Source organism: Pseudochryseolinea flava, from assembly GCF_003286915.1.
GTDB lineage: Bacteria > Bacteroidota > Bacteroidia > Cytophagales > Cyclobacteriaceae > Ohtaekwangia > Ohtaekwangia flava.
Map to the genome: position 1 here is coordinate 1,038,090 of NZ_QMFY01000001.1, position 57,671 is coordinate 1,095,760.

General features: G+C 43.4%; 44 protein-coding genes (2 of these 44 cut by a window edge). 14 read left to right on the forward strand and 30 right to left on the reverse strand.

Annotated features, from left to right (window positions below; translation table 11 throughout):
* The 3 genes from secA to DQQ10_RS04690 form a co-directional block, all read right to left on the reverse strand.
* A protein-coding gene (gene secA / locus DQQ10_RS04680) for a preprotein translocase subunit SecA (protein WP_112745601.1) crosses the window boundary here: on the reverse strand, positions 1 to 2,020 show its 5' portion. Its footprint begins 1,337 nt before the window's first position; only the first 2,020 of its 3,357 coding nucleotides appear in the window; its start codon is at positions 2,018 to 2,020; its stop codon lies beyond the left edge, outside the window.
* Between the two features lie 139 nt (positions 2,021 to 2,159).
* Positions 2,160 to 2,951, reverse strand: coding sequence for a diaminopimelate epimerase (gene dapF / locus DQQ10_RS04685; RefSeq protein ID WP_112745602.1), 792 nt, complete (start codon positions 2,949 to 2,951; stop codon positions 2,160 to 2,162).
* A 21-nt stretch (positions 2,952 to 2,972) separates the two neighbouring features.
* On the reverse strand, positions 2,973 to 3,176 hold the full coding sequence (locus DQQ10_RS04690) for a hypothetical protein (protein WP_112745603.1): 204 nt from the start codon (positions 3,174 to 3,176) through the stop codon (positions 2,973 to 2,975).
* Between the two features lie 242 nt (positions 3,177 to 3,418).
* Here DQQ10_RS04690 and DQQ10_RS04695 point away from each other — a divergent pair, with 242 nt between their 5' ends.
* Positions 3,419 to 4,639, forward strand: coding sequence for a DUF5018 domain-containing protein (locus tag DQQ10_RS04695; protein WP_221409659.1), 1,221 nt, complete (start codon positions 3,419 to 3,421; stop codon positions 4,637 to 4,639).
* 123 nt (positions 4,640 to 4,762) lie between these two features.
* On the opposite strand, the gene carB is transcribed toward DQQ10_RS04695, so the two are convergent.
* Complete coding sequence (carB, locus tag DQQ10_RS04700; RefSeq protein ID WP_112745605.1) at positions 4,763 to 7,579, reverse strand: carbamoyl-phosphate synthase large subunit; 2,817 nt, start codon at positions 7,577 to 7,579, stop codon at positions 4,763 to 4,765.
* A 351-nt stretch (positions 7,580 to 7,930) separates the two neighbouring features.
* On the opposite strand from carB, the gene DQQ10_RS04705 reads away from it, so the two are divergent.
* From DQQ10_RS04705 to DQQ10_RS04720, 4 genes are all read left to right on the forward strand, one after another.
* Entirely contained in the window at positions 7,931 to 9,625 is a 1,695-nt protein-coding gene (locus DQQ10_RS04705) for a GMC oxidoreductase (protein ID WP_112745606.1), read from the forward strand.
* A gap of 5 nt (positions 9,626 to 9,630) precedes the next feature.
* Complete coding sequence (locus tag DQQ10_RS04710) at positions 9,631 to 10,980, forward strand: 3-keto-disaccharide hydrolase (RefSeq protein ID WP_112745607.1); 1,350 nt, start codon at positions 9,631 to 9,633, stop codon at positions 10,978 to 10,980.
* Between the two features lie 22 nt (positions 10,981 to 11,002).
* On the forward strand, positions 11,003 to 12,346 hold the full coding sequence (locus DQQ10_RS04715; protein WP_112745608.1) for a Gfo/Idh/MocA family protein: 1,344 nt from the start codon (positions 11,003 to 11,005) through the stop codon (positions 12,344 to 12,346).
* Between the two features lie 216 nt (positions 12,347 to 12,562).
* A complete protein-coding gene (locus DQQ10_RS04720; protein WP_112745609.1) occupies positions 12,563 to 13,756 on the forward strand; it encodes a homogentisate 1,2-dioxygenase in 1,194 nt (397 codons plus the stop codon).
* Positions 13,757 to 13,854: 98 nt separating this feature from the next.
* On the opposite strand, the gene DQQ10_RS04725 is transcribed toward DQQ10_RS04720, so the two are convergent.
* The 9 genes from DQQ10_RS04725 to DQQ10_RS04760 form a co-directional block, all read right to left on the reverse strand.
* A complete protein-coding gene (locus tag DQQ10_RS04725; protein ID WP_112745610.1) occupies positions 13,855 to 16,689 on the reverse strand; it encodes a M16 family metallopeptidase in 2,835 nt (944 codons plus the stop codon).
* Between the two features lie 49 nt (positions 16,690 to 16,738).
* On the reverse strand, positions 16,739 to 17,539 hold the full coding sequence (locus DQQ10_RS04730) for an inositol monophosphatase family protein (protein ID WP_112745611.1): 801 nt from the start codon (positions 17,537 to 17,539) through the stop codon (positions 16,739 to 16,741).
* Positions 17,540 to 17,625: 86 nt separating this feature from the next.
* A complete protein-coding gene (rsmI, locus tag DQQ10_RS04735; RefSeq protein WP_112745612.1) occupies positions 17,626 to 18,315 on the reverse strand; it encodes a 16S rRNA (cytidine(1402)-2'-O)-methyltransferase in 690 nt (229 codons plus the stop codon).
* Between the two features lie 12 nt (positions 18,316 to 18,327).
* Positions 18,328 to 18,564 (reverse strand): 4a-hydroxytetrahydrobiopterin dehydratase, encoded by a 237-nt coding sequence (locus DQQ10_RS04740; RefSeq protein ID WP_112745613.1) that lies wholly within the window; start codon positions 18,562 to 18,564, stop codon positions 18,328 to 18,330.
* 63 nt (positions 18,565 to 18,627) lie between these two features.
* Positions 18,628 to 18,891, reverse strand: coding sequence for a DUF493 family protein (locus tag DQQ10_RS04745; RefSeq protein ID WP_112745614.1), 264 nt, complete (start codon positions 18,889 to 18,891; stop codon positions 18,628 to 18,630).
* Positions 18,892 to 18,948: 57 nt separating this feature from the next.
* The gene (locus tag DQQ10_RS04750; RefSeq protein WP_112745615.1) at positions 18,949 to 21,057 is read right to left on the reverse strand and encodes a peptidylprolyl isomerase; all 2,109 of its coding nucleotides are present in this window, start codon (positions 21,055 to 21,057) and stop codon (positions 18,949 to 18,951) included.
* Between the two features lie 102 nt (positions 21,058 to 21,159).
* On the reverse strand, positions 21,160 to 22,443 hold the full coding sequence (locus tag DQQ10_RS04755; protein ID WP_112745616.1) for a hemolysin family protein: 1,284 nt from the start codon (positions 22,441 to 22,443) through the stop codon (positions 21,160 to 21,162).
* 4 nt (positions 22,444 to 22,447) lie between these two features.
* Positions 22,448 to 22,603, reverse strand: coding sequence for a hypothetical protein (locus tag DQQ10_RS27855; RefSeq protein WP_165823792.1), 156 nt, complete (start codon positions 22,601 to 22,603; stop codon positions 22,448 to 22,450).
* Between the two features lie 22 nt (positions 22,604 to 22,625).
* Complete coding sequence (locus DQQ10_RS04760; protein ID WP_112745617.1) at positions 22,626 to 23,792, reverse strand: formimidoylglutamase; 1,167 nt, start codon at positions 23,790 to 23,792, stop codon at positions 22,626 to 22,628.
* A gap of 195 nt (positions 23,793 to 23,987) precedes the next feature.
* Between DQQ10_RS04760 and DQQ10_RS04765 the strand changes: the two genes are divergently transcribed.
* Positions 23,988 to 25,703 carry an MASE1 domain-containing protein gene (locus tag DQQ10_RS04765; protein ID WP_112745618.1) on the forward strand — a complete coding sequence of 572 codons (1,716 nt, stop codon included), beginning with the start codon at positions 23,988 to 23,990 and terminating at the stop codon, positions 25,701 to 25,703.
* Between the two features lie 17 nt (positions 25,704 to 25,720).
* Here the strand turns inward: DQQ10_RS04765 and DQQ10_RS04770 are convergent, their stop codons facing one another.
* From DQQ10_RS04770 to DQQ10_RS04790, 5 genes are read right to left on the reverse strand one after another with little or no spacing between them, the layout of a single operon-like run.
* The gene (locus DQQ10_RS04770) at positions 25,721 to 26,980 is read right to left on the reverse strand and encodes a M16 family metallopeptidase (RefSeq protein ID WP_112745619.1); all 1,260 of its coding nucleotides are present in this window, start codon (positions 26,978 to 26,980) and stop codon (positions 25,721 to 25,723) included.
* Between the two features lie 9 nt (positions 26,981 to 26,989).
* Complete coding sequence (gene porV, locus DQQ10_RS04775; protein ID WP_112745620.1) at positions 26,990 to 28,198, reverse strand: type IX secretion system outer membrane channel protein PorV; 1,209 nt, start codon at positions 28,196 to 28,198, stop codon at positions 26,990 to 26,992.
* Between the two features lie 30 nt (positions 28,199 to 28,228).
* A complete protein-coding gene (porU, locus tag DQQ10_RS04780; RefSeq protein WP_112745621.1) occupies positions 28,229 to 31,618 on the reverse strand; it encodes a type IX secretion system sortase PorU in 3,390 nt (1,129 codons plus the stop codon).
* 13 nt (positions 31,619 to 31,631) lie between these two features.
* A complete protein-coding gene (pssA, locus tag DQQ10_RS04785; RefSeq protein WP_112745622.1) occupies positions 31,632 to 32,303 on the reverse strand; it encodes a CDP-diacylglycerol--serine O-phosphatidyltransferase in 672 nt (223 codons plus the stop codon).
* A gap of 33 nt (positions 32,304 to 32,336) precedes the next feature.
* The gene (locus DQQ10_RS04790; protein ID WP_112745623.1) at positions 32,337 to 32,984 is read right to left on the reverse strand and encodes an MBL fold metallo-hydrolase; all 648 of its coding nucleotides are present in this window, start codon (positions 32,982 to 32,984) and stop codon (positions 32,337 to 32,339) included.
* 98 nt (positions 32,985 to 33,082) lie between these two features.
* Here DQQ10_RS04790 and DQQ10_RS04795 point away from each other — a divergent pair, with 98 nt between their 5' ends.
* From DQQ10_RS04795 to DQQ10_RS04805, 3 genes are all read left to right on the forward strand, one after another.
* Positions 33,083 to 34,147 (forward strand): NAD(P)/FAD-dependent oxidoreductase, encoded by a 1,065-nt coding sequence (locus DQQ10_RS04795; RefSeq protein WP_165823793.1) that lies wholly within the window; start codon positions 33,083 to 33,085, stop codon positions 34,145 to 34,147.
* A 3-nt stretch (positions 34,148 to 34,150) separates the two neighbouring features.
* Complete coding sequence (locus tag DQQ10_RS04800; RefSeq protein WP_112745625.1) at positions 34,151 to 37,486, forward strand: PD40 domain-containing protein; 3,336 nt, start codon at positions 34,151 to 34,153, stop codon at positions 37,484 to 37,486.
* Positions 37,487 to 37,558: 72 nt separating this feature from the next.
* Entirely contained in the window at positions 37,559 to 38,437 is an 879-nt protein-coding gene (locus tag DQQ10_RS04805; RefSeq protein WP_112745626.1) for a YicC/YloC family endoribonuclease, read from the forward strand.
* A 4-nt stretch (positions 38,438 to 38,441) separates the two neighbouring features.
* On the opposite strand, the gene lptC is transcribed toward DQQ10_RS04805, so the two are convergent.
* The 3 genes from lptC to DQQ10_RS04820 are packed head-to-tail and all read right to left on the reverse strand — an operon-like array spanning position 38,442 to position 40,997.
* The gene (gene lptC / locus DQQ10_RS04810; protein ID WP_245970276.1) at positions 38,442 to 38,978 is read right to left on the reverse strand and encodes an LPS export ABC transporter periplasmic protein LptC; all 537 of its coding nucleotides are present in this window, start codon (positions 38,976 to 38,978) and stop codon (positions 38,442 to 38,444) included.
* A 38-nt stretch (positions 38,979 to 39,016) separates the two neighbouring features.
* A complete protein-coding gene (locus tag DQQ10_RS04815) occupies positions 39,017 to 40,285 on the reverse strand; it encodes a hypothetical protein (RefSeq protein ID WP_112745627.1) in 1,269 nt (422 codons plus the stop codon).
* On the reverse strand, positions 40,272 to 40,997 hold the full coding sequence (locus DQQ10_RS04820; protein WP_245970278.1) for a type III pantothenate kinase: 726 nt from the start codon (positions 40,995 to 40,997) through the stop codon (positions 40,272 to 40,274). Before DQQ10_RS04820 ends, DQQ10_RS04815 begins: the two co-directional genes overlap by 14 nt.
* 23 nt (positions 40,998 to 41,020) lie before the next feature.
* Between DQQ10_RS04820 and DQQ10_RS04825 the strand changes: the two genes are divergently transcribed.
* The gene (locus tag DQQ10_RS04825) at positions 41,021 to 42,100 is read left to right on the forward strand and encodes an anhydro-N-acetylmuramic acid kinase (protein ID WP_112745628.1); all 1,080 of its coding nucleotides are present in this window, start codon (positions 41,021 to 41,023) and stop codon (positions 42,098 to 42,100) included.
* Between the two features lie 24 nt (positions 42,101 to 42,124).
* On the forward strand, positions 42,125 to 43,351 hold the full coding sequence (locus DQQ10_RS04830; RefSeq protein ID WP_112745629.1) for a Glu/Leu/Phe/Val dehydrogenase dimerization domain-containing protein: 1,227 nt from the start codon (positions 42,125 to 42,127) through the stop codon (positions 43,349 to 43,351).
* A gap of 28 nt (positions 43,352 to 43,379) precedes the next feature.
* Here DQQ10_RS04830 and DQQ10_RS04835 read toward each other — a convergent pair whose 3' ends face one another.
* The 5 genes from DQQ10_RS04835 to DQQ10_RS04855 all read right to left on the reverse strand — a co-directional run bounded on the left by DQQ10_RS04835 (position 43,380) and on the right by DQQ10_RS04855 (position 51,363).
* Positions 43,380 to 44,684 carry a hemolysin family protein gene (locus tag DQQ10_RS04835; RefSeq protein WP_112745630.1) on the reverse strand — a complete coding sequence of 435 codons (1,305 nt, stop codon included), beginning with the start codon at positions 44,682 to 44,684 and terminating at the stop codon, positions 43,380 to 43,382.
* Between the two features lie 184 nt (positions 44,685 to 44,868).
* Positions 44,869 to 46,191, reverse strand: coding sequence for an aspartate kinase (locus tag DQQ10_RS04840; RefSeq protein ID WP_112745631.1), 1,323 nt, complete (start codon positions 46,189 to 46,191; stop codon positions 44,869 to 44,871).
* Between the two features lie 190 nt (positions 46,192 to 46,381).
* Positions 46,382 to 48,298 carry a molecular chaperone DnaK gene (gene dnaK, locus DQQ10_RS04845; RefSeq protein WP_112745632.1) on the reverse strand — a complete coding sequence of 639 codons (1,917 nt, stop codon included), beginning with the start codon at positions 48,296 to 48,298 and terminating at the stop codon, positions 46,382 to 46,384.
* Positions 48,299 to 48,395: 97 nt separating this feature from the next.
* Positions 48,396 to 50,327, reverse strand: coding sequence for a tetratricopeptide repeat protein (locus tag DQQ10_RS04850; protein WP_165823794.1), 1,932 nt, complete (start codon positions 50,325 to 50,327; stop codon positions 48,396 to 48,398).
* 64 nt (positions 50,328 to 50,391) lie between these two features.
* Positions 50,392 to 51,363 carry an aldo/keto reductase gene (locus tag DQQ10_RS04855; RefSeq protein ID WP_112745634.1) on the reverse strand — a complete coding sequence of 324 codons (972 nt, stop codon included), beginning with the start codon at positions 51,361 to 51,363 and terminating at the stop codon, positions 50,392 to 50,394.
* A gap of 92 nt (positions 51,364 to 51,455) precedes the next feature.
* Between DQQ10_RS04855 and DQQ10_RS04860 the strand changes: the two genes are divergently transcribed.
* From DQQ10_RS04860 to DQQ10_RS04870, 3 genes are read left to right on the forward strand one after another with little or no spacing between them, the layout of a single operon-like run.
* Entirely contained in the window at positions 51,456 to 53,033 is a 1,578-nt protein-coding gene (locus DQQ10_RS04860; protein WP_112745635.1) for a peptide chain release factor 3, read from the forward strand.
* 6 nt (positions 53,034 to 53,039) lie between these two features.
* Positions 53,040 to 53,729, forward strand: coding sequence for an RluA family pseudouridine synthase (locus DQQ10_RS04865; RefSeq protein WP_112745636.1), 690 nt, complete (start codon positions 53,040 to 53,042; stop codon positions 53,727 to 53,729).
* Positions 53,730 to 53,745: 16 nt separating this feature from the next.
* On the forward strand, positions 53,746 to 54,069 hold the full coding sequence (locus tag DQQ10_RS04870; RefSeq protein WP_112745637.1) for a DUF6787 family protein: 324 nt from the start codon (positions 53,746 to 53,748) through the stop codon (positions 54,067 to 54,069).
* A gap of 52 nt (positions 54,070 to 54,121) precedes the next feature.
* Here the strand turns inward: DQQ10_RS04870 and atpC are convergent, their stop codons facing one another.
* The 4 genes from atpC to DQQ10_RS04890 all read right to left on the reverse strand — a co-directional run.
* Positions 54,122 to 54,367 carry an ATP synthase F1 subunit epsilon gene (gene atpC / locus DQQ10_RS04875; RefSeq protein ID WP_112745638.1) on the reverse strand — a complete coding sequence of 82 codons (246 nt, stop codon included), beginning with the start codon at positions 54,365 to 54,367 and terminating at the stop codon, positions 54,122 to 54,124.
* Positions 54,368 to 54,436: 69 nt separating this feature from the next.
* Entirely contained in the window at positions 54,437 to 55,945 is a 1,509-nt protein-coding gene (gene atpD, locus DQQ10_RS04880; RefSeq protein ID WP_112745639.1) for a F0F1 ATP synthase subunit beta, read from the reverse strand.
* 270 nt (positions 55,946 to 56,215) lie between these two features.
* Entirely contained in the window at positions 56,216 to 57,442 is a 1,227-nt protein-coding gene (locus DQQ10_RS04885) for a sensor histidine kinase (protein WP_112745640.1), read from the reverse strand.
* Positions 57,443 to 57,572: 130 nt separating this feature from the next.
* Positions 57,573 to 57,671, reverse strand: the end of a protein-coding gene (locus DQQ10_RS04890) for an ABC transporter permease (RefSeq protein WP_112745641.1). The gene runs 1,203 nt beyond the window's last position; only the last 99 of its 1,302 coding nucleotides appear in the window; its start codon lies off the right edge, out of view; its stop codon occupies positions 57,573 to 57,575.

Here is a 57,671-nt window from a genome sequence, read left to right on the forward strand (position 1 = left end):
CGGCAACAATCTCAGCTTCGCGTTGGTGTTGCTTTGCGTTTAGTACTTGATGTTTAATTTTTCTCATCTGAAGCATACGACTCACGAGCTCGGAAATCTCTACCGATGTCGTTCCCACCAACACGGGTCTTCCTTCGCCAGTAAGTTTTACTACTTCGTCGATAACAGCGTTGAATTTTTCACGAACCGTTTTGTAAACCAAATCGTCGTAATCTTTTCTTACGGCTTGCTTATTTGTTGGAATAGCAACGACGTCGAGTTTGTAAATATCCCAGAGCTCTCCTGCTTCCGTTTCTGCTGTACCTGTCATACCCGCAAGCTTATGGTACATGCGGAAGTAGTTTTGTAAGGTGATGGTAGCGTAGGTTTGTGTGGCATCTTCTACCTTCACATTTTCTTTCGCCTCTATCGCCTGGTGTAAGCCGTCTGAATAACGACGGCCATCCAATACACGGCCAGTCTGTTCGTCAACGATTTTCACTTTGCCATCAACAATGATGTATTCCGTATCTTTTTCAAAAAGCGTATACGCTTTCAATAATTGATTGATACTGTGAATACGTTGAGACTTCGTTTGGTAGTCGCGAATAAGTTCTTCTTTCTGATGAAGCTTATCTGCGTCGTTGAGTGTGGTGTTTTTTTCGAGCTTATTAAGTTCTACGCCGATCTCAGGAAGGATAAAGAATTTAGCATCCTCGCCTTCACCTGTAATGAGATCAATTCCGTTTTCGGTGAGTTCAACGCTATTGTCTTTTTCGTCGATCACAAAGTACAAAGGCTTGTCTGCTTCTGGCATATTGCGCTTGTTCTCTGCGAGGTAATGGTTCTCTGTTTTTTGAAGCACAGACTTGATGCCTGTTTCGCTGAGGAATTTGATCAAAGGTTTGTATTTCGGCATGGCGCGGTACGCACGGAATAGTGCAAGTCCGCCATCTTTTTCATTGCCTTCAGTGATTTGCTTTTTGGCTTGTGATAAGAATTCGTTCACAAGCTTCTTTTGCGCTTCTACCAATTTATAAATCCGCGGCTTGAGATCGTAAAATTCATGTTCGTCACCACGTGGTACAGGCCCAGAGATAATCAGTGGGGTACGTGCTTCATCGATCAACACCGAGTCAACCTCATCGACCATCGCATAGTGATGGGCGCGTTGTACGAGATCTTCAGGATCGCGTGCCATGTTATCGCGGAGGTAGTCGAAACCGAACTCATTGTTTGTTCCGTACGTGATATCCGCACGGTAGGCGTTTCTTCGCGCGTTTGAATTGGGTTCGTGTTTATCAATACAGTCTACACGAAGGCCGTGGAATTCAAAAATCGGTCCCATCCATTCGCTATCGCGTGTAGCCAGGTAGTTGTTTACGGTTACGATGTGCACACCACGTTTGGCAAGTGCATTCAAGAATGCCGGAAACGTAGCTACCAGTGTTTTACCTTCGCCGGTTGCCATTTCAGAAACTTTTCCTTCGTGCAATACGATACCACCGATAATCTGCACTTCGTAGTGCATCATATCCCACTTGATCTTATTACCAGCAGCGATCCACTCATTATACCAAATGGCTTTCTCACCATCGATTTTAACGTTCTCTTTTCTGCCTGCAAATTCGCGATCGTAATCTTGTGCTGTTACTTGGAGCGTTTCGTTTTCTTTGAAACGACGAGCAGTTTCGCGAACAATGGCGAAGGCTTTCGGAAGAACTTTCATGAGAACTTTTTCGAGTTCTTTATTACGATTCTCTTCTAGTTTGTCAATTTCTTGAAAGATCGCATCTTTTTCGTTGATCTCCAGTTGTGGGTTCTCGGCGATTTTGGCGTGAAGTGATTTGATCTTCTCGTCAGTAGCACTGAGCTCTTGATTGATGAGATCTTGAATTTTTTTTGTTTCGCCGCGAAGATCGTCGTTGCTGATGGACTTTAGTTTTTCACCTTCTTGTTTGGTTTGTTCAACCAAAGGCATCATGCGTTTAATGTCCTTTTCCGACTTCGTTCCGAAGATTTTGGCAATGAGTTTTAGCATAGAGTTAATTCGTCGTTAAACCGTTAAACATTGTGCCGGACCCGACCTTAGCCAAAACGACCTGTTCGGAATGCGAAACATGTAAACGCCCTAAAGGGGGCCTAAAGTTAATTTGTTTTTTGAGATTACGCGGGTACAATTACAGTTCCAAATGGCCTTCGAACACCATTTTGGCAGGCCCGACGAGGAAAATATCCTCAAACATGACGGAGTGGCCATTGTCGCCTGAAGATTTCGGCTTTTTGAACTCGATGGATAGGTCGCCTCCGAGTGCCTTGATGGAGATTGGCGAGGTCAATCCCTTCAGTGAGGCAGCCAATGCCGCGGCCGTTACGCCCGTACCACAAGAAAGTGTTTCATCTTCGACACCTCGCTCGTAGGTGCGCACAAAAAGCACGTTATTCGGAAGGATTTCTAGAAAATTAACATTCGTTCCGCCTGGCTTGAATGTCTCGCTATTACGAATTTTTCGACCCTCTTCAAATACGGGGTAATTCTTGAGGTCCTGAACGAAACGTATGTAATGTGGAGAGCCCGTGTTGATAAAGAAGTCGTCGCCGATTGACTTTACTTCTCTAACATTATTCATTTTTATACTGACGATTTCCCCGTTGAGTTGAGCGTCATGAGGGCCATCGAACGCTTCGAAAGTGGATTTACCGTTTACAATTCCCAAGGTCGCTGCGAAATGAACTGCGGCTCGGCTTCCATTCCCACAAAGACTTTGAGAACCATCACTATTAAAATACTCTAACTTAAAATTGAGTGAAGGATGTCTTTCGATTAACATAAGGCCGTCGGCACCCACGCCGAACTTGCGATCGCAGATTTGTTCAATTTGAGATTTCGTGAAAACGAGGCGGCTCACCCGATTGTCAATGATGACGAAGTCGTTGCCTGTAGCCTGGTATTTATAGAAGTGAATTTTCACGAACGGAAAAGATAGCAGTACTTATTTAATTTCTTCGTAGTCGACGTACTCGCCAATTTTGCGGCTACGCTTTTTGTCTGCCTTTCTGGCGGCGTCTGCCTGTTGCTGCATGCGCTCATATTGTCGAAGCTGTTGTGACGCTGCGCCGGCTTTAAAGAAAAACTTCCCTATTTTATAGAGCACGTAAAAAATAAGACCGAGTACGAGAAGATATCTGAACGACATGGTTTTAATTTTTAACTCAAACGTAAGAACAAAGGTATAGGTTCAAGACGGATTCGCCAACCTATTTATTTTGCTTGAACGTTGATAAATCATTGAGTTACAGGAGCTGCCATTTTAAATGTTTTTTCGGCGTCATCATGATTATACAATAACATCTTATTCCTTACACACTCGATGAACGGACGTTGAGCCATCTCATGGCCCTATATCTTTGCAGCCATTACGAAACACTATTTTTTAATATGGGAAAAATGAAATTCGGTTATCTACTATTGTACGTTGTACTTTTTGTTTCCACGGTGAGTCTTGTAGGTTGTGGAAGCGATGAATCGGATCCGGAGCCAGAACCTTCAAAAAGTAATGCGAAAGCAATTACGTCCTTTAAATTCTCTGGACTTGCTCCTGAAGTCGCTGGTGTTGTTGACGAGTCGAAAAAGACAGTGGCTCTTACTGTTTTAAAAGGCACAAATGTTACTGCGCTTGTTCCAACAATTGCAGTTTCTGAAAAATCTTCGGTGGCACCTGCTTCTGGCGTAGCGCAAAATTTTACGAACCCAGTAACATACACTGTTACTGCTGAAGACGGTTCAACGCAAGATTATGTTGTGACTGTAACCGTGAGTCAAACTGTAACTTTTGAAGTGGATGAATTCGAAGAAGGAACGGAAATACAGCAAGATGACATCTTTATTGTTACTGGCGATGGCTTTAGCGGCGGAACGAGCAAGGTTGTTTTGAAGAATGTTGAAACAGAAACAGAATACACCTACACACCGACAGCAGGATCAGGAGATGAAATTATTTATCTGAAAGCCGCTGCTGATCTTCCGGTAGGAAATTATACAGTGACAGTGTTTGTAGGAACGCAATCGCTGGAATTGGAAAACACAGTCGCAGTAGTTCGTCATCATCCAATGATTACAGCCGTTGATAAAACGACTGTAGCACCGGAGGCGACTATCGTGATTACCGGCAAGTACTTTGGCTCTGCAGGCCAGAACAAGGTTTATCTGACGCAAGATGGTTTCCAATTTAAGTTAACCATCATATCAGAGTCCGCCACTTCAATTACAGCAAAATTACCAGAGAACATATTTGAAGGTGATCATGAACTGAGTGTAGTGAGCCATGACGTTGAGGTAACTTTCGATGGTATTATTGAAGTTACGGAGCCTCCTACACCAAAACCGACGATTACAAACATTCAAGAGTTTATCTACAACCGTGGCGAGACGATGATCATCACGGGAACGAACTTAAAGAAAGCTGGCGTAGCGACGAATATTGTTTTCACTCCTTTTACAAGTGGGGTCGGTACTGTGAGAAGCGGGATTGCTAATGCTGCAGGCACGCAAGTGACGTTCGCTATTCCTCCTGAATTCCCAGTAGGTACATATGTGATCACCGTTGAAGTTGACTTTGTGTCGAGTGAAGAGTACGGCGATGTGATTAAGATTCAATAAGCAATAAAATTTTATCTTATACGAGGGCTGTCCTGAAAAGGGCAGCCCTTCGCTTTTACAACGCACTAAAAAAATAAAGGCTGCCTAGTTTATAAGCAGCCTTCTTTATGAAAAATGTTTCGCTTAGCGACTCAAGTAAAGATTTCTTTCTGAATAAATTTTCAAGAAGTAATCATCCATTAAATCGTCAATGAAATAAATCGCTTCACCCGTAGATTTCATCTCAGGTCCAAGTTCCTTATTCACGTCAGGGAATTTATGGAAAGAGAACACAGGTTCTTTAATTGCATAACCTTTGCGCGTAGGATTGAAAGTAAAGTCTTTTACTTTCTTGTCGCCAAGCATAACCTTCGTAGCGTAGTTCACATAAGGTTCATCATAAGCTTTGCAAATAAATGGAACGGTTCTCGATGCTCTTGGATTCGCTTCGATGATGTACACCTTATCATTTTTGATTGCGAATTGAATGTTGATCAATCCTACAGTTTGCAACGCGACAGCAATCTTCTGTGTGTAATGTTCAATCTGTTTGATCACGAAGTCTCCCAAATTGTAAGGTGGCAATACCGCGTAAGAGTCGCCTGAGTGAATACCTGCCGGTTCAATGTGCTGCATGATACCGATGATGTAAACATCTTCGCCGTCGCAAATTGCATCGGCTTCTGCTTCAATGGCGCCATCGAGGAAGTGATCGAGCAAAACTTTGTTATCAGGCAAATGCTTCCAGATATCTAAAATGTGATGCTCAAGCTCCTGCTCGTTGATTACAATCTTCATGCTTTGTCCACCCAACACGTAAGAAGGGCGAACCAGCAATGGGAATCCGATTGTCTTGCAAACTTCAAGTGCTTCATCGGCATTTTTTGCAACACCAAATTCAGGATATGGAATGCCAAGGTCTTTTAACAATGAAGAGAAACGTCCACGGTCTTCAGCGAGATCAAGTGCATCGAATGATGTACCAATGATTTTGATGCCGTACTTGTGAAGTTTCTCTGCAAGTTTTAATGCAGTCTGTCCTCCAAGCTGAACAATTACACCCTCAGGTTTTTCATGTTCAATAATATCGAAAAGGTGCTCCCAGAATACAGGCTCGAAGTAAAGTTTATCAGCGATGTCAAAATCTGTAGACACCGTTTCTGGATTACAATTTACCATGATGGTTTCGTAACCAGCTTCTTTCGCAGCGAGTACGCCGTGAACGCAAGAATAGTCGAATTCAATACCTTGACCGATACGGTTCGGACCTGACCCGAGAACAATGATCTTTTTCCTGTTCGAAACGATCGATTCATTTTCTTTATCGAAAGTCGAATAGTAGTAAGGTGTTTTTGCTTCGAACTCGGCGGCGCAAGTATCTACTAGTTTGTAAACACGTTTGATGCCAGCGTCTTTACGCTTTTTGTAGACTTCGCTTTCAAGACAATTCAAAATATGTGCAATCTGTCTATCAGCAAATCCTTTTTCTTTCGCTGAACGAAGGAGATCGGTTGGCAACGATTCGATCGTGAATGTTGCAATTTTCTTTTCTACTTCGATGAGTTCTTCAATCTGTTTGAGGAACCAACGATCGATCTTGGTAAGCTTTTGAATAGTCTTCATCGCGATACCAAGTTTCATCGCATCGTAGATGTGGAATATTCTGTTCCATGATGGATTCTCTAAGCTATAAAGAAGTTCATCTTGTTTAGTGAGCGACTTCCCGTCAGCGCCAATTCCATTTCGGCGTATCTCCAAAGACTGCAATGCTTTTTGTAAAGCCTCTTGGAAGTTACGTCCGATACCCATGGCTTCACCTACCGATTTCATTTGTAATCCGAGGCGTCTGTCTGTGCCGTGGAATTTGTCGAAGTTCCAACGTGGAACTTTTACAATCACATAGTCTATGGCAGGTTCGAAGTAAGCCGTTGTCGTTCCTGTAATTGCATTTGTCAACTCATCGAGGTTGTAACCGATCGCAAGTTTTGCAGCAATTTTAGCAATCGGATATCCCGTTGCTTTTGAAGCGAGTGCCGAGGAACGAGATACGCGTGGATTGATCTCGATACCGATGATTTCTTCGTCGTTGTCTGGATTCAAAGAGAACTGCACGTTACATCCACCAGCAAACTTACCGATACCGTTCATCATCTTGATCGCGAGATTCCGCATGTGCTGATAAACTGTGTCGGGGAGCGTCATGGCCGGTGCTACTGTAATAGAGTCACCAGTATGAATTCCCATTGGATCGAAGTTCTCGATCGAACAGATAATAATAACGTTTCCTAAACTATCGCGAAGAAGTTCGAGCTCATACTCTTTCCAGCCCATGATGCTTTGCTCTACCAACACTTCATGGATCGGAGATGCATGAAGTCCACGATTTAACGCTTCGTCAAATTCATCAGGAGAATTCACGAAAGCGCCACCAGTTCCGCCCAATGTATAAGAAGGGCGAATAACGAGCGGGAATCCGATCTCTTGTGCAATCTCTTTACCTTGAAGGAAAGATGTTGCTGTTCCACCTTTGCAGACACCAACACCGAGTTCCAACATCTTCAAGCGGAATTTTTCGCGATCTTCTGTTGTCTCGATAGCCTTAATGTCGACACCGATAATTTTTACCCCGTAGTGCTGCCAGATTCCAGCTTTGTCGCACTCGATACACAAGTTGAGCGCCGTTTGACCTCCCATGGTTGGAAGAACTGCGTCAATGTGGTGTTTTTCAAGTATTTCCCGAATTGATTTCTTGGTGAGCGGCTTCAGATACACGTGATCAGCCGTCACTTTGTCAGTCATAATCGTGGCAGGATTTGAGTTGATCAATACAACCTCAATTCCTTCTTCTCGCAGCGATCTTGCTGCTTGAGAACCTGAATAATCGAATTCACAGGCTTGGCCGATGATAATCGGCCCGCTTCCGATGATGAGGACCGAGCGAATACTTCTATCTCTTGGCATTTTTTCTTTTGTAGTGGAGTGGTATGAACAAAATCTCGCAAAAATAAAACATGGAAAGTAATCGCGAAGGGATTGGCAAAATTTAATCTCAAGCCTTACGAAAGTTAGCTTTTATAGCGAAGTGCGCCCGCAAGTTACAAGCTGCGAGTTTTTAAGCTTTAATAGTAAATGGCTTTTAACTTGAGCCCTGCAGCTTGTAGCAATTCCAGCCTTCGCGTTGTAAGGGTAGCATTCCTAAAACACGTCTCTTTATAGATAGACAAACAGAATATTTCCCGTCACCGTTTGAAAAACTTATTTTCCATGGGTCGTCAGAATTTTGGATCTTTTAAATCTTGTTTTTAAAGACCTATGATGTTGAATATTGATGCAGCAAAAAAACAAACTTACGATGCCATCGTCGTGGGTTCTGGAATTTCAGGCGGTTGGGCGGCGAAGGAACTTTGCGAAAAAGGATTGAAAGTGTTATTGCTTGAGCGCGGAAAAAATGTACAACATCCTGACTATCCAAATTCCACCAAAGATCCGTGGGAGCTACCGCACCGGAATGAATTAACATTCGCCGATATTGAGAGAAGTCCGATACAACATCGTCATTATGCTTATCAGGAAGCGAATAAACATTTCTTCATCAATGATCTTGAAAATCCATACACCGAAGTCAAACGCTTCGATTGGATTAGACCCGATGTTGTGGGTGGAAAGAGTTTGCTGTGGGGAAGACATTGTTATCGATGGAGTGATTTAGACTTTACGGCAAATTTAAAGGAGGGTGTCGCCGTCGATTGGCCCATTCGCTACAATGACCTTGCCCCTTGGTATGATTATGTTGAAAAATTTATCGGTGTGAGTGGTCAGTCGGAAGGAATTTCGCATTTGCCCGATGGCCACTTTCAACCACCAATGGAAATGAATTGCGTCGAAGCTGACTTTAAGAAAACAATTGAAGGGAAGTTTTCGGGTAGGAAAATCATTATGGGGCGCATTGCAAATCTCACTCAGCCTGTTAAAGGTCGCGGTGTTTGTAAGTCGCGAAATCTTTGTCACCGCGGTTGTCCGTGGGGTGGATATTTTAGCACCAATGCAAGTACACTCCCGGCTGCATTTGCCACGGGAAATTTAACACTACTTCCGAATAGTCTGGTGAATCGTGTGCTGTACGATGAAGCAAAGGGAAAAGCCTCAGGTGTAGAAGTTATTAACACGGAAACAAATGAAGTAACAGAATATTTCGCACGCATCATCTTTCTCAATGCAAACACTGTGGCAACCGGTTTTATTTTGCTGAACTCAATGTCGAGTCGATTTGAAAATGGATTGGGAAATGATAGTGATCAAGTGGGTAGGAATTTAATGGATCATCACAAACACGCTGGGGCAACCGCTGATGTTGAAGGATATGAAGATTACTATTATTATGTGCGCCGGCCGAATACATTGTATGTACCACGATACCGAAATCTTAGTAACGAGCGTAAAGATTATCGGAGAGGATTTGGATTGATGGGCGGGGCTTATCGAAACGGATGGCATAGCCACATCATGAGTGAAGAAATAGGCGTGTCACTAAAAGAAAATGTTCAGACGCCGGGGCAATGGAAAATTAAACTCGACGGATATGGTGAGTGTTTACCTTATCAAGAGAATCGGATTACGCTTAACACGGATAAGAAGGATAAGTTTGGACGAAATACATTGACAATTGACTGCGAGTATAAATCGAATGAGTTGAATATGCAGAAGGACATGGCTGCATCAGTGGCAGAGATGTTTGAAGCTGCAGGATTCAAAAACGTAAAAAGTTTTATAAATACGTCTGCACCTGGTAATACAAATCATGAAATGGGAATTGCTCGTATGGGGCGTGATCGAAAGACTTCAGTGTTGAATGCTTTCAATCAGATGCATGATGTAAAGAATGTTTTTATAACCGATGGATCATGCATGACAAGTTCATCATGTGTCAATCCGTCGCTTACATACATGGCGCTTACCGCCAGAGCATGCGACTATGCTGTGAAAGAACTAAACCGATTAAACCTATAATAAAAATGACGAATCGAATTTTGATGTTCCTGCTGGTGTTGTCCATTCCTTCTTTTGCACAGAAGAAGGATAAAACTTGGCGCTATCTTTTTAATGGAAAGGACCTCTCAGGGTGGAAACAAGTTAATGGAAAGGCTCCTTATGCCGTGGAGAATGGTATGATCGTGGGAACAACGGTTGCTGAATCGCCAAATTCTTTTCTGGCAACAGAAGAACTTTTTGGTGATTTCATTTTCGAAGTTGAATTCAAAATGGACGACGGTACGAATAGCGGCGTGCAATTTAGAAGTGAGCAAAGACCGGAAGATGGAAAAGTATTTGGGTATCAGCTCGACATTGATCCAACGCCACGTAAATGGTGTGGAGGAATTTATGATGAATCACGTCGTCAATGGTTGTATCCTTTAGAGTACAACGTGGCTGCGAAGAATGCATATAAGAATCAACTGTGGAATACAATTCGTATTGAAGCCATCGGAAGTAACATGCGTACCTGGATCAATGGTATACCGTGTGCAAATATTGTCGACGACATGACACCAAAAGGTTTTATCGCACTCCAAGTGCACTCAATCAACGATGCGAAGGACGCTGGAAAAAAAGTATGGTTCAAGAATATTCGAATTAAGACGGAGAATCTTCAAGCATCGCCAATTGATAATATTTTTCAATTGAATCTTCTGCCGAACAAGATCACGGAACAAGAGAAAGCAAATGGCATTGTGTTGCTTTGGGACGGAAAAACTACGGAAGGATGGCGAGGTGCATACAAGGATAAATTTCCAGAGGCCGGTTGGGAAATTAAAGACGGTACACTCTCTGTTGTAAAATCTGATGGAGCAGAATCGCGGAATGGTGGAGACATTGTGTCGAACAATGAGTATGCTGCGTTCGATCTGCAGTTTGAATTTAAGTTAACTGAAGGTGCTAATAGCGGGGTAAAATATTTTGTAACTGAAAAAGAAAACAATCAAGGTTCCGCTATCGGTCTAGAGTTTCAAATTCTAGATGATGACAAACACCCTGACGCCAAAATGGGCGTTGTTGGGAATCGTACATTATCATCACTCTATGACTTGATTCCGGCGGCAAAGAATCCACGCGGCATCAAAAAAATTGGCGAGTGGAATCAAGGCCGTGTCATAGTGTATCCTGATAATCGTGTTGAGCATTGGTTGAACGGTTATAAAGTAATTGAGTACACACGTGGCAATAACATTTTTAAAGCACTCGTCGCGCGCAGCAAGTACGCAGATTGGCAAAATTTTGGGATGGCGGAACAGGGTAGAATCTTGCTGCAGGATCACGGTGATAAAGTGTCGTTTCGCAGCATTAAAATTAAAATTCTTAAGTAGGTCGTCGATTAAAGATTAACATATGAAATCAAACCGAAGAAACTTTATTAAGAAATCTGCAGCAGTGGCGTTGGGTGCTATGGCTTTCAGTGCAAAAAGTTATGCGAACATCATTGGCGCTAATGATAAGATTAGAGTGGGTGTAGTCGGATTTTCTGATCGTTTTAAATATTCGCTTTTCCCTGCGTTCACACATCACTATCAGAAAAGCAATTTCGATATCGTTGCTGTCTCTGATCTTTGGAAGAAGCGTAGAGAAGAAGGACAAGCTTTCTTAAAAGAAAAACTTGGCCACGATATTCAGGCTTGTGTGAATAACGATGAATTGTACAAGATCAAAGATCTAGATGCTGTCATCATCAGCACGGCTGACTTTCAACACGCGATTCATACCATCGAGGCCGTAAAAGCTGGCTGCGATGCATACACCGAAAAGCCTTTCGCTGAAACGATGGAGGATAATCGCGCGGCGCTAAAGGCGGTTAAAGAATCGGGCAAGATCGTTCAAATAGGTTCGCAGCGGAGGAGTGGAAACAATTACCATGCAGCTGCAGAATTCATTCAAGCAGGGAAGTTTGGTCCCATTGTGATGGTTGAACTGAGTTGGAATGTTAATCAACCAGGGCGTTGGCGTCGCCCCGCATTGGTAGCAGAGCTTCGAGAGCAAGACACAGATTGGAAACGATTTTTATTGAATCGTCCCTTTGAAAATTTCGATCCAAGAAAATATTTAGAATACAGATTATTCTGGCCCTATTCGTCAGGTATGCCTGGGCAATGGATGAGTCATCAAATAGATACTGTACATTGGTTTACAGGATTAAAACATCCGCGTAGCGTCGTGGCCAACGGAGGTGTATACATTTGGAAAGATGGTAGACGTAATTGGGATACAACAACGGCTGTGTTCGACTATGGTGCCGAAGATGGATCATCGGGATTCCAAGTTACTTTCTCTTCTCGTATGGGTAATGGTGATGAAAACCCGGCGGAGATTTACTACTCAAATGGGGGCGAACTGAATTTGAATACGAACAAGGTAACCCCGCGTGGTGGGATGCAAGAGAATCATGCGAAAGCGATGAACCTACATGCTAATCTTTTGCCTGAAACAGATATCACGGTGAGTGCGGAGAAAGTAGTGGCGTCTGCGGTTACTGGTGGCGATGTATTGACTTCTAATCACATGCTAAATTGGATGCAGAGTGTTAGGAACAGAACGCAACCAAATGCGCCGGTAGAAGCAGGATACTATCATTCCATTGCAACTATTATGACGAACGCCGCGGCACGAACAGGCGAGAAAGTAACGTTCGATGAAAAAACGCAAGAGGTGATGGCAGGAGGAAAAGTATTTAAGTATTAGCATATATCTTGTTTTCTATTTCCCCGGGTTTAACCCGGGGAAGACGTGTCGTTGATCGCGAAACCTTCTTCTGTTCTCCTCAATCTTTTTCAAAAAAATCCCAATAAAATTCGTTGTGCGATGACGTGATTCATTTGTCACGGAGACATTCTCATCAATGCTTTGCTTATTTCATAATTTGATTGAATTTAGTCGACGTAAGCAAACGCATTAACCATGTACTACTATCGACTCGGTAATATTCCACCGAAACGGCATACACAATTTCGCCAGCCAGACGGAAGTCTTTACAAAGAAGAACTGGTCAGTTCAGAAGGCTTTTCTGGTGTGTACTCAAATTTATATCACATCAATCCTCCAACGCGCATCAAAGAAATCAAAACACCAGTTCGCTATGGCCCGAAACGTGTTGACGATTATGCGCTACAGCAAACGCATCTAAACACATCGAAGGTGGGAGAGACGGGAAAGGATTTTTTGAATGCAAGGAAAGTTTTGCTGATGAATAATGATTGTTCAATATCAATCTGTTCGCCACAACAACGGAAGATGGACTACTTTTACAAGAATGCTGAAGGCGATGAAGTGATATTCGTTCATGACGGAAAGGGCGTATTAATTTCTCCCTTTGGAAAACTCGATATTAAGCAAGGCGATTATGTGGTTATTCCGCGTACAGTGATTTATAAACTGGAGTTTGAAGATGGCCCGCTCCGGTTACTCATCATTGAATCGACAAGTCCTATAGAAACTGTAAAACGTTATCGAAATCAACTCGGCCAACTTCTAGAGCATTCGCCTTATTGTGAACGCGATATTCGTCCTCCGCATGAGTTGATTACGGAAACAAAAAAAGGTGAGTACCTTTTGCAGATTAAGAAGCAAGGATTTTTGCATCAATATATTTACGACTATAGTCCTCTTGATCTTATTGGCTGGGATGGATTTTTGTGGCCTTATGCTTTCTCGATTCACGACTTCGAGCCGATCACGGGAAGAATTCATCAGCCACCACCAGTGCATCAAACATTTCAAGCGAAGAATTTTGTAATCTGTTCGTTCGTGCCGCGATTGTTCGACTACCATCCGCTCGCAATTCCGGCTCCTTATAATCATAGTAATATTGATTCTGATGAAGTCTTGTATTATGCCGAAGGAAATTTTATGAGTCGAAGAGGTATCGAACGTGGATCGTTTACACTTCATCCCGGCGGTTTGCCTCACGGTCCGCATCCAGGCACCGTCGAGAAAAGTATCGGAGCAAAGGAAACGCATGAGCTGGCGGTGATGATTGATACATTTCATCCACTACACCTCACAACGGATTCACTGGAATTTCTCGATGAAAAATATCCCATGAGTTGGACAGACAATGGAGGAGAATCGTTTCACGAAATCAACACACCTTGAGCAGCATGGGCATTTTATGAGACGATACAACAAAAAAATGCTGCTCGAATGAAGAGCAGCATTTTTTATTTTTTTATGCATTTGAAACTCGATCTGAATTATTTTTCCGGGTTCAAGACTACCTGAACATAATTTTTATCAGTCAAATATTTCACGGCTGCGTCTTTCACATCTTTAGGCGTAATGGTGGCAATTCGCTTTTCGTACGACAGAATACCTGTTGGATCGGCACCGAGTTCAACACTTTGTATGAGTTGTGATACCCAGAAATTATTTTCTTTCACGTTAACAACATACTGTTGCTTCCAAGTTTCTTTTACCTTGTTAAGGTCAGCCTCGGTCGGTCCATCTTTTTTAATCTTGGCAATCTCTTCGAGCGCTGCTGTGATAAGTTTGTCTACATTTTCTGGTCCACACGGGAGTGCCATGCCGAATGAATAGTTGCTGTACGGATACTTGCTCATTCTTGCAAACACACCGCCAGAATAAATTCCACCAAGATCTTCCCGTAATTTTTCAATCACCTTGATGTTGAGTACTTCAGACAATGCCTGCATTTTCAAATTCTCTGTTTCATTGTATGGTGTTTCGCCGTTCCAGAATAAACGGATGAAACTTTTGGGCTCAGTTCCTTTACGAACTTCTTTTTTAACAACACCTTTTACCGGACGCAATCCTGGATCTTTAAACGTTGACTTTTTGCCTGATGCAGGAAGACTACCGAGGTACGTTTCGAGCATAGGTTTGATTTGCGCTAAATCAAATTTTCCAACGATGACGAAAGTGAATCCTGTAGCGTCCCCAAATCTCGCCTTATAAATTTCAACGGCCTTGTCGAGGTTGATGAGGCCGATGTTTTCTCCTTTTGGAACTTTCGGTGACCATGCGTGTCCCTTATATAAAATGTTGAACACACTATCCTGAAAAGTGAATTCAGGATTTGACGTCATGTTTTGATAAAGCGATTGTTGCTTGGTAACGAACGACGTGAAAAGCTCTTGGTCTTTTCTTGGCTGTGTAAAGTTTAAGTAGACAAGTTGGAGCATGGTCTCTAAATCAACAGCGCTGCAACTTCCTGTGAGTGTTTCTGAAATCGGGCCAATGCGTGGTGAAACAGAGGCACTCTTTCCGGCAAGGACTTTTCGTAAATCAACAGGTGAGAAACTTCCAATGCCCATTTGTGAAATCACAACCGACGAGAACTCTGCGCTGAAACGATCCTTGGCGTCGAACAAATACTGCCCGCCGAAACGTGTCGCATTCATGATTACTTGATCATTCTTAAAATCAGTTGGCTTGAGTATTACGGTAACGCCATTACTCAATGTAACGGTCGTTGTTCCGATGGCTGTATTTTCTTTCGTGGCGGTGATCTTTCCTGCGGTTGGAGATTTCTCTAGCAACGAGGTAGCTATTGCTTTTTCTTCGTACGGTTTGATTTCCGCTTTGGCTGCCGTTTCTGCCATTGCAAGAAGTTCTTCTTTTGTTGGCATTTTAAAGTCGGCTTTCTCTGGTCCTTGGAGTACGACAAGTTTTGGCGTCGTTGGACTAGGTAAATTTTTTGCCGTGTAAGCATTCACCTCTTCGAGCGTAATTGCGTCGAGATAATCTTTATGGTACTGGAATTCTTTCTCTATGCCAGGAATCGGTTCTTGCTGCAGAAAGTGATTCACATATTCATCAACAAGGTTTGCGGATTCAGTTTTGTCGCGCTCATTAAAGCTACGCTCAATACCTTTCATCATCATTTTTTTTGTGCGATCAAGCTCTGCTGCGGTGAATCCGAACTTCCGCGCGCGCTCATTTTCTTGAACAAGTGCGTTGATTGCAGCTTCCGGACCACCCTTTGCAAGGTAAGCGATGGATTGGAATGACTCATAGCCACGTGCATAGCCGCCGACAAATGTTCCGCCGAAAACAAATGGAGGATCTGCCTTCTGCACGAGCTCTTGCATACGCTGACTCAAGATGCTTGTGAATAAGCGGCGAACGAGATATTCGCGATAGTCTGAAACAGTAACTGTTTCCTTTTCGCGTTGTGATGGATAATAAATCTCAATCACATGATTTGTTGCCTCTGGATCGGTAACGACAAGTCCCTCAGAAGTTGCGCGCGCTGGTACATCTGCATATGCGCGTGGTCTTGGGTTAGCAACTGGCTTTAGTTTTTCAAAATGTGTTTTGATGTAGCGCTCAGCTTCTGCTGGCTCGATGTCGCCCACCACAATGACGGCCATAAGATCGGGACGATACCAATCGCGATAGAATCGTTTGATCACATCGTGCTTGAAGTTTTTTAAGATATCGTCTTTGCCAATAGGAAGTCGCTCTGCATACTTCGATCCTTGAAACATCTTTGGATAAACAACACGAAACATTCTATCTTCAGCACCCTTTCCGCCGCGCGATTCTTCCAATACAACGCCTCGCTCTTTATCAATTTCCGCGCCGTCGAACGCGACAGTACTTGCCCAATCTTCAAGGATTTGAAATCCTTTTTCAATGTTTTCCTTTTTCTCCGTTGGGATGGGAAGAATGTAAACAGTTTCATCAAATCCTGTATAAGCGTTGAGGTCAGCGCCGAATTCAACACCGATCGATTGCAAGAACGAGACGATGTCATTCTTCTGGAAATTTTTGGACCCATTGAATGCCATGTGCTCAACAAAATGCGCGAGTCCCTGTTGATCGTCATCTTCAAGTATTGAGCCTACATTAACAGCAAGTCGAAGTTCAATCTTTCGCTCGGGTTTTACATTTTTACGAATGTAGTAAGTCAAGCCATTGCTCAGCTTTCCAATTTTAACAGTTGGATCAATCGGCAATTTCTCTTTTAATTTTTCCTGTGCAACAACGGATTGCCCGAGAAACAACAGCGTAAGTGCATACGTCCAAAGGCTAATGGAATGTAGTAGTTTGTGAAACCGTAACATGTATTGAGGTTTTATTGAGATGATTATAATAAGTGATCGTTTAATTTGATTAGTATCCCCAACGTGGCTTGATCTGATTAAGCATTTCTTGATGAATGTGACCATTTGCCGCACACAGTTCGCCGCCGAATAAAAAGTTATTTCCACCTTTAAAGTCGGTAACTTTTCCGCCGGCTTGTTGAACGATGAATGCTCCTGCAGCGACGTCCCACGGGTTCAAATTATATTCGAAAAAACCTTCAAGTCTCCCGCATGCCACATACGCTAAGTCAATCGCTGCACTGCCCAGGCGTCGAATGCCATGTGTCTTATATAGAAATTCTTTGATGATGTCGAGGTAAGCATCTTTCTTTTCAGAATGATAATATGGAAATCCAGTTGCGAGCAAACTTTCGCCTAATGAGGGAACCGACGATACACGAATTTCATGGTCGTTGCAAAATGCTTTGCCTCCCTCTATCGCGTGAAAACACTCTTTTCGCACAACGTGATACACTGCGCCAAATATCGTTTCTGTTCCACGCGTTAACCCAATACTGATTGCATAAATCGGTAAGCCGTGAAGAAAATTGGTCGTACCATCAAGTGGATCGATGATCCAGTTGTAAGTATTTTGCTTGGACTGTTCAACGGTACCCTCCTCAGTGATGAAGCCAGCTTCAGGTACTATTTTGTGAAGGCTATAAACCAGTCTTCGTTCAGCTTCCTTGTCAACGTAGGAAACCAAATTATTGAAACTGTTCTTTTGTTCAATCTTACTGAGATCGAAACCTGCCCCTTCTTTCTGGATAAAATCTCCAACTTCTACACAAAGCTCTGCTACGCGTTTATCGATACTGATTAAATCCATTGCGATATTGTTTTCTTGATTAATGAAATATACTCATCAAGAATGAAACTAACACGCGATGAAATTATAATTTGATAAATGGTAGGTTAATCAGATTGCTTACCGGCGACGACAATTACGATTTCGCCTTTCACATCTTTGCTTTGATAATAGTGTAAAACTTCTTCGACCGTACCCGTTGTAGTCTCTTCAAATTTTTTGGTGAGCTCGCGCGAGACAGAAACTTGCCTATCGGCGCCGAAAAATTCCTTGAACTGTTCAAGTGCCTTTACGAGGCGATGGGGCGATTCATAAAATACCATCGTGCGCTCTTCAGCAGCGAGATTCTTGAGTGCCGTTTGGCGACCTTTTTTATGGGGAAGAAAACCTTCGAACACAAATCGATCGCAAGGTAGTCCTGATTTAACAAGTGCAGGAACAAACGCAGTAGCACCGGGGAGGCATTCCACCTGAAGCCCTGCTTGTAAGCATGCACGGATGATGAGAAACCCCGGATCTGAAATTCCTGGTGTGCCCGCGTCAGAGACAAGCGCCATACGCTCACCTTTTTGCATCCGTTCGATCAGCGACGATACGATTTTATGCTCGTTGAAATTATGAAAACTCTGCAAGGGTTTTGCAATCTCATAGTGTTTCAATAAAAAGCCCGATGTTCGCGTGTCTTCTGCGAGAATCAGGTCGGCGTTTTTTAGAACATCCAATGCACGTATCGTGATGTCGCCCAAGTTGCCGATCGGTGTGGGAACTATGTAGAGGTTGATGATTTTTTCTGACATCTATTGTTCGATCTAACTGGCTGCGGCGTCGATAGCTTTTGCAAGTTTATGGTCTTTGTCCGTAACGACATCGCCGGCATCATGTGTTGATAGTTCGAAGCTCACGGTGTTGTAAACGTTCGTCCATTGCGGATGATGATCCATCTTCTCCGCGAGCAAGGCAACTTTTGACATGAACCCAAAAGCCGTAACGAAATCTTTAAACTTGAATGTTTTCTTCAGCCGATTGTTCTCCTGTATCCATTCCATAGTCAAAACGATTTAGAATATCGATTTACGATTTTTTCTGCACATCGCTATGGAAGGTTGCCACTAAAGGGCGACAATGCCCTCAATCGCTGCGGCAGCAACATAGATTCTAATAACCTCGTCGCTTGAATTGGCCATCACTTGTGCTGTAACGCTTGTGTAGTTCCCTTGCTTAGAAAGTTTTTCAGTCACAGCATGCTTAGGAAATAGTTTCTTGACTTCCTCCTCTTTCCCTTTCGGCACAATGAATTTATAAATGTAAAGTGAGGGCCAGGCGTAGTGCTGGTCCAGTTTCTCTCTAAAGTTGTTAAACCATTCTTCGTTCATCTTAAAAAGCAACGCCTCCCGACAAGCAGGAGGCGTTCATTAAAATTTTTAATATTCCTAGTTGAACTTATAGCGCTCGTCTTCAATATCAGATTTTTCTTTGATGGCCTCGGAGATACTATATCCGGCCATGTTCAGGCTCTGCAGAAGTTGTTGTGAATACGGCGTGTAGTTTTCAATTGCAGGTGCAACAGTTTTGTTTTGCAGTTCAACAATCAAAACACCGTTTTCACCATTGAAAGGTTGTGAACGCTTCCCATTCTCAAGGGAGAAGGATACACCCACGGCAACAGGATCGTAATTAACAGCTGGTGGTAATCCATTGCCACTTAAGCGCACGTTGCTAGAAGTATAAACAGTTGCTTCTTTTCCGAAGCCAGCTGCAATTTCGTCTAACGTCCCTTTTAAGCCATTGAGCTTCGCAGCGATTGCTTTGCCCTTTACAATTTTTTGTACTTCAGGCGTAATTTCATTCTTAACGGATTCAAATGGGCGATGGCCTTTTTTGATCTCGCCTGTCATAACAGCAACTACATTTTGTCCTTCAAGTTCGAACACCTGAGAAACCTTGTCTGTTTTTGCTTCACGGTACAACCATTGTACTACTGCGCGTGCCTCGCCGAGACTGCTAACACCTCTGTCGCTAGCGCGGATGCTCTTCGCTTCGAGAACCGTTAGACCTTGCTCTTTTGCTTTTGCTTCGAAGTCTTCCACATCAGATGCAGTTGCTAATGCCTCTGCCTTCGTAAACGCTGCGCTGATAGATGCATCCAATGGAATGATTTGTTCTTCAACAATAGCCAATTGATAAGCTCTGTTTGTTTTTGGATTAGTGACATCAATGATGTGGTATCCAAACTGTGTTTCTACTACTTCGTTCAGAAGTCCAGCTTTGGTAGCGCCGAAGATGGCATCTTCAAAAGGCTTCACCATGGTGCCGTTGTTTGCAAACCATCCTAAGTCACCACCGCGTTGCGCGTTAGATTGATCTTGGCTGAATGCACTTGCTTGACCTGCAAAGTCTGCTCCTTTTTTGATGGCATCCAATACATTGTTTGCACGTGTTTTTGCGTCAGCTTTTGCAGCATCCGTTGAATCGGTCCAAGTAATTAGGATGTGACGAGCACTAGCGTAAGAAACAGTGTCGTTCGTCACTTTAGAAACTTTTACAATCTTGTACGAGTCGCCATCAACAATAGGGCCGATCACTTTACCCTCCACGAGGCTATCGCGGTTGATGAAAGTTGGAAGCGTACCATTGTTGTATTTTTCAAATGGCGTGTTGCTTAATGAATATTGGTAAGCAACCGCGGAATCATTAGATGTAGTACGGAAAGCTTCAAGTGCTTTTGCAAGTTTGTCCTGTACGATGGCGCTATCCTGAGCAGATGGCACAACGGGTACGCTAACATACTTGATATCGCGAGTGGCTTCTGTTTTGAAGCGTTCGATGTTCTTCTGATAAAAGTCCTTGAGGTCGCTGTCGGAAACTTGTGCAGCAGAATCACTGATGGCAAAGAAAGGAACATACAGATATTTCAGTTCAGCTACATCTTCTTGTGCGTGATAAGCACGTTCAGCTTCGGCCTTTGTGACATAGCCTGTTTTGAGAATAAGGTTTTCGTATTTGATACGGGCACGCGCAGGTGCGAGGTTATCCGCATACATCTTCAGACGTAAGTACTCTTGCGAGTTTTGATTACTTCTTGCTTGGCTAATATAGTTCTGCATCATAGCGCGATCGAACTCGCCAGTTTGAGGGTTCACAAAAGCCTGACGAAGTCCTTCTTCGATGTTAACACCTTCGATCATGTCAAGCTGTTCTTCTTGCGTAACCGTAATACCAACCTTTTCGAATTGTGGTTGGAATGCGTACTTGGCAATCAAAAGCTCCCATGCTTGTTGACGGATACCGATCATTTCGCGTTCACCCGGGTCGCGTTGTGCACGCTGACGATATTGTTCTTCCATTTGGAGCACAGTAGCGTCGAATTCTTTTTTGGTGATTTCTTTACCGGCGATGGTGCCTACTTTATCGGCGCCCCATCTCATGATGTTGGAATTACCACTGAAGATATCACCGAGAATAAATGCTGAAATCGCGACAAACACGAACACCACTAATCCGATGCCCGCCTTATCACGCAAAGTTCCTATCAATGCCATAATCTAAATTTTAAAGAGCCGCAAATTTAACCCGATATCCGTATTAGAAAAATATCGTGTTTAAAAAAGGTTGAGAATCCGTAATCCTTGAGAATCAAAAGGCTAGCTAGCCTCGCCCGAAGCTGAATTTTCGTCATTTTTGACGTCGTCGACGGTAATTTTAACCACCCCAATCCGGTTGCTGAAAATGCTTTGAATCGTGAAATTAAAGGGTGTCATTCTAATAATTTCACCAACCGAAGGAATGTTGTCAGTATGTGCTAGTATCAGCCCGCCCAACGTATCGTAATCGCCCACCGGCAGACCCAATTTGTAGGTTAAATTCAGGTAGTCTATTTCCAAACGGGCATTAAAACGATAAGTCCGCTCGTCTAGCTGTTCTTCTAGAAGATTCTCTTCCACCGATTCGGTGCTCGGCGGTGCGCCAAAAATCTCGTCGACAATATCCTCTGCACTCACAATACCCGCTGTGCCACCAAATTCATCCATGACAACCGCAACGTTCTTCTTCTCGACAATGAACCTTTGCATAAGCTCATTGGCTGGCGTTGTTTCCGGCGCTGTGATCACCGGAATGAGAATGTCATGGATACTGAAAGGTTGCCGAAACAACGACGACGAATGGCAATACCCAATGATATCGTCGATGTTTTTTTTGAAGATCATAATTTTTGAATGGCCGCTGTCCATAAAAGCCTTCCGTAATTGGTCGATCGTATTCGTAATCTCCACCGCCGCAATTTCAGTCCGTGGAATCATACAGTCGCGAATTTTTACTGTCTTGAAGTCCATCGCACTGGCGAGAATTCGCTCGTCGCCAACGTAAGACGCGGGCTTGTCATCAATAACTTTTTGGAGTGGTGTAATGCGAAAAAACGGGCGATGCTCAATTTCCTTTCGTCGCAACAATTTTCTGGTAAAGAAGCGATGGGTTAAAATAATGCCGTAAGTAAAAGGAAGTAACCCAATGTAGGAAATGATAAATGGAACCGTAATGAGTGTGACCACACGTTCGGGGCTGATCATGGCCCAACATTTCGGGATGATATACCCGACGAGCACAATCATCGCAGTGACGACCAGGATAAACAAAAATATACTCGACACATTCGTGAGGTGGTTAAACTCTCGCGGTGACAATGCTTCGAGAACGTTTAGCAGGTAAAAAACAGAAAATCCCAACGACAGAATGTTTCCCAACAGGGAGGTGCAAAAAAGATGTTCTGGTTTGCTTACAAAGAAATACATGATCTTCGCAGTCATCGATCCTTCCCGCGACGCAATTTCAAGTTGCAATTTGTTGCTCGACAAGAAAGAGATTTCGGCACCTGAAAAAATCACTGCCAGGAGTAAAGAAAGCGCGGCATAACCAACATCGGTTGTCATCGTTTTATTTTTTCTTTCTCAGTACGAGTAGAAAAAAAAGAATCATCGTGAACATCAAAGCCCAATAGGCGTCACCTAATCCACCTACCATCACACGGTGAATTCCGATAATGAGGAATACCACGGCGAGGGAAAGGATTAACATATCAGCGAGTTTCATAAGGAGAATGCTTTTGCAATTGTTAGATCAGTTTCGCGAGCATGTTGATGTATCGCTCTGGGACTTCACCCTTCACGGCAGTTTGGTAGTCGGCGTAACTACAGGGTACAATGCTGTTTCTCGAATAGCGTTCGCGTCCATTTGGATAAGGTACCTCTATCCACCACTTCTCACTGAATTTACTTTTGTAAAACGTAATGACTTCAGGTTCTACCGGCATCGATACCGAGTACTTAAGAAAGTCATTGCTTTTGAAATTTTGTTCATGCTTTCGGTGATAGTATCCTTCTATAAAATACCAGAGCATCGTTGCAATGACAGCAGCTGTTTTCTTATGTGCGTCATCAAATGAAGGGTTGTATTCGTAGAACCCAACCGAGCTAAGTTTTTCGTTCAAGCCAGCATACCAACACAATTGACAGGCCTCTTCGCCAGTTAGTCCGAAGGGTTGTGCGTTTGCATTTCCGGGAGCATCAGCAGATCGAATCGCTGTAATATCGAAAGACAAAAGATCGGCCGTTCGAATTGCGGGCTCAATTTCTTGAAGATTATTTCTAATCTGTCCAATGCGGAACGCTTCAAAGTAAAGCTTTTCGAGAATGGCCACCGACATTGGATCGATCAAATAACTTTGATACGCAAGGTGTGTGTAACTGAACAGGTAGTTTGGCTCGTGAAGAAGAATTTTATGAATGTGCTGTGTACTTGGTGTGCTGCTTTCGTCTTTGCGGTCGTCAAGGTCGAGTGACGCATCGATGTTCAAAAAGCTGACAAGCTTCTCAAGTGTTTCGTAACTGCTGTATTGCCCGTAATCGAGATCATGTGATCCACCCAGAATGATCGGCAATACATTGCTCTCCAACAGCATTCTACATACTTCGCTGATGCGCACATACGACTCATCCAAATCGTGCCCAGGCTTGAGGTGCCCGAGGTCGATGATGCGATAAGCGCCGGTTCCTTTCTTGAGGTTATAAAGTTTTCGTCTGATTTCATCGGCGCCTGCGTTGCATCCTTCGTTGTTTTTTGAACCGCGAGATTCAGCGACACTAAAAATGGCGATGTGGGCATCCTTATAGTCAGGCATTTTGTCACCAAAAACCCGAATGTTTCGGTGGAAGCTTCCCGGCGAGGTGATGTTGTGATAAATCGATTCATCGACAGGTGAAAAAAGAATGGTCAGATCCATAGGCTTAAAATCTTCCGTAAGATAGAATCAATTTTTGATCTGAGTGAGGCTAGGTAAAGCATAATGGTGCACGGCAAACGGTCTTTCGACCGGCAAAATTGACCACTCGCCCCTAAAAACGATGTTACGACTCCGGTCTCAATTTTTTTGTTTCGCTTCAATTATTATATTTACTTGATAGTGAGATAATTATTTGTGAATATTAAACTTCCACTTAAATATCAGCGGGACCTCCAGATTATAGGAGTCGCGTTGTTATATTATCTCTCGGCGAGGCTTGGTTATTTTTTGGCCTTCGAAAACACGACTGCCCTACCCACTTGGCCTCCATCCGGGATAGCATTTGCACTGATGATCCTCTTAGGACGATCGGCCTGGCCAGGCATTACAATAGGCGCACTGGTAGCTAATGTGATGGCCTATTGGAACAATCCTAATCTTGGTGCGCAAACCATCATTACTATCAGTTGCTTTATCGCCATCGGCAACACCCTTGAAGCGGTTACAGGAAATTATTTGATGAAGGTTTGGATAAAAGATCCTTATCCTTTTCGTCACGCCAAAAATGCCTTTCGATTTTTATTCGTCACGTTATTCGTTTGCGTTATCGGTGCGGGCATCGGCGCTGCGAGTTTGTTCTACAATCATGTAACGTCGACAGACACGCTCTTGAGAAATGTGTTCTCTTGGTGGATCGGTAATGTTGTAGGAATTTTATTGTTCACGCCGTTCATTCTTGCCATCGCACAAGGCATGAAGCAAAGGATCAAACCAAAGAAATTCCTGGAGATCGGCATATTTCTCTTCAGCGTCACCAGCATCTACTTCTTACTGCAAGTTGATTATTTAGCGATGACGTTGGAAAGGTCACTCCCGTTTTTAGTACTTCCCTTTTTATTGTGGTTGGCATTTCGATTTGAACTTTTGGTGGCAATTTCTGGTGTGCTAACTACCGCATTAGTGTCCGTCTATTATACAACGGTGAACAATGGTCCATTTGTATTGACAACGCCAGATGATTCTATGTTACTCTTGCAAATTTTTATCGGCGTGATTTCGATCACAACGCTTATCCTTAGCGCAACCGTCAAAGAACGTATCGACGTGCAACATGAATTGCAAAAGTTTAATGAAAATCTTGAGGCGATGGTTGAGGAGCGTACCCGCGCACTTAACGATGAGATTACTTCGAGAAGAACGGTGGAAGAAAAAATTCAACGGACCAATCAAGAACTTAGTAAACGCAATACTGAGCTTGACAATTTTGTATACAGTGTATCGCATGACCTTCGCGCGCCAATTGCCTCGGTGCTAGGATTGATTAACCTCGCACGGAAGGATCAAGAAGCCACAATGAAAGACATGTATCTCGACATGATCAACAAAAGTGCGCTTCAACAGGATCATTTTATAAAAGAAATTTTGGATCAGTCGAGAAACTCAAGGCTTGAAGTAAAACGGGAAGAAATATTCTTCGAGCCATTGATCGATGAAACATTTAGCCAATTAAAGTTTGCAACATCGACGGGGAAATCTGTTGAAAAGATTATTCGTATTAAACAAGAAAAGCCTTTTTATTCCGATCGTTGGAGGTTAAAGGTGATCTTAAATAATATCATCTCCAATGCGATTCGCTATCGCAACGGGAAAGATCCCGTCATCAAGGTTGATGTGGAAATTGCGGATCATAACGTTACGCTTTCTATTGAAGACAATGGTAAAGGTATTGAGCGCGAACACTTGCCAAATATCTATAAGATGTTCTATCGCGCTACTGACGATGGCGCAGGGTCGGGACTTGGTCTTTACATTGTGAAAGAAGCGATTGACAAGCTCAACGGAAACATCTCCATTGATTCGACGGTAGGAAAAGGAACTACAGTCAATTTACGAATTCCGGAGATCGCTTAATTTCAGCAAAAGACAAACTATCCAACAGCGACTTCGAAGAAGCTATCGCCTTGGAAATATTTAGATGCTGTTTCCATAAGATCCTCGTCCGTTAATTGATCAATACGGTTGATCAAGGTTTGATAGAATCCTTCTGGTAAGTTGTAAAGCAATGTGCTTTTCAGTTTGTCGGCATGGGCAAAAGGTGTAGTCATCTCCGATTGCAAGCTTCCAATAAAATGATTGCGTGCCGTATCAAGCTCGTCGAGTGGTACGGGTTCCGAGTACAAACGTGCTAATTCTTTCTTAATCTCATCGAAAGTAAGCTCCAAATTTTCTTTGTTAACGTCTGCGCCAATCACTAAATACTGTTTATGTTTTAGCGTGTTGTAAGAAGCGTAGATGCCGTAAGTAAGTCCTTTTTCTTCGCGAATATTTTTCATTAAGCGCGATCCAAAATATCCACCAAGCACATGCGTTAAAAAGAGTACCGACGGGTAGTCGGGATGCGTTCGTGAAATGATTTCTTTTGCTGATCGTAAAGAGGATTGCAAGCTCCCTTCTTTCTCTTGAATTTGACGGTAAGGCTTCAGGGCGTCGTTTGCATGTACACTCGCCGTCGATGCCTTGATGGGTATGTTGCTAAAAGTTTCTTGGATGAGCTTTTGTTCACGGTCCGTTACCTGTCCAGAAGCGATGATCAAGAAATCTCCAAATTGTGCTTGAACATGTTGATGAAGCATGTCGCGGGTGATTGCATTTACATCCCCTTCTTCAAGCTCTTTTCCGTACGGATGATTTTTTCCAAACAGATTGGCGCGAATAAGTTTCGAGGCAAGGAAACTTGTTTTTTCATTATTTACCTTCAAGTTTTGTTGATAAATAGATTTTGTTTGCGCCAGTTCTTTTTCAGGAAATGCTGCGTCTGTGAGAAGTTCGTAGAGTAATGATAATGTAGGTTGTAAATTTTTGTTTAGCGTATAGAGTACAATAGATACCATATCCATTCCTGGATTAATTTCTAAGTGCGCGCCGTATTGATCAAATATCTGGGCGATTTCAAAACTTGATTTTTTGCTGGTGCCTTTTGAGAGAAGACTCCCAGAGAAGTAGGCAGCACCAAAATGTTTTTCAGTCCATCGACCACCTTTAATTAAGATCTCGATTTTGATAACCGATTGATTCCCGCCGGAGATTGTGTAAACGTTGAGTCCATTGCGCAACGTAATTTGCACTGGTGAAATAAGCTCAAAAAAAGTGCTCCTCGTAAATGGAGGAGCAATGGTGCGATCAAGCATGAATGTTATTTATTCTGTATCAGATCCTGATAAATCTCTGTTACTAAAATCTTCCCATTGGAAGAGGAGCGAAAAACGTAACGTTTCAGCAAGTGGGTGCTCACGTTTATTGGTTGGTACAAGGTAGGCGACGTCTACGCCAAATGCCTTTTTGCTACGAAAACCAATTCCAAGCGTGAGGTATTTTCTGTTGCCTTTTGTTTTTGCTTCATTAAAATATCCGATACGACCAGCGAAAGTATCGTTATACCAATATTCTACGCCTACTGACGTCATAAATTCTTTTATCTCTTCCTTGAAGCCATCGGGCGCATCAGAGAATGATCCGAATATCCCACTCAGCAATGATCGATCTGGATCTTTTCCGTCTACGATATTGCCTTGCGCATCATAGCGTGGTTGTGTTGGGACTAGCAGTTTGTTAAAGTCTAACGCGAATGTGAATTTATTAAATGGATCTAGTTCTTTCGTAAGGGCTGAACCAAAGCGCAAATTGGTTGGTAAAAAGTCTTTGTTCTCGCCGCCGGTGTAAGATATTTTCGCGCCGATGTTCGAAATTGCAGCGCCGAGGTTCAATGTAGAACTGGTACCAAGTTCTGTGGTGTAAAACACACCAATATCCGCAGCAACGCTGTTACCAGGCTGGGCGTCATTCCCCGCTGTAAATGCGCCTGTCAGATTTGAATGGATATAGCGAGCAGATAAGCCAACGCTAAAGTTTTCTGTGAGCAGTCGAGAATACGTTACGTCGACTGCAACTTCTCTCGGATTGAAATCTCCTTGACTTACGTTGTTATTATCGCGGAAATTGATTTCTCCCAAGTCAAAATATTTCAGCGACATTCCAATGGCTTGTTGGCGATTGATTTTGTAAAAGCCAGACAGATAAGAGATGGACATGTCATTTACAATCTTACCCAACCAAGGTGTGTAGGAGGCGCTAAATCCGTAAAGCTTATCAATGAAAACCAGCTTGCCGGCATTCCAATAGGCTGACGATGGGTCGGCAGAAGTAGCAACACCAACATCCCCAAGCGCTGCATGACGTGCATCCGGTGATATTGCCAGAAATGGTACGGCCGTTGTGATCGCGTTGTCTTGTTGTCCAATCAGATCAGGTGACCCGCCAACACCTTGCGCGGAAATATTCGAGGCTACAAAAATTTGTAAGGATAAACTGACGGCTATGGCCAGTGAAAGATTAGCGCTGAGTTTCATCAGGTTAGTTTCTAAGGTCGGTAAAGATAGTTAATTCAAAACAATAAGTTTTGTAAACACTTCTGTTTTAGAGTCGTTCGTTAATGAACGAACTGCCAGTCGTGCTAAGTATAAACCTCCAGGAAGTTTTTTGCCGAACACCTGGAAGGCATCCAAATCAACTAGTTTCACTTCGTAACCACTCTCCTCAACGGAAAAACTGTATGACTTAAGCTGCTGACCAGCTAGATCGTAAATAATGAGTTCCCCTGCAAGATTATCGCCGGATCTATTATGCTGGAAGAATAAAGTCGTCTCATTTTCAAACGGATTAGGGTAGTTCCCAAATTTCTCCACAACAAGTGATTCACCATCACTAACAATAAAATTTATACTGGCTTGGTTGGGATTGTTATAACTGTCCCAAGCCTTAACGGTAATGGTGTGTTTGCCCGCCGACAAGTTTCGAAGCGGGTAATTGACCCACCCGATTTTATAGGTATCGATGTCTGCACTATAATATTCGTTTATCAAAAATGTCTGACTACCATCCAACGTCGCAATCATGTTGTTGCCAATGCCATAGTTTGATATATTCATGCCAGACGCATCTTGTAATTTTACAACAAGTGTTGTGTTCGGAGAGGCAATGCCACCGGGTAAAAATGTTGTGTCGCCGACGAACAGCTCAATCATAGGGGCGCCGTTGTCTTGACCTGAATTCGCCTGTGTGCCGCCGATCTTGAAACCTTTTGATGCGCCAATGGCCTCTGTTTTCAAAGTCGGATCATAGGCGTATAGACTTAATTTCCCATCGCCGTATTCGTATGCAATATTTTTTGGCAGCATGATTTCAAACGCGAACTGTCCGTTGGTAACCTTTGCCTTTCCTCGATACAGCGCATTGTACCACTGTTTAAAACTGAATGCCGGATTATTTTTTCCGATGGTTACAAAATCTGTTTGCTTATCGAAGAGTATGCTCTCTAATGTGCCGTTGAAATTTTTAATGGTATCGCTACTCACGACGTCACGAATAACACCCTTGACAACCGCAGTAGATAACGCTTTCAATGTATCACTCCCATCCTTTGTTTCAAGTGACGTGACATCGACCACCACATTGGGCGATGCCAGTCGCATAGAAGGGTCGCCCATGAGCGAGAAATTTCGATTACCAATACCTGTCTCGCTGTTATTCTTTGTGTCGCGGAAGATCTCACCCATGGTGCGGAACCGTCCATTCTCGCGCAGGAAGAATGCCTCATAGAAAGCTTGATTGAGATAATAGTTGTTTACCGAAAATACAGGTCGTGTTGTGGTTACGAGGCCTATACTACCCCCATTTTCCTTTACGACACTTAGTTCTGCCGTTGAAATTTCATCGGGATTATCTTGGCGGCCAAACTCGCACGTGGCGGTAACAAGAAACGGATAGCGTTTGTTTTCCAAGGTAGAAACCTCCTCGTCACTAAAAACATCTTCATCAGCCCATACATGTTCGGAGCCGTGCCCCGTATAATTTATGATGAGTGCACCACGATAAAAATCTTCGACGATTTTTTCATTTACGATAGGAATCGATTCACCATTTGGTCGCACTGTTTTTTGATAGGCGCCAAGAAATATTTTGCGCGTGTCGAATTCCGGTGCGTTATTGTCGATAACGTTGGCCAACGTGTTTGCCTGAAGCTGATGCTCGCGCGTAAATTTGTCTGTGTTGTTTCCGTCATCAGCAACGAATACGATATCGTTGCGCCAGCCACCAAATTTTTTCTGCGAATTATCATATTCAATCAACTTGTCAACGATGTGACGCGCTTCATCTATAGATTTAACCGGAAGTCTGCCGACGCCCACCTCAAGGTCGTGCGCTACCGGTGGCGACTCCGTCCAGGCTCCTTCATCGTCATCTAAAAATCCAAAGTAATCATCCGATGAATATGTTTCTAAAGGATCTAACGAATTCTCCGATTCGTAAGTGGGAACGAAATTGGTGAACGTCCTGAGGTGTCCCACATAATCGTATGATCCTCGTCCGAATAATAAAACGGATTTTAGCTTTTCTGGCGATCGATCGTAAAGGTGTTTTATAAAATCACGGAGCGCTGTAACATCCTGTCTGCCGGAAGAGAATTCGTTGAAGATTTTTTCTGTCGTCGTCACCAACGTACTCAGGCCGTCATGTTGTTGGCGATGCTGTGCTAGTCGCGTTGCCTCTGACAAAAAATCTGCATGCGTGATGATAAGCAATTCCGGCGTGGAAGAACCATGCAAATCTTGGTTGACAACCTCATTCAAAAGCGCGGGTGATGGAAAGTTTTTGTTAAAAATGACGAATGATTGTAGCGATGCGGTAGGAGCTGAGAAACGGCCTTCTTCGTTGGCGATACTAAGCGGAACGCGCTTGGGGTTATATTGATCTGTGACGTTCCATACCATTTCAGTGGCTTCCACATTTGAGATGGTAAAAGTCGATGTTGCCGATGTGGAATGTCCTGAGTTGAAATGTAGTTGATCTTCGTATTTCGAAAGTTGTCGAGAGAAGCTTAATAGAAAAAAGTCGATGAAACCCGAACCGATCCCTGGTTTGTTATATTGAAATCTAAGTTCATGCTGGTCTGACGATCCGAGGTTGAATGCTGACGCTATTTTTGATACTGTGTCGCGATGCTGAATTCCCTTCGAACCATAAGTGGATTCTGTAAACCCTTCCACGACCTGCGTATGCAGTGGTGATCCATTCAGGCTACTCTTAAAAGTCGCATCAGCTCCAAACGCTTGGCCCACCACGGAAGAAACAAACTTGAAAGGTGCGTCGGAAATAATGCCTTTGATGTTAAATTTAAAATCAACGTTGCCGCCATCGTTGATGCGCTCTCCCAGCCATTGCCTTCCCGAGTTTAGAATAGAGAAGTTATCGTTTTCGTAATAGTAGTAATCTGGAAACCTTTCAACAACGGGATGGGTACCAGCCAGGGCGTCGGTTGTTTCAATGCGCTTGCCAAAATCATTTCCAACGGTTACAAAGTAATAGTTCGCGTCGCTGTAAAGATTTTTTTCATATCGGAAGATTTCTTTTGTGACTTCGTATTCAACCAGATTCGGGCCCTCCGCATAGAAGAGAACGAAGTCATTGTTGTCAATTTTTCCATCGCCGCCGTCATCAACATGAACGGCAAGTTCTTGTAAGTCATTCGGTCGCGGCGCGAGATTAGGTTGAGGCAACATACCGCCACTATTCCCGAATAATCTAACTTTTTTTGAGTCAAGTGATCCTGCACTGAAACCCATTTTCTTGAGTTGACTACCTGTAATTTTGTAAACGCCTGCTTTGGAGACAGCAACTTTGTACCATCTGCCGGTTTGTAGAACGGATGATTGTGCACCAAGCTCGTGGCAAATGAAAATGAATGTAAATATTATAAATAACCGGTGCACGAATCTTCGGGATTTAAGCGAATGCCTTTCCTAACAACGAAAGCGCGATGTATAATAGTATGATCAGTGGCAACGCGCTCCACTGCAGCAATACTAGGAGTAATACAGCCAGGATCAAGAAGGTAAACCGTAGCTTGTTATCCGTCCACGAAAAGTTTTTGAATTTAAGCGCGAAAATTTCAACTCTCGAAACCATTAACAATGAAAATACAATGGTAATGGTTACCAAGATCCAATCTTGAAATAGCCAGCTCGTGACTGTCGCTGGCAACAACGGCAGAGAAGAGATGAAAATACTATTGGCTGGTGTGTTTAGTCCTTTGAAATTATCGGATTGCGTTTCGTCGATGTTAAATATAGCCAATCGTACTGCGGAAAACGCCGCGATCATGAAAGCGATGTAAGGTAGGTACTCGTTCGTGGTGCTGCTACCGATGAGTTTGTACATGACAAGCGCAGGGAGCACGCCAAAGCTCACCACATCGGCGAGCGAATCTAGTTCTTTTCCAATAGGGGAAGTAACTTTTAGAAGCCTCGCAACAAAACCGTCAAAAAAATCAAATACACCGGCTGTCCAGATGAAGTAAGCTGCTGGTACATTTCTACCCTCCAACAAAAAAACAATTCCAAAACAACCGCAGAGTAGATTACAGCAAGTTAGAAAGTTAGGTATTTGACGAATCATAAGTTTAAAAAGTCTTAACAATCAAAATGATAATTAGTGTTTGATAGCACAAAATGGATTGGTTTGTTTTTCAAACTCAATCGTTGTTTCAGGACCATGACCAGGATACACCGTAACATCATCCGGCAAGGTGAAAAGTTTTGTATGAATGCTTTCAATCAAAGTCGAAAAATCTCCGCCAGGTAAATCTGTTCTACCGATGCTATTATAGAAAAGAACATCTCCACCGATCACTATTTTTTGTCCTTCATGGTAGAAAACGACATGACCCGGAGCGTGTCCTGGCGTAAAAAGGATTTTAAGTTTTTGATTCCCAAAATGAACGTAGTCATCTTCCTGCAAGTAAGCGTCAGCGGTGGCTTCATCATATTGGAAAAAACCGTAGTGTGGCGCGTAAACTTTTACCGCTTTCAATACTGGCTCATCCTTTTCATGAATGAATAATTTCACCTTATACTTTTCTTTCACGAATGCATTTCCCAACACATGGTCCACGTGGCAGTGTGTATTCAGAAGCATTTTTACCGTAAGCTGGTGATGTTCGATGAACGAGGTGAGCTCGTATTTTTCTTCTGCATCATAACATCCAGGATCGATGATAACACACTCGCGCGTTTCGTCGAATAGGATGTATGTATTTTCCTGAAGCGGGTTAAAAGCAAAGACTTGTAATTGTAACATATCGTGAAAACAGCTTCAAAAATAGCTGCCTTTTTCGGGAGACCCATTAATTTTATTTCAAATTTGCAATTCTTTCTTGATCTGAAATCAACATCGTATTGGAATCATTCGACTACATTATTGTTGGGCAAGGAATTGCTGGTTCGTGTTTGGCAATTCGGCTATTAGACATTGGTAAACGGATCCTCGTAATTGATCAACCCGAACGAAATTCTTCTTCGCGCATTGCGGCAGGCATGTTTAACCCCGTCACGGGGCAGAAAATGGTTCGTACTTGGCTCGCCGATGAACTATTTCCAACGCTTCATTCTTTTTATCGCGGCGTCGAACAGTCGACCCAATCACGCTGTTTATACGACGTGCCGCTGTATCGACCTTTTATTTCAGTAGAAGAACAGAACGAATGGATGGGAAGGAGCGTAGATCCGATATATACTAATTTCATCGATCAAGTTTTCACCTCACCTAATTTTGCTCATGTAAAAAATCCATACGGTGGATTGCTTCTCAAGCAGTGCGGCTACTTGGATACCAGAGCATTTATTTCGGCCGTGTCGGGCAGAATTAGACGTGAGGGTGTGCTGCGGCATGAGCATTTCGACGACGCGCGGTTGTCACCGATTGGCGATGGCGTACAGTATGGTGAGGTTAACGCGAAAAGAATTATTTTTTGTCAGGGCGTTCATGAAAACAGATGGTTCGACTGGCTACCGGTACGGCCATTAAAGGGAGAGACTATTTCTATTCAATCGCCGTTTCGAGAACAAGTTATTTTAAATCGCGGCGTTTATATTTTGCCAAGCGACAGTGCAGGAAGACAGCGCATTGGATCGACTTATAACGTACAAGACAAAGAAGCGGCAATCACATTGACGGCGCGGATGGAGTTGGAAGAAAAGGCGAGTGGCTTGGTTGATTTTTCGATTCAGACGGTTGACCATCAGTGGGGTTGGCGCCCAACAAGTCCCGATCGTCGGCCCATGCTTGGGGCGCATCCGGAGCAGCAGTCGCTGATTGTCTTTAATGGACTTGGAACGAAAGGGATTAGCCTCGCGCCATACTTTTCTTTGGTTTTGACCCGCTGGATGGAAAATCATAAACCATTAAATAAAGAAGTAGATATTGAACGTTTTAAATCATTATATTGGAAGTCCCCTAAATAGCGTATGATTCTTCGAAAGGTATTATTGATAATCGTTCTGGTTGTAGGTACAATTTATACCAGCAGTGCACAGCTGGCCAGAGAAGTGTTTGGTAAGAACAGAATTCAATACAGGAATTTTGATTGGGTTTACCTGAGTGGTGAAAACTTCGACGTCTACTATTACGACGGCCGACGTGCTGTTGCGCAAGACGCGTTAAATTTTTTGGAAGCAGAGTTCGATCGAATCACCGACATGATCGACTATCCTCCATATTTTAAAACCAAAGTTTTTATTTACAACTCGCTTACGGATTTGCGCCAGAGCAATATGGGGCTGAATAAGAATGTGCATAAAGTCGGGGGAGAGACAGATTTTATCAAGCCATACATAGAGGCGGCGCACATGGGAACCGCACAAGAGTTTAAAGATGAACTTTTATCGCGTATGGCCGAGCTTATGGTAAATGAAATGATGTTCGGTGGAAACCTGAAGGACATTTTTCAAAGTTCTATCCTGATGAACTTACCAGATTGGTTCGTGCAAGGTTCATCATTGTATGTTGCAAAAGGTTGGACGGCAGAAATGGATGACTACATCCGTCAGCTGATGAAGACTAAGCGCGCGAAAAAAGCTACTAAACTGGGTGGACGTGAGGGCGCACTGGTTGGCCAATCAATTTGGAATTTTATCACCGAGAAGTATGGTAAGAGTAGCATGGCCAACATCCTTAACTACACGCGTGTTACCCGGAATGAGGAACGGAGTATACTGATCACCCTTGGGATTACCTTCAAGCAAATGCTCGCGGAGTGGCAACGCTATTATGGTGAAATGTCTGCTACGGTAGCAAAGTCGTACATCGAACCCGAGGAGGCTAACCGTTTTTTAGAACATCATAATAGAACTACCGAATTCACACAAGTTAAACTCAGTCCCGACGGAAAGTATTTGGCTTATGCCGAGAATGATCGCGGTCGTTATGTAATTCGTGTACGCACGTTGTCGAGCGGAAAAGAAAAAGTAATTCTCGCGGGTGGAAGCAAGGTTATCAACCAACGGGTAGACTATAGGCAGCCTCTAATTGCTTGGTCGGATCCGAACGTGTTGGGTGTAATCGGTACGCGCCAAGGGCAGTACGTGTTTTGGTTGTACGATATTGCAACAAATACAAAACAGCCTCGCACGCTCGATAAATTTAGTAATGTGCGCAGCTTCCATTTTTCAAACAATGGGCGCCTGATAATCATCAGTGCCGATTTTGAAGGCAGAAGCGATTTATTTTTGTTAAGCACAAGACGCGATCGTGTGAAACGGTTAACCAATGATCTTTACGATGATTTGGATCCAAGCTTTATCCCCAACTCAAACAAGATCGTGTTTAGTTCTAATCGTACGCACGATACATTACGCGCAAACGCAAAACCTGAGTTTGATAAACTGAACAATAATTACAATCTGTTTGTCTACGATTTAGACAGCTCAAGTGTACTGCTCGAACGGGTCACCAACACAATCAGTAAAGACTATGCTCCTTTGGCCCTTGATGCTGATAATTTCTACTACCTAAGTGACCAGCGTGGAATCGTAAACCTTTTCAAGTTCAATCGAGCGACGAAGATATATACGCAGGTGACAAATTTTTCTTCGAGTATTAAAAACTACGATCTCATCTTTGCTAATCAGACCTTAGCAACAGTGATGACCAACAAGCAGCGGCAAAGTATCTATGTCGATCAGAATTTTGACATCAACCGTTCAATGTTCACGCCATCGACAAGAAGAAAAGAACTGCAACAGGCACGTGTGATTCGTGAAAAACGTAAGCAGGAAGAAAATAAGGTAATGAGCGTACGTGATCTTGTAAACGCCAGGAAGAAGGAAGTACAAGCGAATGATTCAACAACGCTGCCGGCGGATTCCCTGCAGGCTATTCCAGCGGATACATTAAAGCCGGATACGACGAAATCCGACACTTTAATTCAGCAATCGGATACGACAACGGTGAAAGCAACAGCACTGGCGAAAAAAGATGAAACGGTAAATACAGATAATTATGTGTTCGAAGATGAGGCCGTGAAGCAAACACAGCCAAGTGAGTCGTTACTTACGCGTTACATGAAGGCACGTGACAAAAATCGCGTTACAGGACCATTTCCGTACGAGCCAAGATTCAGTGCCGATAATTTAGTTACCTCGCTTGTAATTGATCCGCTACGCGATCTGGGTATCCAAATAGAGGCACAAATGAACGACATGCTGGAAAATTATCGGATATACGGTGGACTCATGGCGCCGATTAATTTGCGTGGCGGTGACTTTTTTGCTGAGTTTCAGTACCTCCCAAAAATGATGGATTTCAGTGTCCGCTTTGATCGAAAAGCTATTCGGTGGGACGCGCTTCCTGGTAATGATATTAATCAGTTTAGTAAAGAGTATAAATACACCTTGCATCGTCTTGAGTTGGGGGCATCGCTTCCAATATCAGATCGTTTTAGGTTGACAGTAAAACCATTTGCCGCAGTTGCTGGATCATCCGAGCTTGGAGAATCAAACGTCGCGTCACTGCCCGATCCGGATAAACCGATCACAAATTATTATGCGGGTGGTAAGTTTGAAATGGTATACGACAATTCTGTTTCTACTGGTCTGAATTTGATTGAAGGCTCCCGCGGAAAGATTTCGTATCAACATCATCAAGGACTAAATGATAATTCTTTAAGCTTTAGTCAAATCTCTGCCGATGTTCGTCACTACCAGAAAATATATAGAGAAATTGTACTTGCTGTACGAGGGTTTGCAGGCCATTTCTTTGGTAATTCACCCAAGGTCTACTTGCTTGGCGGTATGGACAATTGGCTTTTCAATAAATCTGAATACTATGGTGTTACCAGTAACGGCGTAGCCAATCCGCTTGGTGTTGCTGGCGAAACTCAAGATTTGTTGTTTGTTGAGTATACCACAAGCTTACGGGGTTTTGATTACAGCACGCTATTTGGAAATTCCGTTTTGTTATTCAACGCTGAGTTGCGAATACCATTGATCCGAGCGCTTTCAAATGGACCGGTGTCTTCCAATTTTTTTCGCAATATGCAGTTGACTGGCTTCTATGATATTGGAACAAGTTGGTCGGGTCGGCCTCCTTTCAATTCAGGGAATAGCGTTAGTTACTACATCGTTGAACGGGGGCCTTTCAAAGCTGAAATCAAAAACTATTTAAACCCATGGTTATATAGTTATGGCGTCGGATTACGTTCCATGATGCTGGGCTATTATGTAAAGTTTGACCTCGCATGGCCAGTGGAAAATTACAAAGTGCAGGATCCGCGTCTACATGTAACACTGGGCTTCGATTTTTAAAGAAACCACTACTGACAATTTCTTTTATCTTGCAAAGGCATTTGAAAACGATGCCTTAACTTTTTATACAGCATGATTAAATCCATGACGGGTTTCGGAAGAACCAATCACGACGATGGCCAAGTGCAGATCAGTGTCGAGTTCAAAAGCTTAAACTCCAAATTTCTCGATCTCAACCTTAGGCTTCCTAAAAATTTCGCCGACCGTGAGATTGAATTGCGGAACCTTATCAGTGAAAAACTAGAACGTGGAAAAGTGTCGGTCACGATCGAATGTCAGCGTCATGGAGAAAGTACCATTCGACAAACATATAACGAAGCGTTGTTTGTTTCCTACTACACCGCGCTTAGACAGCTCGCCGATCGTGTAGTAGCACCCCATGAGAACATTTTTCAAATCGCCCTCAATTCACCGGATGTCATTAATTCGAATCTGACAGAAAATACGTCGGATGATGAGTGGAATAAAGTAAAGAAGTGTATTGTCGAGGCCATTAAAGCCTGCGATACATTTCGTGCCGCTGAAGGAAAAGTATTAGAAGATATGCTCAAGGCCTGCTGCGCATCGATCGAAAAAGGATTGCGCGCAGTAGAGCAACAAGATCCTAAACGAGTACAACGCATTCGCGAAAAATTAAAAGGAAATGTTCAAGCCTTTTTTGGAGAGGAAGGATACGATCTTAATCGCCTTGAACAAGAGATAATTTTCTATATCGAGAAGTTGGATATCAACGAAGAGAAGGTAAGACTTCAAGCGCATTTGAACTACTTTATTCAAGCCTTGAACGAGTCGCAGTCAAATGGAAAAAAATTAGGCTTTATTGCGCAAGAAATCGGTAGAGAAATCAATACGATCGGTTCCAAAGCCAACGACGCTGATATTCAAAAGCATGTTGTTGTGATGAAAGAGGAGTTAGAAAAAATCAAAGAACAACTAAACAACGTACTGTAAAGCACTAATCGTCAATTTTAGTTTGGCCACGCGGATTGATAATCTCGTAGTCACTAAGATCTTGTTCTGCATCCAATCCATCACCGTAGATGACCTCTCCGGGCTGTCGGATAGTAACAAACTTGTCGGTAAATATCTTTTTCGAAGACCTTTTCCAGAAAAGCTCCTCTGTGCTAAGGTGTTCGTCTGTCGCTACATTGTCTACTTGAACATTCCCTTGGCCGCGCCATTGATCCTGCTCTTTAAAGAAATAAGCATGATTTGCACTTAGCTTAGATTCCAGCTTTCCATTCTCGTCGTAAAATTCTAGGTAGATGCCTTTGGGAAACTCTTGATCGCCATTTTGAAACTCATAGAGAAGCGCTGCTTGCATCTTCACCTTTACCCGATCATTCTCAGTGTAAAACATTTCGATGTTTTCAGCCTCACGCATGGGACCTTCATACTCAAGCGGTTTTTTGATTTCTGTTTTGCTACAGCTTGCAAGAACAAGCCATGACATCATCAAAATGCAAATGCGACTAAAAGCAAATTCTTTCATGTAGGCTGCGATATTATTGTCGACAGCGTAGCGATCAGTTAATCAAATCTTCTCTTAATGAACCACTGGTCATTGAAAGTGATTCCGAAGAATACTTTGAAATAGGTTTCTTCTAAATCTGTTTTTGCCTGATCGCCGCGCTTACCATACTTAAAGGCAAGATCTATGCTGGATCTTCCTGATGGAACAGAAAAACCAAAATTAATGCCAACGTCTTTTACCGCGTTGCCATTTCTTAACCATGGATACTGCTCCATGCTTACACCAAGGCGGTAGGTCATCCGTTGAAGAAGTTTTTGTCCTAATAGATCAGGCGTAAAATCACCGCCAATGGCGCCACGCCATGCGAGGTCTAATTCCTCATCTTCGGTATCGAACGTGCTTCCGCTCCAATTCTCAACGGCAACCTCAGTGGCCACGGTCCACTTGGTGCCTTTACCCCACGCTGCACCGATGGTCAAATTTCCTGGGATGTCATAGTCCCCTTTGTACTTGCCAGCTTTATTGATGTCGAGTGTGTCACCATTTTGTGTTAACAAGTAGTAAAGGTTCTCCGTACGGCCAACAAGTGAGCTTCCGAGCGAGAAAGTAGCGCCTGCGCTAAAACGATATTTGTCGTTATGTCCGAGGGAATCTTTTGAGAAAGAAACACCTCCTCCAAGGTTAAATCCTTTGAACGAAGTTTTCGTCTCAACAGTCGATGTAAACCGGACGTGTGTAGTAGGATCTTTCATAAGCGTCAACGATTCAGTATCATCGATCGGCCCGAAGAGATAAGCAGCTTTTAGTCCGACGGTAATTTCCTTTGTAATACGAACACCGTTCGACCAGTAAAGCTGTGTTAATCCACCGGTACCAGTTTGGCGAATCTCCTGTGGTGTAACGCTATCGTCGGAGGTTCCACTATTCACAAAGTCGTAATCAACATTTGAATAAGGCATGAGCCCTAGCGAGGTTGTCCATTTAAAAGTTTTGATCGGAAACGCAACTGCCAAATAGTTCATATTTCCACCCTTTGATTTATGCGTTGCTCCGCCACCTTTAATAGTTCGAGACTCGCCAACAACACCAACCTCGAATACGGTTAGCGTGTTATAAACCAGCAAGGCTGGATTTTGATTATTGAGGTACCACGCTTGAGGCTGTGCGACTCCGATGCCACCCATTCCCTGATTGTGGATGAGGGCATTCCCGTAAGATTCTCCAATACCGAAAGTAGTAAATGGTGAGCGAGAGCCTTGTGCTAATACTTCTGTCGCCGCTGCCACGACCACCAAAAGGATAATAAACTTCTTAACGATTGACATTATAGATCAGAATGCTGTTTAACCCGCTGAGAACCAATTCAGGGACCGCAAATATGGCCGCTTTAAGTTTGTTTTCAAAAAAACGAGCGTCCCCACCACACAAAATCACTTTCAAATCCCCGAATTTCTCATGATAACGTAAAATAATTCCTTCAATTTCGTCGCATAAACCATAAATCACCCCGCTTTGCATACACTGCTCCGTTGAGGTGCCAATCAAAGCCGGTTGGTCTACCGGCTGAATTAGCGGCAACCGCGCCGTGAATGTATGCATCGCCTCAAATCGCATCCGAAGCCCAGGGCTAATGCCACCGCCCAGGTAATTGCCTCCCGCATCTAAAAACTCGTAGGTGATGCATGTTCCAGCATCAATAGCCAAGCAATGCTGATTGGGAAATAATTCGTACGCGCCGCAGGCTGCTGCAATGCGATCAACACCTAGCGTCTGCGGCGTTGCGTATCGATTAACAACCGGCAACGGAAGGGACGGGGTCAAGATAAACTTCGCTTTAAAATGACGAGCCCAATCCATCACGACCGTGGCATCAACCGATACTGAACTCACGATGATGTAATCGCCGGAATAGTTTTCAAGAAAGCCCCTTAATTTTTCAGCCGAATCGAACACTATTTTATCCACCAATCGACGCTCTTTAAAAATGCCTACCTTGGCGGAAGTGTTTCCGTAATCAACGACTACATTCATCATCATTTATATTTGCAGTGCTCAAAAGTATGGATTCAAAGAATAACTATAAAGTTATCGGCTTGATGTCTGGGACATCGCTCGATGGACTCGATATCGCGTATTGTCAGTTCTCGAAAACAACGAAGGGTTGGAAATACGATATTCTGCAAGCTACTACCGTTGACTATTCGGCGGCGTGGACGCAGCGCATCTCGACGGCACATACGCTGGTAGGTGAAGAGCTAATCGCCCTTCACGTTTCTTATGGAAAGCTGCTGGGAAAAATTTGCAAGGACTTCATGCAACGACACAAATTGTCGAAAGTAGATTTTATCGCATCGCATGGACATACGATTTTTCACCAACCGGCAAAGGGGTTTACGTATCAAATTGGCGATGGGAATGCATTATATGCTGAGTGTGGTGTTCCTGTTGTCTGCGATTTTCGCGCACTAGACGTCATGCGCGGTGGACAAGGAGCGCCACTTGTTCCAGCGGGTGATAAAGTCCTTTTTACTGACTATGATGTTTGCCTTAACCTGGGTGGCATTGCAAACTTGTCAATTGATATTCGTCGCCAACGCAAGGCTTACGACATTTGCTTCGCGAATATGGGATTGAACTACTTGGCAAGAAAAGTCAACAAGAAATTTGATGCGGGTGGGCTCATGGCAGAGCGGGGAAATCTCAATGTTAAAATGCTACAAGCTCTGGATAAAATCTATGAAGATTTACGATTGATACGTCCTTCCTTAGGGCGCGAATTCTTTGAAGAAAAAATTGTTAAAATATTAGATGATGAACGAATTCCAGTCGATGATCGCCTTCGAACTTTTACAGAATCATCAGCAATTGAAATTGTGAAGGCAGTGAAAGCGTACCATAGGAAAGTTAACGTATTATGTACGGGTGGTGGCGCGTTCAATACATTTCTGATTGCTAAATTATTAGAACATGGTGGCGACGATATAGCATGGATAGTACCCGACGAAAACGTGGTAAAATATAAAGAGGCGCTTGTGTTTGCTTTTCTCGGCGTACTTCGTGCGCGACGTGAAGTAAATTGTTTGAAGAGCGTCACCGGGGCGCTCGTTGATAGTAGTGGAGGCGTCCTGGTTGGATTTTAAACTAGCAAATTTTCATAGAGACCAATGAAAGAATTATTGAACAAATTCGAGACGAAACGTCCGGAAGTAGTATTTGAATGGAAAGATAGCGAGACTGATGCAGAAGGTTGGGTTGTGATTAACTCATTGCGTGGAGGTGCCGCCGGTGGTGGAACGCGTATGAGAAAGGGACTTGATAAGCGAGAAGTGGAGTCGCTCGCCAAGACAATGGAAGTAAAGTTCACAGTGTCGGGCCCGCCCATTGGGGGAGCAAAGTCAGGGATAAATTTCGATCCCAATGATCCGCGGAAAGCCGGTGTGTTACAACGTTGGTACGCCGCGGTGATGCCGCTGTTAAAATATTATTACGGTACGGGTGGCGACTTGAACGTTGACGAAATTCATGAAGTAATTCCCATTACTGAAGACGTCGGCATTTGGCATCCACAAGAAGGTGTTTTCACAGGACACTATAAGCCAACGGAAGCCCAAAAAGTAAATCGCATCGGCCAACTTCGGCAAGGTGTTGTGAAGGTGATTGAAGATGAAAAATTTTCTCCATCACTGGCGAAAAAGTATACCGTAGCCGACATGTGCACAGGCTATGGTGTCGCTCAGGCGGTCAAACACTATTACACTTTATGGGGCGGCGATGTGAAGGGAAAGCGCGCCGTGGTTCAAGGATGGGGTAACGTAGGCGCTGCCGCTGGATTTTATCTCGCACAATTGGGTGTGAAGATTGTCGGCATCGTAAGCCACGAAGGTGGGTTGATTAGCGAAGATGGATTTTCGCTTGAGGAAATCAGGGAACTTGTCATCAACAGGAATGGAAATAAATTGGTATCGCCAAAGATGCTTACTTTCGATGTGGTGAATAAAAAAGTATGGGATTTAGCGTTCGAGATTTTTATTCCCGCAGCAGCGTCACGCTTGATCACGCGCGAGCAAGTTGACCGAATGATTGCATCGAAGGTGGAAGTATTTTCTTGCGGTGCGAACGTTCCATTTGCTGATCCTGAAATCTTCTTCGGTCCTACAGGATTGTATGCCGATCAAAAATTCTCGGTGATTCCGGATTTTATTGCCAACTGTGGAATGGCTCGTGTATTCGCATACTTCATGGAGAGTGAAGTGAAAATGACGGATGCTGCAATATTTGAAGATATCTCCACAATAATTCTTAATGCGCTTAAAAAGACGCACGCGACAAATGCAAAAAACACGGGCATTGCACAAGCATCTTTTGAAGCAGCGCTAAAACAACTGGTGTAAAAAAGATCGCTGAAGTGATTGTGCGATATTAATCTTGCGCTTCCTCTTCGGATTTAGGCAAAGTCCGCAGCTCTACGATTTCCGGAAGTGTTTTATTCATCTTCACAATCTTCACGTGATAGCCGTCAAGATCAAATTCTTCTCCTTCACGCAAGTCGAAAGGTTTGTGAAGAAGGAGAAGTCCTGCTAAGGTGTCGTAGTCTTCAGACTCCGGGAATGGTTCGTCTAAAACTTTATTGATGTCGTGAATAGATGAGGTTGCTATAACCTGATACATGTTATCATGCTGCGTAACGATTTGCGCTTCATGATCATGCTCATCTTGAATCTCGCCAACAAGCTCTTCGATGATATCTTCCATGGTTACAATGCCGATGGTACCGCCATATTCACTGATCACAATCGCCATCTGCACTTTCTTCTTTTGGAATTCACGCAACAAGTGGTCAATCGGTTTATTCTCTGTAACGAAATAAGGTTGGTGCGCTATTTCGAGCAGACTCTTATTCGTCTTGTTGATGTAGTGGAAGATAATGTCCTTTCCGTGAAGGATACCTTTGATCTCATCAAGATTGTGATCATAAATCGGATACCGTGAATAACCTTCTTTCATCACGATCTGCAAAGCCTGATCGAGGGTAACATTGGAGTTGATTCCCGATATTTTAATGCGCGGAACCATCACTTGTTTTACAATGCGATCGTCGAAGTCGAAAACATTTTGAATGAGTTCGCGCTCGCTGCTTTCAATGGCACCGCCTTCTTCACTTTCTGCGATGATCAGTTTCAATTCTTCTTCCGAATGAATATCCTGTTCGCTCACCGGACGAATTCCAAAGGGACGCAGAATCAAATTAGCAAGACCATTCAGTAAACGAATGAAGGGCTTGAAGATGAAATAAAATACACGGAGCGGTATTGACACGCTCAGGGTAGTCGACGTCGGATAACGAATAGCCAATGATTTCGGCGCAAGCTCGCCAAACACAATGTGCAACACGGTTAAGGTTGCGAAGGCAATGGGAATAGAAATGTTATGGGCTGCTTCCTCTGTTATTTTTAAGTCGAAGCTATGCATCACGGAAATGATCATTTTTGAAACGACATCTTCACCGACCCAGCCGAGGCCAAGACTCGCAAGCGTGATGCCCAATTGCGTCGCCGCTAGAAATCCATCGAGGTTGTCGATGATAATTTGTGCGGCTCGTTTAGATGAATTGCCAGCTTGAAGTGCAATTTGTGAGGAACGGACCTTCACAATTGCGAATTCGGCAGCAACGAAAAAACCATTTAGAAAAACTAAAAAGAGCGTGAGCAGGATGTCAAAAGTCATAGCCTAAAAAACCGCATTAAACAGCAAAGTTAACGTTATTACGTGATTCTTTCATTTTTCTTCTTTTTCAGCGTTTTTTGAGCGATTAAGGCCATTATTGACCAGTTTTGTTATCGGTCGTAACAAAAAAGAAGGACGAACACGCTGTCCGTCCTTCAATGGTTTTTTTGAAATATTTAGCCTACTATTTCAATCCGAAAAGGCCTTCGTTTAAAGCGTTCAGTGCCGGAGCTTTATTGCCTTTATCAACAAGAACTGTTACGTTGTTCGTACTTCCCCCGCTACACACCATTCTTACAGGGATGGATGAAAGCGAATCGAAAATTTTGTTCAGCACACCTTTCTGTTCTGTGATTTTATTCCCAACAACGCAAATAATTGTTTGATCTTTATACACTTCAATAACGCCGAATTTTTTCAATTCATTTTCAATTGCCGTAAGATGTGTATTGTTATCGATGGTTAACGATACTGCTACTTCCGATGTAGTAACCATGTCGATAGACGTCTTGTAGTTTTCAAAAACTTCAAACACACGACGCAAGAAACCGTAAGCCATCAGCATACGCGACGACCTAATGTTAATCGCAGTAATATCATCTTTTGCAGCGATTGCTTTGAAAGAACCTTCGGTACCTTTACTCGTAATGATTGTTCCAGGAGCTTTTTCATCCATCGTGTTTTTCAAGCGCACGGGTACATTCATCTTTTGCGCTGGTACAATGGTTGACGGGTGAAGAATTTTAGCGCCGAAGTATGCTAATTCTGAAGCTTCGTCGAAAGTAAGTTCTGAGATAGGGACCGTTTTCTTGACGATGCGCGGATCGTTGTTGTGCATGCCATCGATGTCGGTCCAGATCTGAATCTCCTCTGCTTGAATGGCAGCACCCACGAGTGAAGCAGTGTAGTCGCTACCACCACGTTTAAGGTTATCTATTTCGTTTCGGTGGTTGCGGCAAATATATCCTTGCGTAATAATGATCTCGATGTTGTTTAGCGAGCTTACCAATGGTTTCAGGCGCACAGATATTTTCTCCAACTCAGGCTCTTCATTTTCGTCGATAGACATGAAGTAAAGCGCAGGCAATAGACGTGCACTAATTTTTCGTTCTTGAAGGTGCTGATAAAAAAGTTCAGTAGAAATCAATTCACCCTGTGCGAGTAATTCGCGATAACCTTTATTGTCAAAATGACCTGCTGCAAGCAACCTGATAAAGATGAAGAATCGACTTACGATTTCCTGACCAATGGCTTGGAAAGATTCGCTGCCGTACAATTCCTTTACAAATGTGTTGTAATGAGTTTCGAGCGTAGCGATTGTTTCTTCCGCCTTAGCCTTTTGGCCGAGCAGAAGATTGTCTCCGATTGAAACCAATGCATTAGTGGTTCCGGACAATGCCGAAAGCACGACGATCTTTTTACCGGGTGTTGAAAGCAACAGCTCGGCAATTTTCTTCATACGTTCAGGCTTGCCGACGGAGGTACCTCCGAATTTCATTACGAGCATGTGAGTAAATTTTAGCGGGCAAATATAGCGATCAGAAAAATTATTTTAGGTGTTATGTTGAAAACGCAACTGAAAATTTTATACACCACACGCAAACTAAAGTATGTTAGTTGCTCAACGAACTGGGGGATTATGCTAAAAAACAAAGGGCGTCCCTTGCGAGACGCCCTTGTCAATGATTGAGCAAGTTTTACTTCTTGTCGTTCACTTCTTCATATTCTACGTCCGACACATTGTTGCTATCGGAACTTCCACCTTGTGCACCACCTTGGTTACCAGTAGCACCTGCAGTTGGACCGCCAGTGTTTTGATACATCTCGGTAGCCGCGCCTTGCCATGCTGCATTGAGCGTGTTCATCGCATTTTCAATGCCTGTCAGATCTTGATTCTTGTGCGCTTGTTTTAATGTCTCAAGTGCATTATTGATCGTCGTCTTGTTCTGTTCAGAAAGCTTCTCACCATATTCTTTCAACTGTTTTTCAGTTTGGAAGATTAATGAGTCAGCTTGGTTGATCTTGTCTTGACGCTCTTTCTCTTTGCGATCAGCTTCAGCATTCGCTTGTGCTTCTTGCTTCATCTTGTTGATCTCTTGTTCTGTCAATCCTGAAGATGCTTCAATACGGATCTTTTGCTCTTTGCCGGTGCCCTTGTCCTTGGCAGACACGTGGAGGATACCGTTCGCATCAATGTCGAATGTAACTTCGATTTGAGGAATACCTCTTGGCGCTGGCGGGAAGCCATCCAAGTGGAATCTTCCGATCGTGCGATTGTCTTTCGCCATTGGACGCTCACCTTGAAGGACGTGAATCTCAACCGATGGTTGATTATCCGCTGCCGTCGAGAACGTTTCAGACTTCTTCGAAGGAATCGTTGTATTCGACTCAATCAATTTTGTGAACACACCACCGAGCGTTTCGATACCCAATGAAAGCGGTGTAACGTCGAGGAGAAGTACATCTTTTACTTCACCTGTTAACACACCACCTTGAATGGCAGCGCCAACCGCTACTACTTCATCAGGGTTAACACCTTTTGATGGCTTTTTACCAAAGAATTTTTCTACTTCTTCTTGAATGCGTGGGATACGAGTCGATCCACCAACAAGAATTACTTCGTCGATTTCAGATACGTTTACACCGGCATCTTCTACTGCTTTACGGCATGGCTCCAGTGTTCTGCGCACGAGATCATCAACCAACTGCTCAAATTTGGCGCGGCTGAGTTTTTTCACCAAGTGTTTAGGAACACCGTCAACAGATGTAATGTATGGTAAGTTTACTTCCGTCTCAGATGAACTTGATAGTTCAATTTTTGCTTTTTCAGAAGCTTCTTTTAAGCGCTGAAGCGCCATTGGATCTTTACGAAGATCTTGGCCTTCTTCTTTCTGGAATTCTTCTGCCAACCAGTTCATGATGCGCAAATCGAAGTCGTCACCACCAAGGTGAACATCACCGTTCGTTGATTTTACTTCGAATACACCGTCACCGAGTTCAAGGACTGAAATATCGAATGTACCACCACCTAAGTCGTAGACGGCGATTTTCATGTCTGCGTGTTTCTTGTCAAGACCGTAAGCAAGGGCAGCTGCAGTTGGTTCGTTGATGATACGTTTTACATCAAGACCTGCAATCTGGCCAGCTTCTTTGGTTGCCTGACGCTCAGCGTCATTAAAGTATGCTGGTACAGTAATAACAGCTTCTGTCACAGAAGTTCCAAGATAGTCTTCTGCTGTTGACTTCATTTTCTGAAGGATCATCGCAGAGATCTCTTGTGCTGTATACAAACGATCGCCGATGCGAACACGAACGGTGCTGTTGTTACCAGCTTCTACCTGGTACGACACCATTTTCTTTTCGCCATCTACATCGTTGAAGTTTTTGCCCATGAAACGTTTGATGGAAGAAACGGTATTCTGGGGGTTGGTAATAGCCTGACGCTTTGCAGGATCACCCACCTTACGCTCTCCCTTTCCGTTGTCGAGAAAGGCAACTATTGAAGGCGTCGTCCTACGGCCTTCGCTATTGGCAATCACAACCGGTTCGTTACCTTCCATCACAGCAACGCACGAGTTAGTGGTTCCTAAGTCTATTCCAATGATTTTTCCCATGATATTATTTAGTGAGTTTATTTTCTGCGGTCAGCTCTTCAATGGTTGTGCCAAGGCCTTTTTTGGCGATTTTTTGTGACACAATGACAGTGAATTGTCATTTTTTTGGACGCTTTCGCGCCTCTTTTAACATCGCCGCTGCTTCTGGATAATACACCCCCGTCAGAAACTGGAAGTCTTCAATAGCCTGTTTTCGGTCTCCCATCGCCAGGTATGTTTTACCTCGCAGAAATCGCGCTTCATGATTAAACTCGTAAATGGTCAATGCCAACGTGAAGTTTTTTACGGCTTGATCATAATGTTGCTGCCCGAGTTCGATTAGCCCATTGTAGCGTGCAAGGATAGAAAAAACACGTTTGCGATTAGTGTCGTCTTTGCCTTCTTCCGATTCCAACAAGCGGTTTTTTTCAACTTCCAGCGATGCGCGCTTCCAGCTCTTCGCGTTGATAAAATAGTCGATGAGTAGATATTTAAACGCCGGACTGTTTGAATAGGTATCCTTAAATTCATTGTGGAATGAGATAAGGTTCGTTGTGTCACTTGTCGCTGCATATTGCTCCGCTAGCTCGTTCAGAATAGGTTCGTCCGAAGGGTTTAAACGTAATGATTGACGATAGTCAGCAAGTTTACCAGCCACGTCATTTATTTCTCCACGGCAATACCCTCTCGTCTTCCAGGCATCTGCATCTACTGAATCAACTTTCAGAAACGTTGTCAGGTCATTGATCGCTTCAACATAATCTTTTTGATGTGCACGAATATATCCTCGGATTCTGTAAGTGACATGCATCGATGGCTCCAAACGTAGCATCTGGTCGAGATCGGCATAAGCTCCTTTCCAGTCACCTAACTGATAACGATAGATTGCGCGCTTTTTATGAGCGTCGATAATTTCATTGTCTAGCGCAAGTGCTTTGTCATAGTAGATGTGTGCTGAGTCGTGTTTTGAACTGTGGTCGTAGTTTACCGCGCGCATGTAAAATATCGTTGCAGATGGTTCGGTGTTCTCAGCCAGCTTTAGAAAGTAATTGGATTGAGCACTATTCCCAGCGACGAAGTAGCAAAAACCTTTTTTGAAACTTATGAGTGCGTGCTCGTTTAATCCATAGCTGAACCTTGCTACATATGCAGCAGCATTCTGAAGCTCTATCTGTTTATCCAATGCGGTTTCGGAAGCTTTATACGCATTGACATCCAGTTTGTGCATGAGCACTGCCTTCTTAATATCATTAAATGCACGATCAAAATCTTTTAATTCAATGTGAAGAAAACTTCTGAAAATAAGATAATATGGATCGTTTGGATGGGCACGAACCAGATTATTCCAGTCCCTAAGGCACCTGACGTAATCTCGACGATCAAGATAAATCATACCTCGCCAGAAAAGCCCTTCAGAAATCAAAGAGTCTATCGCAAGTCCGCGGTCAAGTAGTTGAAGCGCCGCCGTATTTTTCTTTCCGTTCGACCGGATTTTCAGCACCCCCTGCATAATGTATCCCTGTGCAAACGCCGGATCGACAGCAGTGCTTTTTTCATAGTATCGCTCTGCATCGGAAAAATCGTAACGTGCCAGGTTCACGTTTGCTAATCCATAGAGTGCAAGTGCATGAGAAGATTCCATTTTGATAACTTTGCGATACGTTGCCTCGGCCTCGCTCAGTGCGTGTAACTGATAATAAGTTTCTGCCAGTAGATAATGCCCCGCGACCAACGCGTTTTCCTTTAGCACGCATGCTATGAAGTCTGCTTTTGCTTTCTCATGATCCCCCGCAATACGATAGGCAACGCCGCGGTAGTATAATGCTGGCCAAAAATCAGGTTTCTCTTTCAGTACTTGTGTGAAATTGATAACAGCCTGATCATATTTTTCAACATCAATATTGGTCAGACCTTCATTCATGATAACTTGGATGTTGCCCGGAAGGCTCCACTCAAATTTGATGACAGGATATTTGGTGGGATCAATTTGTGCGCGAAATCTTTCGCTAACCATTTGGCCGCTGCTCACAAAATGAATGAGCAGCGCCATGATTAAAATAACGGATACCCTGGAGTTGAGGTATTGATACATACGATTCTTAAGAATAAACTTTCTACTGCGACCACGCCGTTGGCGTACGATCCCAACGGTGACCTTTCAATTCTTGTAGCAACAACTTCGGTAACCCTTTGCCATCGCTTGTTCCGATATTTGCTTCAACGTTTTTCAATTTACGCATTCCTGGAATAATGGTGTGCACATCATCGTTGCTGAGAATGAAACGCAGTGCCATCTCGGCCATTGTCATGCTGCTTGGAATTAATGGACGCAATGCTTCAGCATGATCTACGCTTGGAATCAAATTCTCAGGAACGAAGTAAGTCGATCGCCAATCGTCAGCCGGGAATTTTGTGTCTTTTGTCAATGTTCCTGTGAGTGTCCCTTCATCAAAAGGTACGCGTGCTATAACACCAATATCCAGCTTCTTGCAGAGCGGAAACAACTTGTCTTCTGGTGCTTGATCAAATATGTTGTAAATCACCTGAACCGCGTCAATCAAACCGGTTTCTAAAGTTTTTAAAACATTCTCAGGCTCCCAGCGATTTACGCTGATGCCAAAGTGTTTTACTTTTCCTTCTTTCTTCAATTTTTCGACACCCTTTTTCCAGTCGTCGTGATTTGCCCAGCCATCTTCCCACACGTGGAATTGTTGTAAGTCGATGCAATCGACATTCAGATTTTTTAAGCTTTTTTCGGTGTACTCAATAATGTGTGATGCCGGAAAACAATCCTCCAGTTTATAGGATGGTTTAGAAGGCCATTTAAAATTCTTGGCAGGTATTTTCGTCGCGAAGTGCAATTGCTTGCTAGCGTGTTCCTTCATCAATTCACCCAGGATCTGTTCGCTTTTTCCGGCAGCATAGGCCCACGCGGTATCAAAAAAATTACAACCCAGTTCAATGGATCGATCGAGTGATCGTTTGATTTCTTGACTATCGTTACCCGTCCAGCCGGCGAGTCCCCACATGCCGTAACCGATTTCACTTACTTTCCAGTCTGTTTTCCCAAAGCGTCTGTACTCCATCTCGAAATATTTTATTTAATGATTTGAATGGCAAAAGTAGCCACCGTCAGGCTTTACTTTTTTTCTACCTTTGCGGCCGGACAATATAGATCATGAACCTCGAACAGGAAATAGCGAAACGACGAACTTTTGGGATTATCAGTCACCCCGATGCAGGAAAAACGACACTCACTGAAAAATTGCTGCTGTTTGGTGGTGCGATTCAGAAGGCAGGCGCTGTTAAGTCAAGCAAAATCAAAGACCACGCTCGTTCCGACTGGATGGAGATTGAAAAGCAAAGAGGTATCTCGGTTGCTACGTCGGTGATGGGATTTAACTATCGTGACGTTAAGATTAACCTCCTTGATACACCCGGTCACAAAGACTTTGCGGAAGATACGTATAGAACACTCACGGCTGTCGATAGTGTCATCATGGTGATCGATTGCGTGAAAGGGGTAGAGATGCAAACAGAGAAACTCATGGAGGTTTGTCGCATGCGCAATACGCCAGTGATTTGTTTCATCAACAAGCTCGATCGTGAAGGTCGTGACCCATTCGATCTAATCGATGAGATTGAAGAAAAGTTAGATATTAAAGTTCGCCCGTTGAGCTGGCCGATCAGTATGGGTAAGACTTTCAAAGGGGTGTATAGCCTTTACGAAAAAAGTCTTCATCTATTCACACCAAGCAAAATCACGATCGAGGAAGGACTTGAAGTCGATATCAATGATCCACAATTGGATGAACGTGTGGGTGAGAATAACGCAAAGCAACTTCGCGCTGACGTAGAACTCATTGAAGGTGTGTATCCTGATTTTAATATACAAGACTACCTCGATGGAAAAGTAGCACCTGTTTTCTTTGGAAGCGCGGTTAACAACTTCGGTGTAAAAGAATTGTTAGATACCTTCATTCGCATCGCACCGCCACCGGTTGAACGTGAAACAACGGTACGGGTAGTAGAACCAGAGGAAAAGAAATTTACAGGGTTCATCTTCAAGATACATGCGAACATGGATCCTCAGCATCGAAACAGAATTGCCTTCCTTCGAATATGCTCAGGTAAATTCGAAAGAGGTAGTAACTACTATCACGTTCGTCAAGAAAAAAACTTACGCTTCTCCAATGCAACGGCCTTCATGGCGCAAGACCGTGAAACCGTTGAGGAAGCTTTTCCGGGTGATATCATTGGTATCTATGATACCGGTAACTTAAAGATTGGTGATACGATCACGGAAGGCGAAAAGGTAATGTATACCGGTATTCCGAGCTTCTCGCCAGAAATCTTTAAAGAAGTAATCAACCTCGATGCGATGAAAACCAAGCAGCTGGAAAAAGGATTGCTGCAATTAATGGAGGAGGGCGTTGCGCAGTTGTTTACCTACGAACTTGGAAAAAGAAAAGTAGTCGGTGTAGTAGGCGCGCTTCAGTTTGAGGTAATTCAATTCCGGTTGAAGAATGAATACAATGCTACTGCGGAATTTCAGTCGCAAAGTATTTATAAGGCATGCTGGATTAGCAGTGACGATCCGAAGAAGTTGAACGAGTTCATCGATTCAAAACAGCGACATATTGCGCGCGATAAAGATGGTAAACTTGTGTTTATGGCTGAATCGAGAGCGTGGCTGCAGATGGTGCAAGACAACTTTCCTGAAATTCAATTTCACTTTACCTCGGAGTTTAAATAAACAGCGATGAGCAGGCCGCGACCATTCGAAGTGATTTACGAGGATAATCACCTGCTCATCGTGAATAAATCTCCAGGTATTTTAGTGCAAGGCGATGCCACCGGCGACGTTCCGCTCTCGGAACTTTGCAAAGCCTATATCAAAAAGAAATTCAATAAACCCGGCGATGTGTTTCTTGGTGTTGTGCATCGACTGGACAGGCCTGTTAGTGGCGTAGTGGTGCTGGCGCGAACCTCGAAAGCGCTGGAAAGAATGAATGCGCTGTTCCGTGAGAAGGAGACAAAGAAAACGTACTTCGCCATTGTGGGTAAAAAGCCTGCAGAAGATTCCGGTACGTTGATTCACTGGTTACTCAAAGATGAAAGTAAAAATAAAACAACGGCTTTTGCGCAAGAACGGAATGGCGCACTGCGTTCAGAGCTGAGTTATCAACTGATCGGTAGTGCGGATGGTCATTGGCTTTTGGAAGTAAATCCTGTTACAGGAAGGCCACATCAAATTCGGGTTCAGCTTGCGAGTATGGGTTGCGTGATAAAAGGCGATGTAAAGTATGGCGATTCAACACCGAATGAAGATGGCAGTATCTGCTTACATGCACGGAAGCTTTCATTCGTGCATCCGGTTAGAAAAGAATTAATTTCGATCGAGGCTCCGGTTCCCGATAGGGGGTTATGGAAATATTTTCTAAACTTATAATGTTAATCCTCCCGTTATGTTATGGACTGAGAAGCTTAAGACTCGCTGGAATCTGAAAAGTGGTTGGCAGTTATTGTTGATACTGATTGTTTTTGCATGCACGGGATTATCGGCGATGTTTATCAAAAAGCCGGTGATGAATTTTCTTACCGATGGAAATGCAAGTAACTGGAAGGCTAGTATGATCTACTACATTTTTCTGATGACGCCATTGTATAACGTTCTGTTGCTTGGCTATGGATTCATCTTTGGTCAGTTCAATTTCTTCTGGGAATTCGAGAAGAAGATGTTCAGAAGAATTTTCAGACGATCAGCAAAAAACCAAGAACCCGTGAAATAAAAAAAAGCCCGGTTGTTACCAGGCTTCTTTGTCGATCAAATTTTCTCATTTACTATTCTACGATACCATCGGCCAGAAGAATGGTTTTGTTTTTCAACACTTCCACAACTCCACCCGTAATGGTAATTGTATTCTTTAAATCTTTGGACTTGTATTCGACAACGCCTTCTTTCAACAAGCTGATGAGTGGAGCATGGTGATCCATGACCTGGAATGAACCATCAGCGCCTGGAAACGTGGCGATCGAAACTTCACCCTCAAATACTCTTTTCTCTGGTGTTAATATTTCTAAATGCATGCTGTTCGCGTTGTTGATTGAAATAACACAAGGTTGAGCGAGAACCCAACCTTGTGATCATCTTAAAGATTATGCTTTAGCATCGGCCATCATCTTCTCGCCTTTTTCTACGGCTTGTTCGATGCTACCGACGAGATTGAATGCCATTTCAGGTAAGTGGTCGTACTGACCATCCATGATTGCATTAAATGCTTTGATTGTGTCTTTGATATCAACCAACACACCTTTGAGACCTGTGAAGGCTTCAGCAACGTGGAATGGTTGTGACAAGAAACGTTGTACGCGACGTGCGCGGTGTACAACCTGCTTATCTTCATCGCTCAATTCATCCATACCAAGGATAGCGATGATATCTTGAAGTTCTTTGTAACGCTGGAGGATGTTCTTCACACGTTGAGCTGTGTTATAGTGTTCCTCACCAACGATCTCCGGACGGAGGATACGTGATGTTGAATCCAATGGATCTACCGCAGGATAGATACCAAGCTCAGAAATTTTACGGCTCAATACCGTTGTTGCATCCAAGTGAGCGAAGGTAGTAGCAGGAGCAGGGTCAGTCAAGTCATCGGCAGGTACGTATACGGCCTGAACTGAAGTGATTGAACCATTCTTTGTTGACGTAATACGCTCTTGCATCGCACCCATTTCAGATGCGAGTGTTGGCTGATAACCTACCGCTGAAGGCATACGGCCAAGGAGGGCTGACACTTCAGAACCAGCTTGTGTGAAACGGAAGATGTTGTCGATAAAGAAGAGGATATCACGTCCTTTTCCTTTGCCATCACCATCACGGAAATATTCAGCAACTGTAAGACCAGAAAGCGCCACACGAGCACGTGCTCCTGGAGGTTCGTTCATCTGACCGAACACGAATGTTGCTTTTGAATCTTTAAGTTTTTCGTCATCTACTTTAGAAAGATCCCATCCGCCTTCGTGGAGAGATTTCATAAATTCATCACCGTATGTAACGATTCCTGCTTCGATCATCTCGCGGAGGAGGTCATTACCTTCACGTGTTCTTTCTCCCACACCAGCAAATACTGACAGACCTGAATATGCTTTCGCGATGTTGTTGATCAATTCCTGGATCAATACGGTTTTACCTACACCGGCACCACCGAACAATCCAATTTTACCACCTTTTGAATATGGCTCGATAAGGTCGATAACTTTAATACCAGTAAAAAGAACTTCAGTTGAAGTAGAAAGATCTTCGAACAGCGGCGCTGCACGGTGGATCGGTAAAGACTGCTCGCCTTTAGGTTGTTTGATACCGTCGATAGCTTCGCCTACTACATTGAAAAGACGTCCTTTGATATCGTCGCCAACAGGCATTGCGATAGGCTTGCCTGTATCGGTCACCTTCATTCCTCTCACCAAACCTTCAGTACCTTCCATAGAGATGGTACGAACGCGGTCTTCGCCAAGGTGCTGCTGGCATTCAAGAACAACTTTAGTTCCGTCGCCCTTGGTTACTTCTAACGAGTCAAGAATGTTGGGTAATTTAGCCCCTTCGCCGTCGAAGGCAACGTCTACTACAGGCCCGATTACCTGGGTGATCTTTCCAATATTTGCCATTGTGAAATGATTTGAATTTATAGGTCTGAAAATCGACCGCAAAAGTAGCCGTTTACGCAAGAAGAACAAAGGTCTGGAATGAATTATTCGCGCGGAACAGACCTTTCGGTTGAAAGTTCAAAATTTAAAGTTTAAAGTATTGACAAAAAGATGTTTATGTGCCATTGCAGTACTGTCAACAGCTGCGAATGTGCAATGTGTCACAAGCCTTACTAAAAAACGGCCGCCGAACTTTAAACTTTCAACTTTAAACCTAGAACCGAAGGCAACTCAGTGTGTTACTGCGTTGATGGAGATCCTGAACGTTGTGCCCTGATTTTCTTCGGAGGCCTTCACGAAAATTTTGCCGTTGTGGTAAGTATCGATAATTCGTTTGGCCAAGGTCAATCCTAATCCCCAGCCTCTCTTTTTTGTGGTAAACCCAGGACGAAATACGGTCTCGAGCTTTGACCGCGGAATCCCTTTTCCAGTGTCTGACACGTCTATAAATACCTTATTCTCGCTACCCCTTAAAATTTTGATGGCGATTACGCCAGAATTCCCCATGGCATCGACGGCATTTTTACAAAGATTTTCGATAACCCATTCAAACAACGGCGCATGAACGTTGGCGATGATGCTTTCAGAAAGGGTGTAGACTTCAATTTTAATTTTTGACGACACACGTGGGCGCAGATAGTTTACAACGTTATGGATAAGCGCAACAACATTTTCTTGTTTTAACGTAGGTGTCGATCCAATACTCGAAAAACGTTCTGTCACAATCCGGAGCTTTTGAATATCCTTCTCAAGCTCTTCAACTACTCCTTTTTCGCGCATGTCAGCATCTTCTCTGATCACTTCGACCCATGCCATTAAAGACGACAACGGTGTGCCTAGCTGGTGTGCTGTTTCTTTTGCAAGCCCTACCCATACACGGTTCTGCTCCGCGGCCTTCGAATAATTAAAAGCCATGTAGGCAATGAATCCGAAAATGGCGATAACCGATAACTGGATGTAAGGGTATGCAATGATCTGTGTTAATAGGCTGGAATTTTTATAATAGATATACTGTGTCCCAAAAACCTCATTGGTTTGTGGATCGCGCAACGTTACCGTTATGGGTTCGTAGGTCTCACGCATCAAATCCATTTCCTTTTTTAGAAAAGATTTCGTACGATTTTCCGACCAAGTGCTATCGATAAATAGGTTGCGAGACGATAAAACATTCCCATTGCCATCGGCGAGTATGATCGGAATGGATTTGTTCTGAAATAATAATTCTTGCGCGATGAAGTTTACATCGCTATAGGGGTCTTGTTCTTTCGCAGTGTATTCAATTGCCTTGGCGTACAAATGAACCTGCTGACGTTCGCGTCCCTTCAGCTGATCGACAAGAATTTTTGTGTAGTAAATAGATCCCGCACTAATTAAGATTGAAACAGCGAGAACAACCCACTTGAATCGTGTATTGCGTTGATAGAAATCAATCCCCGGCGTAACGATCTTTTTACTCATGCAGGATTGAAAATAGCAACTTTAAGCTAAAAGCGGAAAGCAGAAAGCTTAAAGTCTTGCGTCACGGCTGTTCTGTCTTTTTTCAGAGCACGCGCACTTTCTGCTTTTAGCTTTTTGCTTTCCGCTTAATTTAGTTTTTCATCATAAACCACTTTGCCAGCACTTTGTAATTTACTTTCGTGCCGTGCATGAGAATTCCCACGCGATAAATTCTTGCGGCAATCCAAGT

Coding starts and splice junctions, on each gene's coding strand:
- DQQ10_RS04690 (WP_112745603.1), bottom strand. CDS start 3,176: ATGTCGTTCAGATATCTTCTCGTACTCGGTCTTATTTTTTACGTGCTC.
- DQQ10_RS04695 (WP_221409659.1), top strand. CDS start 3,419: ATGGGAAAAATGAAATTCGGTTATCTACTATTGTACGTTGTACTTTTT.
- carB (WP_112745605.1), bottom strand. CDS start 7,579: ATGCCAAGAGATAGAAGTATTCGCTCGGTCCTCATCATCGGAAGCGGG.
- DQQ10_RS04705 (WP_112745606.1), top strand. CDS start 7,931: ATGATGTTGAATATTGATGCAGCAAAAAAACAAACTTACGATGCCATC.
- DQQ10_RS04710 (WP_112745607.1), top strand. CDS start 9,631: ATGACGAATCGAATTTTGATGTTCCTGCTGGTGTTGTCCATTCCTTCT.
- DQQ10_RS04715 (WP_112745608.1), top strand. CDS start 11,003: ATGAAATCAAACCGAAGAAACTTTATTAAGAAATCTGCAGCAGTGGCG.
- DQQ10_RS04720 (WP_112745609.1), top strand. CDS start 12,563: ATGTACTACTATCGACTCGGTAATATTCCACCGAAACGGCATACACAA.
- DQQ10_RS04725 (WP_112745610.1), bottom strand. CDS start 16,689: ATGTTACGGTTTCACAAACTACTACATTCCATTAGCCTTTGGACGTAT.
- DQQ10_RS04730 (WP_112745611.1), bottom strand. CDS start 17,539: ATGGATTTAATCAGTATCGATAAACGCGTAGCAGAGCTTTGTGTAGAA.
- rsmI (WP_112745612.1), bottom strand. CDS start 18,315: ATGTCAGAAAAAATCATCAACCTCTACATAGTTCCCACACCGATCGGC.
- DQQ10_RS04740 (WP_112745613.1), bottom strand. CDS start 18,564: ATGGAATGGATACAGGAGAACAATCGGCTGAAGAAAACATTCAAGTTT.
- DQQ10_RS04745 (WP_112745614.1), bottom strand. CDS start 18,891: ATGAACGAAGAATGGTTTAACAACTTTAGAGAGAAACTGGACCAGCAC.
- DQQ10_RS04750 (WP_112745615.1), bottom strand. CDS start 21,057: ATGGCATTGATAGGAACTTTGCGTGATAAGGCGGGCATCGGATTAGTG.
- DQQ10_RS04755 (WP_112745616.1), bottom strand. CDS start 22,443: ATGACAACCGATGTTGGTTATGCCGCGCTTTCTTTACTCCTGGCAGTG.
- DQQ10_RS27855 (WP_165823792.1), bottom strand. CDS start 22,603: ATGAAACTCGCTGATATGTTAATCCTTTCCCTCGCCGTGGTATTCCTC.
- DQQ10_RS04760 (WP_112745617.1), bottom strand. CDS start 23,792: ATGGATCTGACCATTCTTTTTTCACCTGTCGATGAATCGATTTATCAC.
- DQQ10_RS04770 (WP_112745619.1), bottom strand. CDS start 26,980: ATGCTTGATCGCACCATTGCTCCTCCATTTACGAGGAGCACTTTTTTT.
- porV (WP_112745620.1), bottom strand. CDS start 28,198: ATGAAACTCAGCGCTAATCTTTCACTGGCCATAGCCGTCAGTTTATCC.
- pssA (WP_112745622.1), bottom strand. CDS start 32,303: ATGATTCGTCAAATACCTAACTTTCTAACTTGCTGTAATCTACTCTGC.
- DQQ10_RS04790 (WP_112745623.1), bottom strand. CDS start 32,984: ATGTTACAATTACAAGTCTTTGCTTTTAACCCGCTTCAGGAAAATACA.
- DQQ10_RS04800 (WP_112745625.1), top strand. CDS start 34,151: ATGATTCTTCGAAAGGTATTATTGATAATCGTTCTGGTTGTAGGTACA.
- DQQ10_RS04805 (WP_112745626.1), top strand. CDS start 37,559: ATGATTAAATCCATGACGGGTTTCGGAAGAACCAATCACGACGATGGC.
- lptC (WP_245970276.1), bottom strand. CDS start 38,978: ATGAAAGAATTTGCTTTTAGTCGCATTTGCATTTTGATGATGTCATGG.
- DQQ10_RS04815 (WP_112745627.1), bottom strand. CDS start 40,285: ATGTCAATCGTTAAGAAGTTTATTATCCTTTTGGTGGTCGTGGCAGCG.
- DQQ10_RS04820 (WP_245970278.1), bottom strand. CDS start 40,997: ATGATGATGAATGTAGTCGTTGATTACGGAAACACTTCCGCCAAGGTA.
- DQQ10_RS04825 (WP_112745628.1), top strand. CDS start 41,021: ATGGATTCAAAGAATAACTATAAAGTTATCGGCTTGATGTCTGGGACA.
- DQQ10_RS04830 (WP_112745629.1), top strand. CDS start 42,125: ATGAAAGAATTATTGAACAAATTCGAGACGAAACGTCCGGAAGTAGTA.
- DQQ10_RS04835 (WP_112745630.1), bottom strand. CDS start 44,684: ATGACTTTTGACATCCTGCTCACGCTCTTTTTAGTTTTTCTAAATGGT.
- DQQ10_RS04840 (WP_112745631.1), bottom strand. CDS start 46,191: ATGCTCGTAATGAAATTCGGAGGTACCTCCGTCGGCAAGCCTGAACGT.
- dnaK (WP_112745632.1), bottom strand. CDS start 48,298: ATGGGAAAAATCATTGGAATAGACTTAGGAACCACTAACTCGTGCGTT.
- DQQ10_RS04850 (WP_165823794.1), bottom strand. CDS start 50,327: ATGGCGCTGCTCATTCATTTTGTGAGCAGCGGCCAAATGGTTAGCGAA.
- DQQ10_RS04855 (WP_112745634.1), bottom strand. CDS start 51,363: ATGGAGTACAGACGCTTTGGGAAAACAGACTGGAAAGTAAGTGAAATC.
- DQQ10_RS04860 (WP_112745635.1), top strand. CDS start 51,456: ATGAACCTCGAACAGGAAATAGCGAAACGACGAACTTTTGGGATTATC.
- DQQ10_RS04865 (WP_112745636.1), top strand. CDS start 53,040: ATGAGCAGGCCGCGACCATTCGAAGTGATTTACGAGGATAATCACCTG.
- DQQ10_RS04870 (WP_112745637.1), top strand. CDS start 53,746: ATGTTATGGACTGAGAAGCTTAAGACTCGCTGGAATCTGAAAAGTGGT.
- atpC (WP_112745638.1), bottom strand. CDS start 54,367: ATGCATTTAGAAATATTAACACCAGAGAAAAGAGTATTTGAGGGTGAA.
- atpD (WP_112745639.1), bottom strand. CDS start 55,945: ATGGCAAATATTGGAAAGATCACCCAGGTAATCGGGCCTGTAGTAGAC.
- DQQ10_RS04885 (WP_112745640.1), bottom strand. CDS start 57,442: ATGAGTAAAAAGATCGTTACGCCGGGGATTGATTTCTATCAACGCAAT.